Source organism: Streptomyces sp. NPDC052064 (assembly GCF_055585925.1).
Map to the genome: position 1 here is coordinate 169,707 of NZ_JBVJJE010000003.1, position 57,036 is coordinate 226,742.

The window sequence follows — 57,036 nt, forward strand, 5'->3', positions numbered from 1 at the left end:
CACCTTCGCAGGTGAGAGCTCCGCGCACGGCGACTTCTCCGGGCTCGACGACCTGTGGACCGAGCGGCCCGAGGTCGTACGGGGCATGGAGAGGATCTACCAGCGCTGGGTGCGGGACTTCGACGTCGACGGCTTCCGGATCGACACCGTGAAGCACGTGAACACGGAGTTCTGGACGCAGTGGGCCACCGCCCTCGACGCCTACGCGGCCAGGCAGGGCCGCGACGACTTCTTCATGTTCGGCGAGGTCTACTCGGCCGACACGGACGTCACCTCCCCGTACGTCACCCAGGGCCGCCTCGACGCCACGCTCGACTTCCCCTTCCAGGAGGCGGCCCGCCAGTACGTCTCCCAGGGCGGCAGCGCGCAGAAGCTCGCGAGCGTCTTCGGCGACGACTACAAGTACACGACCGACAAGGCGAACGCGTACGAGCAGGTCACCTTCCTCGGCAACCACGACATGGGCCGGATCGGGTACTTCCTGAAGCAGGACGACCCGAAGGCCACCGACGCCGAGCTGCTCAGGAAGGACAAGCTCGCCAACGAGCTGATGTTCCTCAGCCGCGGCAACCCCGTCGTCTACTACGGCGACGAGCAGGGCTTCACCGGCGCGGGCGGCGACAAGGACGCCCGGCAGAGCATGTTCGCCTCCCGCACCGCCGACTACCTCGACGACGACCGGATCGGCACCGACCGCACCCACGCCGAGGACGCCTACGACACGAGAGCACCGCTCTACCGCCAGATCAGTGCTCTCGCGGGGCTCCGCAAGGCCAACCCCGCCCTGGCCGACGGCGTCCAGCAGCAGCGGTACGCGGCCGACGGCCCGGGCGTGTACGCCTTCTCCCGCACCGACGCGAAGAGCGGCATCGAGTACGTCGTCGCCGTCAACAACGCGGACGAGGCGAGGACGGCGACCTTCGCGACCGGTTCGGCCGGCATGACCTTCGAGGGCATCCACGGCACCGACGACTCCCTGAAGAGCGACGGCGACAGGAAGCTCACCGTCACCGTCCCGCCCGGCTCGGTAATCGTGCTCAAGGCGGCCGGCAGGCTCGCCGCGCCCGCCACCGAGCCGACGGTCACCCTGAAGGCCCCGGCGGCCGGCGCCACCGGCAGGGTGGAGCTCTCCGCCGATGTCGACGGTGGCCGGCTCAACCGTGTCGTCTTCGCCGCCCAGGTCGGCAACGGCGCGTGGCAGACCCTCGGCTCCGCCGACCACGCCCCGTACAAGGTCACCCAGACCGTCGCCGAGGACGTACCGCCGGGCACGCCCCTGCGCTACAAGGCGGTCGTGGTCGACTCGGCCGGCCGCACCGCGAGCGCCCTGGCCGCCTCCACCACCGGCACCCCGCCCGCCCAGGAGCCGCCCAGCGCCTCCTCCCGCGACCACGCGATCGTCCACTACAAGCGCGCCGACGGGAACTACGACGACTGGGGCCTGTACGCCTGGGGCGACCTCGCCGACGGTGAGGCCACCCAGTGGCCCGACAGCCACCCCTTCACCGGCCGTGACGCCTACGGTGCATTCGCCTACGTCAAGCTCAAGCCCGGCGCCTCGAACGTCGGCTTCCTGGTCATCGACAAGGACGGCGGCAAGGACGTCGCCACCGACCGCACGATCGACGTCACCAAGACCGGCGAGGTCTGGATCGAACAGGGCAAGGAGACCGTCACCACCGAGCGCCCGGACCACCCGGCGCCGGACAAGACCAAGGCCGTCCTGCACTACCACCGCGCCGACGGGAACTACGACGGCTGGGGCCTGCACGTCTGGACGGGCGCCGCGCACCCCACCGAGTGGTCGAATCCCCTGAAGCCGGTCAAGACTGATACGTATGGTGCGGTCTACGAGGTACCGCTCAGCGACGGTGCCACCAGCCTCAGCTACATCATCCACAAGGGCGACGAGAAGGACCTGCCCGCCGACCAGTCGCTCGACCTCCGGGCCAACGGCCACGAGGTGTGGCTGTTGAGCGGCCAGGAGAGGTACTTGCTCCCGCAGCCCGCGGGCACCTCGGCCGCCCTCGACCTGACCACGTCCAAGGCGGTCTGGATCGACCGGAACACCCTCGCCTGGAACGGCTCCGAGGCCGCCGCCTCCACCCAGCTGCTCTACGCCCGCGACGGCTCCATCGCGGTGCGGGACGGTGCCCTGACCGGTGACGCCAAGTGGCTGCGGCTGTCGAGGAGCGAGCTCACCGACGCCCAGAAGGCCCGGTTCCCGCACCTGGAGGAGTACGACGCCTGGACCGTCGACCCACGCGACCGCGACCGGGTCCGCGAGGCCCTGCGCGGCCAGGTGGTCGCGACGCGGCACGCCGTGAACGGCGCCGTGCTCGCGGCGACCGGCGTCCAGGTCGCCGGTGTCCTCGACGACCTGTACGACGCGACGAAGGCCGACCTGGGGCCGACGTTCTCCCGGGGCCGCCCCACGCTGTCCGTCTGGGCACCGACCGCGCAGCACGTGGCACTGGAGATCGGCGACTCCACCGTGCCGATGAACCGCGACGGCAGCACCGGCGTCTGGTCCGTCACCGGCCCCAGGTCCTGGAAGGGCAAGCCCTACCGGTACGTGGTCAAGGTCTGGGCGCCCAGCGTCCGCAAGGTCGTCACCAACAAGGTCACCGACCCCTACGCGGTCGCCCTCACCGCGGACTCCGAGCGCAGCCTGGTCGTCGACCTCGGCGACAAGTCCCTGGCACCGAGCGGCTGGTCGACGTACACCAAGCCCAAGGCCGTACCGCTGCGGGACGCCCAGATCCAGGAGCTGCACATCCGCGACTTCTCCGTCGAGGACCGCACAGCGAAGCACCCGGGCACCTACCTGGCCTTCACCGACAAGGCGAGCGACGGCTCGAAGCACCTGCGCGAGCTGGCGAAGGCCGGCACCTCGTACGTCCACCTCCTGCCCGCCTTCGACATCGCCACGATCCCGGAGCGCGGGGCCGACCAGGCGAGCGTCGACTGTGACCTGGCCTCCTACCCGGCCGACTCCGACAAGCAGCAGGAGTGCGTCGGGAAGATCGCCGCGAAGGACGCCTACAACTGGGGCTACGACCCGTACCACTACACGGTCCCCGAGGGCTCCTACGCCAGCGACCCGGACGGCACGGCCCGTACGGTCGAGTTCCGCAGGATGGTCAAGGCGCTGAACGACGACGGCCTGCGGGTCGTGATGGACGTCGTCTACAACCACACCGCGGCCGCCGGCCAGGAGGGGACGAGCGTCCTCGACCGGATCGTGCCCGGCTACTACCAGCGGCTTCTCGCCGACGGCTCGGTGGCGAACAGCACCTGCTGTGCCAACACCGCCACCGAGAACGCCATGATGGGCAAGCTCGTCGTCGACTCGATCGTCACCTGGGCCAAGGCGTACAAGGTCGACGGCTTCCGCTTCGACCTCATGGGGCACCACCCCAAGGCCAACGTCCTCGCGGTCCGCAAGGCCCTCGACGCGCTCACCCCGCGGAAGGACGGCGTCGACGGCAAGGAGATCATCCTGTACGGGGAGGGCTGGAACTTCGGTGAGGTCGCCGACGACGCCCGGTTCGTCCAGGCCACCCAGAGGAACATGGCGGGCACCGGCATCGCCACCTTCTCCGACCGGGCCCGTGACGCCGTGCGCGGCGGCGGCCCCTTCGACGAGGACCCCGGCGTGCAGGGCTTCGCGTCCGGCCTCTACACCGAACCCAACTCCTCGGAGAACAACGGCACTCCGGCCGAGCAGAAGGCCCGCCTGCTGCACTACCAGGACCTGATCAAGGTCGGGCTCTCCGGCAACCTCGCCGGCTACCGGTTCACCGACACCGGCGGCAAGGAGGTCAAGGGTTCCGAGGTCGATTACAACGGCTCACCCGCCGGCTACGCGGACGCCCCCGGCGACGCCCTCGCCTACGCCGACGCGCACGACAACGAGTCCCTGTTCGACGCGCTCGCCTTCAAGCTGCCTGCCACGACGAGTGCGTCCGACCGGGCCCGGATGCAGGTCCTCGCCATGGCGACGGCCACCCTGTCCCAGGGCCCGGCCCTCTCCCAGGCGGGCACCGACCTGCTCCGCTCCAAGTCCCTGGACCGCAACTCCTACGACAGCGGCGACTGGTTCAACGCCGTCCACTGGAACTGCGCCGACGGCAACGGGTTCGGCCGCGGACTGCCCATGGCGGCCGACAACGCCGACAAGTGGCCCTACGCCAAGCCCCTGTTGAGCAAGGTCAGGGTGGGCTGCGAGCAGATCGAGGGCGCCTCGGCGGCGTACCGCGACCTGCTGCGGATCCGTACCACCGAGCGGGACTTCTCCCTCGGCACCGCCGAGCAGGTGCAGTCCCGGCTCTCCTTCCCGCTGTCCGGCAAGGACGAGACACCCGGTGTGATCACCATGCGGCTCGGTGACCTCGTCGTCGTCTTCAACGCCACGCCCGAGCGGCGGGAACAGCGCGTCCCCGCACTCGCCGGGACCGGATACCGGCTGCACCCGGTGCAGGCGGCGGGGGCGGACTCTACCGTCAAGTCGTCCTCCTACGCGGCGGAATCGGGCACGTTCGCCGTTCCGGGGCGTACGGTCGCCGTCTTCACCCGGGCCGCCGGATAGCCGCACTACGTTGGGTGGGGCAGGCCGCGACCGACGGCCTGCCCCACCCACATACGCCCCGAGGGGCTGTCGAGATGTACGGCAACAGCGCGCAGCAGACGCCAGGCACCACCGTGCTGGTCGTGGACGACGTCGCGGCCAGCCGGTACGCCATGGGCGCGGTGCTGAGCCGGGCCGGCCACCAGGTCGTGCCGGTCGCCAGCGGCGGCGAGGCGCTCGTCGAACTCGACGTCCGGCTGCGGGACGGAACTCTGCCCGACGTGGCCCTCGTCGACGTGGGCCTGCCGGACATGAGCGGCTTCGAACTGTGCCGCCGGGTCCGGGCGCAGCCGCCCATGGCCGCGCTGCCCGTCGTGCACTTCTCCGCCGCCGCGACCGCGCCCGGCGACCGGTGCCGGGGACTGGACGCGGGCGGCGACGCCTATCTGACCGTGCCCGCCGAGCCGCAGGAGATCCAGGCCGTCGTACGGGCCGCCGTGCGCGGGGCCCGCCGCAGCACGGGCGCCGAGACCGCCGTCCACCGTCTGACGCTGCTGTCCGAGGCCATCGTCAGCGTGCAGGCCGCCCGCTGCCCGCGGGAACTCGCCGCCGCGGCCGCCGACGGCGCCGCGCACCTCACCGCCTCGCCCGCCGTGGTGTTCGTGATCGGCCCGGACGGCGAGCCGTACCGGGGCACGGCCCGGTGCCGCCCCGCACCGGCGGACAGCGGCGCGCACCAGGCGGCGGCACGGCTGGTCACCCGGCTCGCGGAGGGCCGCACGGGCGTCACCAGCACCGTCGTCCCCGCGCCCCTGTGGCCGACCGGGATGTTCCGGCCGGGCGTCGAGGAGGACGCACGCCTGACCGTGGCGACCGCCCAGGACGGCCGGACGGCGGTCTGCCTCGCCACGCCCGTACGGCGCGCCGCGATCACCGACCCCGCGGCCGACGGGCTGCTCGCCCGCCTCGCCCAGGCCTGCGCGCTCGCCGCCGAGCCGCTGCTGCTGTACCGGGTGGAGCGGCATGTCGCCCTCACCCTCCAGCACAGTTTCCTGCCCCAGCCGCACAAGCTGCCGCATCTGCCCGGCGTCGACATCGTCGTCCGCTATGTGCCCGCCTCCCGGCAGACCGAGATCGGCGGCGACTTCTACGCCGCCCTGCGCACCGGCGACGGTGTGCTCACCGCCGTCGGGGACGTCGTCGGGCACTCGCTGGACGCGGCCACCGTCATGGTCGAGATCCGGCACGCGCTGCGCGCCTACTGCGTGACCGAGAGCGACCCGGTGGTCCTGGCCGAGGGGCTCGACCGGATGCTCCAGCAGTACCACCCCGACGTCACAGCCACCGTCTGCCTGGCCCTGATCGACCCCGGCAGCGGGCGGGTGCGGATCGCCAACGCCGGGCACATCCCGCCGCTGATCCTGCGCGACGGGGGTGGTGCCGACTACGTCGACGCGTGCGGTCCGCTGCTCGGGCTGGGTCTGGAACGGCCCGCGCCGACCGAGCGGCACCTGGCCCCCACCGACCGCCTCCTCATGGTCACCGACGGCCTCATCGAGACCCGCGGCACTCCCCTCGAGACCTCCCTGGAACAGCTCCGCACGGCCGCCGCCGACGCCCCGGCCGGCCTCGACACCCTCTGCGACGTGCTGCTGGGCTGTTTCGGCCGGGACCGGGAGGACGACATCGCGATGCTGGCCCTGCGGTTAGGGTGAGCCCGTTGGCCGCCCAGAACAGGAGTGCTCATGCCGCAGATCACCGTCGACTATTCCGCCGACCTCGCGGACGACTTCGACCGGCCCGGTTTCGCGAAGGCGCTGCACGAGGCAACCGTCGAGATCGCGGCCGCCAAGCCGCCGGCGTGCAAGACCCGGTTCCGCCGGACCGAGGACGTCGTGGTCGGTTCCGAGACCGAGGGGCACGCCCATGTGCACGTCCACATCGCGCTGCTCGCCGGCCGTACCGAGGAGACCAAGGCCCGGCTCGCCGAGGCCACCCTGGAGTTGGTGCGCACCTACGTGAAGTCCGCCGCGGGGCGCCCGCTGCACGCCTCCGCCGAGGTGCGCGAACTGGACGCGTCCTACCGGAAGTTCGTGAGCTGAGCGATCTCAGGTCGCCAGTGCCGGCAGGCGGCCTGCCAGTGTGGCGAACGGGCCGTCGGCCGGCTCGTCCTGGGCGATGCGGCGCATCAGGGCGGCCATCTCCGCGTCCTGGGCGGCGCTGACGGCGGTGAGCGCGGCGAAGTCGTGGACGAGCTGGACCTCCAGCTCGGCCCGCGGAATGCGCCGGCCGTCCAGCCAGATCAGCGCCGTCGACTCGGCGAGCGAGATCCAGGAACGCACGACCAGTTCCAGCCGCGCGGGCGGATCGGTCACGCTCAGGTGCGAAAGAATTTGGACATACGCGGCCTGCCGTACGGAGTCGATGAGCGCGTTGGTCGTCGAGGAGCCGACGGCCGGACCGCCGCGCATGAGGGCGGAGAAACCGGGGCCGTGCTCGTCCACGAAGTCGAAGAAGCGGCGCATCACACGCAGCAGCCGCGCCCCCAGCGGCCCCTCGTGCGGCTCCACGAAACGGGCCGCGAGATCGTCCGAGGCCCGCTTCAACGCGGCCTCGTACAGGCTGAGTTTGCCGGGAAAGTAGTGGTAGACCAACGGGCGTGAAATGCCCGCGGCCGACGCTATCTCGTCGATGGAGACCTCGTCGGGCGAGCGGCGGCTGAACAGTTCGAGGGCGACGCCGATCAACTGCTGCCGCCGCTCCTCGACTCCCAATCTGCGGCGAACCCCGGTAGTCATGCGAACACCTTACCGATCGATTCCGGCCTCGAACGGATCGGATCGATCGGGGATGGTCACCCGGGTGTGCCGGGCGGGCGCCTCAACCGCCGGTCAGCGCAGTCCGCCGATCGAACGCCCGTCCCGCAGCGTCCCCTTCAGCTCAGCCCGCGCACCCCGCTCGGCCGGCACGGTCAGCAAGCTGGTCTGCGACGACCCACCGACCCCGCCCGTCGCCCGGATCGACGCGGTCTCCCGGCTGCCGGCGGCCAGCAGATACCAGTCGCCCGCCTTTGATTTCCACAGCACTCCGGCCAGTACGTGCGGGTCGCGTGCCCCGCACGCCAGGACGTTCTCGGCCTTGGCCGCCACCGCCCCGTACGTCCCGCCCGGCGTGTGGAACTGGGCCAGCACCCGCGCCCCGCCGCCCCGCCAGGTCTCGGCCCGGGTGCACACCCAGGCGGCCGACCCGCTCGCGTCCGGCAGCGGCTGCTCGTTGAACGCCCAGGCGTTGACGCTCCGCACGCCCGCGGAGCGCACCGTGCCCAGTGAGCAGGCGAGCGGCTCCCACACGCGGAGCGCCTCGGCACCGGACGTCTCGCCCGGGGATCCGGGCCGTCCGGCGGTGAGCCGGGCCGGAACCAGTTCGCCGAGGTCGGTCAGCAGCCGCGTGCGCGTGCCGTCGGCCAGTTGCAGCACGTTCCACGACGCGCACGCGCCGGCCCGCAGGACCGGGCTGGCCAGCGGCGCGGTCACACCGCCGGTGAGGGCCAGGTCCATCGCGCCGGAGGCCGGCTTCATCAGGTCCCGCTCAGCCGCCTTCTTCACCCAAGGGGCGATCAGATAGCGGACATTGCCGTCGGCCCGGCCCAGGACCACCGCGCCCGCCTCGGCCCGGCCCGCGCCGTCGACCCGGGCGAAGTCCAGGGCGGCGCCCCGCGTGCCCTCCTTCGGCTCGGCGTACCGGGCGATGCGCAGACCGTCGTAGAGGATCACCACGCGTGCCGCGTCGACCGTCCCCGCGTACAGCAGCTGGGGTGGTCCGGCCGGGCCGCCGGACGGGGTGCCGCGTGTCGCGGACACCCGGACCGTCTCCCCGGGGCGGGCCCAGACGGCCAGGGCGCGGCGCAGCAGGGCCGAGTCGCCGGTGAGATCACCGCGGGCCGGCCACACCGAGAAGTCGGTGCGCGCCGAGCCGCGCCACGCGGTGGCGGAGACCCTGGTCAGCTTCGCCGGGTCCAGGGCGGCCTGGGCGGCCGGGTTCCGCGCGTACGGCGGCGCGGCGGCGCCGCCGGGGCCCCAGCCCTCGCCGGGCAGACCCAGCAGCGCCCCGCACACCAGCAGGGCCGCCCCGGTGGCCAGCGCGGCCTTCAGGTGCTGGCGGCGCCGCATCAGGTCGGTGGGGCGGGCCTGGAGCGAGCAGGGGTCGAACTCGGGGGAGTCGAGCAGCCCGTACTGCGCGGGGATCCCGTCGGCCTCCAGCAGCGCACCGTCCGCGTCGGCGACACCCGCCGCCGTGAGCACCTTGCGCACGCCGTCGTCCGTCAGCCGCTCCAGGCCGCGCAGCGCGTACACGGCCCGGGCCGGGCCGGACAGGGTGGACAGTCGCTGGTCCAGGGCGAGTTCGTCGGCGCCGCCGGACCGCGGGAACAGCTTCAGGCCCCACACCTGCGGCAGCACCGGCGGCAGCTGGGACCGCTTCGGCCACGCCTTGCGCTTCAGCGGCAGCCCCGCCTCCAGCGCCGTACGCAGCACCTGGAGACGGAGCAGGGCGTAGCCCGGATCGCCGTCATGGCCTGTCGACTGGGCCGGGATCACCGGAGCCGGTGTGCGGTTGCGGGGAAGTGCGCGCTGAGTGAGGGAGTGTGCGGTGAGGACGCGCCTGCTGCGGCCCAGGCCCGGCGGCAGCACCAGATAGGCGAGCCGCACGAGCCGCGGATAGTGCTCGACGAGCGCGGCCTCGGCCTGCTCGACGTCGACGACCGGGCCGGCGGGGGAGGGGGGCGCGGGGCGCTGGGCGACATCCTGTGACTGCACGTTCAGCAGAACGAGCGAATCGGAGGATGGTCACCTGACCGCGAGGCGTCACGCCCCCGGCTGCTCCCCGGGTTCCACGAGCGCCTGGGCGTAGTACGCCGCCGAGCGCTGGTAACGGGTCATATGAGGCGCCAGCGTGCCCAGGGCGAGGGACAGCGCCTCCCTGTCCCTGCCGAGGCTCGACAGGCACAGGGCGAGGAAGAACCGCACGGGATCGTCCAGCTCGTCGGACGGGGCGTCCAGTTCGGCTTCGAGCAGCTCGACGCCCTCCGCCGCCTGCCCGATGTTCCGCAGGGAACTGGCCAGCTGGATCTTCGTGCGGCGGGCCTTGTAGGGGCTGACGCCGGCGAGTCCGCGCGCCAGCGCCTCCCGGTACAGCGGGACCGCCTTGTCCGAGCGGCCCGTGGCGTCCCAGGCGCCGGCCTGCTCGAACGGCCCGAGCGGGCTGCCCTCCGGCAGTTCGGCGACGAGGGCGTCGACGTCGGCACGGAAACGGGCCTCGCCCTCCTCGGTTTCGGCGTAGTCGTCGAACCGGTCCCACAGGGCGGCCACGCGATCTTCCCAGTCCTGGTTCACCGGGACACACTCGCACGGGAGTGCCTCCGGAGACACCGGATTTGAGCACCACGGGCTCCGCAGCCGTATCGAAGGCGAGAGAGCCTCTGCCGGGGCTCCGTGCGGCATGCGTCCGGACCGTGCCGTGACAAGGACCGGAGGAACAGATGAGGGTGACCCGACCGATGCTCGCGCTGAGCGGGGCGGTGGCGATACTGGCGCTGACCGGCTGCGGATCCGGCGGCAAGGACGAGGCGGCCGTACCGGAGGCGGTGACCGGCAGCCTGGAGCACATCGCGGCAGAGGCCGAGTGCAAGCCGAACATGCAGACCGACGCCGACGAGATCCGCCAGGCCCTCTGCAAGAAGGGCAAGGAGAAGTACGTCCTCGCGACCTTCGCCACCGACCGCGGGCAGCGCGAGTGGCTGAACGAGGCGAAGGACTACGGCGGCTACTACCTGGTCGGACGCAAGTGGGTCGCCGTCGGGGAGGAGAAGACGGTCACGGAGCTCCGGGGCAGCCTCGGCGGAATCATGGAGGAAGGCTCCGAGCACATGAATCCCGGTGGTAGTCACAACAGCGGCGGTCACAAGAGCGGCAGCCACCACGGCTGACCGCGCGGCCCGGGCAAGCGAAAGCCGGCGGTGGGAAATCCCACCGCCGGCTTTCACTCACGTGCGGACTACTGGCAGTCCTCGCCGTTGTTGATGCACTGGACCATCTGGTTCATCACGTTCTCGTCGAAGAAGTTGATGAAGTCGTTGTGGTCGGTGATCGGCTTGTGCAGCTGCTCCGGGAAGCCGTCGAGCGCGTACGCGTTCTGCACCTGCCCGTTGTCGATCTGCGGGGCCGGGATGTCGTAGACCAGCTTGGCCTGCAGCTGGGGGATCGCCTGGAACCCCTGGGGGCAGCTGCCGTCCGCCTGGACGAAGGCCACGTGGTCGCGGTGGTTGGCACTGTCGATGTTCTGACCGTCCCAGCAGCTCTGGAAGTTGGACGTCCGCACCACGGAGCTGCCCTCGGGGCAGATCGGGTACTTGTCCGTCACCTGCCGGTCCTCGAAGCCGGTGCAGCTCCAGGAGGTGTTGGCGTTCTTGAGGCCGTTGGTGAAGGCCTTGGCGTCACCGGTGATGATGCGCAGGGCCGTCGGCATCGCGACAACGTCGCTCTTCTTGTTGCCGACGAACTTCAGCTCGGCCTGGGCGACCTGCTGGATCGTGCCGACGTTGCCGTCCTGACCGCCACCGGGGGCGTTCGCGTCGACTTCGTTCTGCCCGTCCTGGACACGGAGGACCGGCCAGTAGTACGTCGACTTGTCACCCTGGTTCTGGCAGCTGGTGTCGGCCTGGAGGAACTGCTCGTCGCTGGTGAACGCGTCGTTGTCCTGGTTGCCGACGTAGTCGTGCGCGTGCTGCGCACCGTTGCTGACACCGGGCGCCACGATCACGTTGTCCGAGTTGCGGTTCTCGTTCTCGTTGGTGCCGCAGTTCGTGGTGAAGCTGCCGGTGGAACCGCCGTCGCCGTTCGCGGCGAGACCGTTGGGCAGGTTGCGGGAGTTGGGCTGGACGTCCTCGATGTTGATGAAGTCGTCGGCCGCCGGGCCGTTGTCGGCCTGACCGCCGTTGCCGCCCTGACCCTGGTCCTGGCCGTTGTCACCGCCCTGGTCCTGACCGCCCTGGTCCTGGCCCTGGTCCTGACCGTCGTTGTTCTGGCCGTCGTTGTTCTGACCGCCCCCGGCGTTGCCGTCGTTGGTGTTCGCGTCGGCGGCCATGCCCTGGCACTCGGCCATCTGGGCGAGGTTGTCCGGGGCCTGGCCACCCACCCGCCGGATGTTGATGCCGATCCGGTCGATGGCGGCGGTCCGCTTCGACTTCAGCGGGCCGAGGATGGCGTTGTTGACGAAGCCCGCGTCACCGGCCTGGGCCTGACGCGTGGAGGCCAGCCGGGAGTAGGCCTCGCTGATCTGCTTGTCGAGGTTCGCCAGCTCCTTGTCCACCCCGGCGCGCGCGCCGTCCGGCACGTCGGTCAGCTGCTGTCCTACGTCCGGGCACTGGATCGTGGCGATCTGTGCTCCCGCGGCCTTCGTCTGGTTCGCCGAGTTCTCCTCATGCGCCGAGGCATAGAAGTTTGCCCAGATCAGCCCGCCCCCACCGAGCGCTAGGGCCGCCGATGCGGCTATGGCCTTGGTGGCCATCGGCGTCCGGCGTTTTCTTGTGTTGCGTCCCATGGAACTCCTCTGACTTCCTTTTTCGGGGGCATCGAGGCGCCCGACAGGAGTGAAGCGGCTCCCTTCCATACGGAGGCCGTCCCAGGGGTGTTCAGATGTCTCGGAAATTGATGCGAGATTCGTGAGGGAGCTGTGTTCTCAACAGCCCCTCCCGCACCGGGAGTTGTTGATCATCGACGGTGGGTGAATAAACAGGCCCGGTTTCACCGGCCGTGGTCGAGATACGCGAGAACCGCCAGCACGCGCCGGTTGTCGTCGTCCGAGACCTCGAGTCCCAGTTTGGCGAAGATGTTCGCGGTGTGCTTGGCGATGGCCCGTTCCGTCACGACCAGCCGCCCGGCGATCGCCGCGTTGGACCGGCCCTGCGCCATCAGCTCCAGCACCTCCCGCTCCCGGGGCGTCAGCCGCGCGAGCGGCCGGTCGTCGCCCGCCTGCCGCGCCAGCAGCTGCTGGATGACCTGCGGATCCATCGCCGTCCCACCGGCGGCGACCTGTCGCATGGCGTCCACGAACTGCTCGGCGTCGAACACCCGGTCCTTCAGCAGGTATCCGACCCCGCCGGTGCCGTCGGCGAGCAGCTCACGCGCGTACAGCTGCTCCACGTGCTGGGAGAGCACCAGCACCGGCAGTCCGGGCCGCTTCCTGCGGGCGTCGAGCGCGCACTGGAGCCCTTCGTCGGTGTGCGTGGGCGGCAGGCGTACGTCGACCACGGCGACGTCCGGTGCCAGCTCGTCCAGCGCGGCGGCCAGTTCGGGACCGGACTCGACGGCCGCCGCGATCTCGAAGTCGTGCGCCTGGAGCAGCCGGACGAGTCCGTCGCGCAGCAGGAAGAGGTCTTCGGCTAGGACAACGCGCAAGGGATCTCCATGGTGACCATGGTGGGACCGCCCGCGGGGCTGCCGACGGCCAGGACGCCGTCGAATGTACCCAGTCGCCGCTCGACCCCGGCCAGCCCAGAACCGGCCCCGATCACCGCACCTCCCTTGCCGTTGTCGGTGACGGTCGCCCGCAGATGGCCGTCCGTGTGGTGCAGGTCGACCCGGATCCGGTCGGCGCCGGAGTGCTTCACGGCGTTGGTGAGCACCTCGCTCACGGCGAAGTACGCGGCCGACTCCACGGGCGCCTCCGCCCGCCCGGGCAGGTCCACGTTCACCTCCGTGGCCACCGGCAGCCGCAGCGCCAGCGCCCGTACGGCGTCACCCAGTCCGCGCTCGGCCAGGACCGGCGGATGGATGCCGCGCACCAGCTCGCGCAGTTCGGACAGCGCCTCGACCGAGGACCTGCGGGCCTGCGCGATCAGCTCCTTGGCCTTGGCCGGGTCCTTGTCGAGGAGTGCCTCGATGGTGCCCAGGTCCATGCCGACCGCCACCAGCCGGGCCTGGGCCCCGTCGTGCAGGTCCCGTTCGATGCGCCGCAGTTCGGCGGCGGAGGTGTCGACGGCATCCCGCCGGGTCTCGGTCAGGACCCGTACCCGCTCGGCCAGTTCGCGCTGTCCGGAGCCCAGGACGGCCTGGGTGAGCCGGAAGTGGACGTCCAGCAGAAGCGGGGTGAGGAAGTGCGCGAAGAAGAGGATGACGAAACCCAGGGCGGCGGCACCGAGCGCGGACACCTGCCCGGTGACCTTGACGAACCCGTACCAGTACCCCTCGGGAAAGACCCGCCACAGCCCGGCCGCGAGCGCGAAGCCCTCCAGCGGGTACAGCCACAGCGCGGCGGGCAGCAGCACGGTGAGGAACCCCGCCGTCATGTCGACCGGCAGCCACATCAGGTCCCGCCAGGTCGCCGGGTCGCGCAGCATCCCGACGGTGCGCGTCCACGGGTTGGCGTCCCTCGGCAGCGGCCGGTACGCCGGAGGTATCCGCACCCCGCCCCACTCCGCCGCGAGCACCCGCCGCCAGTTCGCGAACGCCCGCACCCCCGTCAGCACGTACGGCGTCGTGACGAGCCCGATCCCGACCGGGATGAGCGCCATGGACACCAGGGACAGGGCGAGGCACAGCACCGCCCCCGGCAGGGAGACGAGGGCGATCCCCAGCCCCCGCATCGCGGCGAGCCCGATGCTCCGCCCCTTCGTACGCCCGGTGCCGCTCTTCGTGTCGATGGTCATGGCGTCAGTCTCGCCGAGCGGGGGTGCGGGGGCACTGGGCCGGAACCCCCGGTCGGGGGTGGTGCTACGTACACCTCGTACGTCTCCGCCTCTTACGTCTCAGCCCGTCCCGAGCACCTTCGCCTCCACCTCCGGGTCGAGGCCCGAGCGCGGCCGGTCCGGGCGCTGGGGTGCCACGCCGCCGACGTCCTCGAGCCACCGCCAGGTGTCGGCCACGGTCTCCTCGACGGACCGGCAGCTCAGCCCCGCCCCGAGCGCCCGGGTGACATCCGCGCCGTGCAGGGCGTCGTGCAGGTCGCTGCCCGGGGGCACCCACACCGGCAGCTCGGTCCACGGCGCGATGCCGGCCTCCAGGATCACCTCGGGCTCGGTCCACCGCAGTTCGGCGCCGCCGCCGGTGACCCGGACACACGCGTCCAGCAACTCGCCCATCGTGGTGTGCCCCCGCGGGCTCATCAGGTTGTACGGCCCGCTCAGCTCCCGCTCGGCCGCGAGCAGGATCCACTCGGCGAGGTCACGGATGTCCACGTACTGGAGGGGCAGGTCGCGCGGGCCCGGGGCCAGCACCGGGCCGCCGCGCGCCATCCGGCCCAGCCACCAGGGCAGCCGGCCGATGTTCTCGTACGGACCGAGGAGCAGCCCGGCCCGTACGAGCACCGACCGGTCCTCGCCGAAGGCCTCCAGGACGGCCAGTTCGCCGCCGCGCTTGTCCCGCGGGTAGTCGGTCTCGTCCGCGTCGGCCGACGCGCCCTCCACCAGGGGGGCGTCCTCGCCGTATCCGGCGGGCGGGGCCCACGCGTACACCGAGCAGCTCGACACGTACACGTACCGGCGGGCGCGGCCCCGCAGCAGCCGCGCCGCGTCCCGCACCGCGCGGGGCGCCGCCGACCAGGTGTCGACGACGACGTCCCACTCGCCCGGCTCCTCGGCGAGGGCGGCCAGACCGTCGGGCGTCGTGCGGTCGCCGAGCAGCGACCGCACGCCCGGCGGTGCCTCGTGCCGCCCCCGGTGGAAGACGGTCACCTCCCAGCCCCGCCCCAGGGCCGCCTCCACGACGGCCCGGCCCGCGAACTCCGTACCACCCAGCATCAGAAGTCTCATGCCGTTGACTCTGCCCGCCGGGGCGACGGGAGGGAACGGGGATCTGCCGTCAGCAGACGGGCGGGCGCCGACCGCTCAGCGAGCCACCGGAGGCACCGGGGGCACGTACTTGTAGCCGACCCGGCGCACCGTGCGGATCGTGTCGCGGTGCTCGGCACCCAGCTTGCGGCGCAGGCGGGCGATGTGGACGTCGACCGTACGGCCGTCGCCCACATGCCCGTAGCCCCACACCGTGCCGACCAGCTGGTCGCGGGTGTGCACCCGGCCCGGGTGCGCCACCAGGTGGGCCAGCAGCTCGAATTCCAGGTACGTGAGGTCGAGCGGCCGCCCGGCCACCTCGGCGGTGCGCTGCACGGTGTCGACGCGGATCAGCTGCTCGCCGCCCGGCCCGGGGCCTTCGGGGCCTTGGCGGCGGGGGGCCTCCGGCCGGCCCGGCACCGCCATCGGGAACGGCGGCTGCTGGTCGGCCGGAACGAGCACCAGATAGCCGATCATCGGCGGCTGCCCCGGCAGCGTGGGCAGGGTGTGCTGGGGTGCCGGGAGCCAGGTGGCACCCGGAGGCAGCAGATCCGCGACGGTCACCACCTCGTCCCGGTCGACGGCACGCAACCGGTGCCGCGAACCGTTCGTCGAAGGGGTGTTGAGCGCGGCGGTGGACAGAGAACGAGTGGTCGCAGAACGAGTGGTCGCCATGAGAGGTCAGCTCTTTCGCGCGAGAGGTTCGTCGGAGAAGTCGACGGCCGCGAACGGGTGGTCGGGCTCGCCGAGGGACGTACGCGGTTCGCGCTGGCCGAAGGCCGGGGGTGTACGGCTTTAGAGGGCCGGCGCGTTCGTCGCGCGGCAACACACCCGGTCGAAGTCGTGGTCCTGACGGGACGGCCAGAAGGGCTCGAGGTCATGGCGACCCGTCGCGGTGTGCTTCTGGTAGCTGGCCATGGGGCCATTGAAGCAGACCGGGGCCAGGTGCAGGGACCCTCCTCTCACAGCTTGGACATCCGCCGGGCGGGCGCAACGCGAGGGGGCGCCCACCGCGAACGGCGAGCGCCCCCTCGGAGCCTTGTGGCGTCGGTCAGACCTGGCCGGCCTTCTCCAGCGCCGAGCAGCAGGTGTCGACGAGCAGGCGGGTCACCACGTACGGGTCGACGTTGGCGTTCGGACGGCGGTCCTCGATGTAGCCCTTGCCGTCCTTCTCGACCTGCCACGGGATACGGACCGAGGCGCCGCGGTTGGAGACGCCGTAGGAGTACTCGTTCCACGGGGCGGTCTCGTGCAGACCGGTCAGGCGGTCGTCGATGCCGGCGCCGTAGTTCTTGACGTGGTCGAGCGGCTTGGAGCCCTCACCGAGCGACTCGGCCGCGGTGATGATCGCGTCGTAGGACTCGCGCATCGCCTTGGTGGAGAAGTTGGTGTGCGCACCGGCGCCGTTCCAGTCGCCCTTCACCGGCTTCGGGTCCAGCGTCGCGGCGACGTCGAAGTCCTCGGCGGTGCGGTAGAGCAGCCAGCGGGCCACCCACAGCTGGTCCGAGACCTCCAGGGGGGCGAGCGGGCCGACCTGGAACTCCCACTGGCCCGGCATGACCTCGGCGTTGATGCCGGAGATGCCCAGGCCCGCCTTCAGGCAGTTGTCCAGGTGGGCCTCGACGACGTCACGGCCGAAGATCTCGTCGGCGCCGACACCGCAGTAGTAGCCGCCCTGCGGGGCCGGGAAACCGCCCTTGGGGAAGCCGAGCGGGTAGCCGTCCTTGAAGAAGGTGTACTCCTGCTCGATGCCGAAGATCGGCTCCTGCGCCGCGAACTTCTCCTCGACCTCGGCCAGCGCGGCACGGGTGTTGCTGGCGTGCGGGGTGAGGTCGATGTTCAGGACCTCGCACAGCACCAGGATGTCGTCGCCGCCGCGGATCGGGTCCGGGCAGGTGAAGACCGGCTTGAGGACGCAGTCCGAGGCGTGGCCCTCGGCCTGGTTGGTGGAGGACCCGTCGAAGCCCCAGATCGGCAGCGCGTCGAGACCGGCGGGGGAGCCCGCGATGATCTTGGTCTTGGAACGCAGCTTGGCCGTCGGCTCGGTGCCGTCGATCCAGATGTACTCAGCCTTGAAGGTCACGGGCCACATCCTTCGGGGGTGTGTCTGGGCGCGTATCGCGGGTGCTTGCGGCGCTGCGGCACTGGGGCGCCGCTCAATGCCCGGCAGCCTGTCAACAGGCGATTTCCCGGCCATTGCTCGAATGTGAACCCCGTGTTACCTGGTGTCGCTGTGCCTTACCTCACGCTGTGAGGGCGTTTGGTCCCGGGGAGGGACTGGTCACCGGCTTCCCTCCGTCAAGCCGGTGACCAGCGCCGCGTGTCGCGCAGTGCGCCCGGTCCGGCTGCTCCTGGCCGGGAGCAGCCGGACCGTTGACACGTACGAGGAGGCGGCCGAGGGGTGGGCCGCCGCCTCAGTGACTCACTCGCCCTCGTCCGTCCGGCGTCACCCCACCTTCTCGATCACGGCCCGGCGGATCAGGAACTTGCCGGGCTCACGGACCTGTTCGAATGCCGCGTTGTTGAGCAGCACACAGCTGCCGGAGACCGAAGTGACCTCCACCGTCGTGGACTTGTCGTTGTCCAGGTTGGTGACCTTCAGCTTCGTGCCGGCCGGGAACTGGTTGCTGGACGCGGCGGGCGCACCGCCCTCGCCGGAGAGTGTGACGGTGGAGCCGCTGCACACCTGCTGCCCGGAGCCCGCGGCGCCACCGCCGGGGTTCTCCGCGGGGGCGGACTGCGCGGGCTGCGACGGCTGTGCGGGCTGGGAGTCCTGAGCCGACTCCCCCACCACGCACCCCGACGCCTCCTGCTTCCGCTGGATCTCCGCGACGACCGCCTCGCGGTTGGCGATCCGCGCCTCGGACCGCGCGTCCGGTTCGGCCCGCTGGTCCGCGATGAACTTCTGGTTGTTGCCGAGGGCGGTGGCGAGTCCCTGGCAGACCGTCGACTCCGTCGCCGACTTGGGGGTTTGCGCGGCGTTCGACGTACTCGCCATGACGAAGGCCCCGCCTCCCGCCACGGTCGCCGCGCTCACCAGCAACGCGATCTTCTTCTTCGTACCGAGAGTTCTCCTACGCGACATGCGCGCCTCCTGAAGAGGTAGGGGAGCGTACGCCGCTATGTACGAGATACCGAACAAGGTTACTCAGTGGTTACAGGAGTCACCGAAGTAACCTGCGTCACACAAAGGGGAGATGTCCAGGGGGATCTTCAACGGGAGAGGGCGTCCCGTACGTCCTCTTCGGTGCGCGCGACCACCGCCGTGCCGTCGTCCGCCGTGATGATCGGCCGCTGGATCAGCTTGGGGTGCTCGGCGAGGGCCCTGATCCACCGCTCCCGTGAACTCGCGTCCCTGGCCCACTCGTTGACGCCGAGGTCCTTGGCGGCGGCCTCCTGGGTGCGGGTGATGTCCCAGGGCTCCAGTCCGAGCCGGTCCAGCACGCCCCGGATCTCGTCCTCGCTCGGCACGTCCTCCAGGTAGCGGCGGACGGTGTAGTCGGCGCCCTCGGCGTCGAGCAGCTGCACGGCGCTGCGGCACTTCGAACAGGCCGGGTTGATCCAGATCTCCATGAGGCCACGGTACGCCCGTCGGAGCTGTTCGAATTTCGGCCGGCTCACGCGCCCCTCGCGGACCTGCCGTGACGCGATGCCAATTTCCGTGCTCACCTGGGCTTTTGGTGGACTCTGCGGACTGCCTGATGTCAGTGCCGGGCGGTAAACTGTAAGCAGTGTTCGAGGGTGGTGCCGGGGTCGCCGAGGACTCCGGTGAGCCGCCCTGACCGCGACAGGAGGATGCCTGTGCCCGCTGCCGCACTCAAGCCGAAGCCGCTGCCCACCCAGTCCACCGCGAAGCGCCCCGTCCTGCTCGACCTGCCGTACGTGCCCGTGGAGAAGCGGCCGCTGCCGCCGGGCCGGCCGCGCGAGTGGTACGTCACGCACAACCGGCGCCTCAAGGCGATGCGCCTCGCCATCGCCCTGCTCGACTCCGGCGTCTACATGCCGAACCAGGCCCGCAACGAGAGGATCCGCAGCACGGCGGAGCAGATCGGCGTCCACCCGCCGTCGGACACGACGTGCCACATGGTGAGGGCGCTCATGCGGTACGCGCGCTGATCCGACCCGACCCGACCCGATCCCGAGCGCCGGGTGCCCTGTTCCGCAGGGTGCCCGGTGCTTCGTCATGCCACCCGGCCCGGTGCCGCGAACACCGGCGGGTTCAGGCGGGCGAAGCCCTCCTGTCGCTCGTACGGGAAGTAAGGGTACGGCGCCGGGCGGTGGCTCGCCGCGTCGAGCTTCGCCACCTGCTCGGGGGAGAGGCTCCAGCCGACGGCGCCGAGGTTCTGGCGCAACTGCCGCTCGTCGCGGGCGCCGATGAGCACGGAGGACACCGTCGGCCGCCGCAGCAGCCAGTTGAGGGCGATCTGCGGCACCGCCTTGCCCGTCTCCTCCGCGATCTCGTCCAGCGCGTCGATCACGTCGTAGAGGTGCTCGTCGGCGACGGGCGGGCCGTAGTCGGCGGTGCGGTGCAGTCGGCTGCCGGGCGGGAGCGGTGTGCCGCGGCGGATCCTGCCGGTGAGGCGGCCCCAGCCGAGCGGGCTCCAGACGATGGCGCCGAGGCCCTGGTCGAGGGCGAGCGGCATCAGCTCCCATTCGTAGTCGCGGCCGATGAGGGAGTAGTACACCTGGTGGGCCACATAACGCGGGTGGCCGTGCCGTTCCGCTGCCGCGAGGGACTTCATCACCTGCCAGCCGGAGAAGTTGGAGACGCCGGTGTAGCGCACCTTGCCCGCCCGCACGAGCGAGCCGAGCGTCTCCAGCACCTCCTCGACCGGTGTCCCGGCGTCGAAGGCGTGGAGCTGGAACAGGTCGAGGTGGTCCGTGCCCAGCCTGCGCAGGGCGTCCTCGCAGGCGCGGATCAGCCGGGAGCGGGAGGAGCCCGCATCGCCCGGTCCGTCGCCCATCGGCAGGCTCGTCTTGGTGGAGACGATCACCTGGTCCCGGCGGCCCTTGATCGCCTCGCCGAGCACCTCCTCGGACGCGCCGGCGGAGTAGACGTCGGCGGTGTCGAACATCGTGAGCCCCGCGTCCAGGCAGATGTCCACCAGGCGGCGCGCCTCCCGCGCGTCGGTGGTGCCCCACGCGCCGAAGAGCGGGCCCCGGCCGCCGAAGGTGCCGGCTCCGAAGCTCAATGCCGGAACCATGAGTCCGGACGCGCCCAGTCGCCTGTATTCCATCCCGATCCCCTTCCGGGAGCGACCCAGTCGTTAATGGGTCTGCTGTTCCGTTAGTAGTGATTAAGGTAGCAACGTGAAGGGCTTAATGGAACAGGAGTGCCGTTATGGCTGATGGAGACGAGCCGGGGACCGTCCGGCCCGGGGGGCGCACGGCGCGGGTCCGGGAGGCGGTGCTGCGGGCTGCCGAGGACGCCCTGACCGAGCAGGGGTTCACCGGCCTGGACCTGGCAGACATCGCTCGCCGTGCCGGTGTGGGCAAGACGACCGTCTACCGCCGTTGGGGGACGGTGACCGGGCTGGTCGCGGACCTCCTGGCGGACATGGCCGAGCAGTCGGCGCCGCGCACCGAGACCGGTTCGCTGCTCGGCGACCTGACGGCGAATGCCAGGCTCGTGCAGCGGACTCTGACGGACCCTCGACAGGGGCCGCTGTTCAAGGCGCTGATCGCCGCCGCCACCGGCGACACGAAGACGGCCGCGGCGCTGCACCGCTTCTACGACATCCGCGTCCGGGAGTGGGCCCCCTGCGTCCGGCAGGCCGTCGACCGGGGCGAGGTACCCGAGGGCACCGACACACACGAGGTGGTCCGTGCCGTCTCCGCCCCGCTCTACTACCACCTGCTGATCAGCGGCGGCCGCCTCGACGAGTCGATGGCCGACCAGGCTGCCGAGGCGGCGGCGACTGCGGCGCGGGCGGGAGTCTACGTACGGCCCTGACGCCCCGCGGACCCGACGCCCCTCCTGGCTAAGCCGCCAACTCCTTCTCCATCGGCGTACGAAAACGCGGCGTGATCCTGGTCGTCCCCAGCCACCCGCTCAGCCGCTCCGCTTCCGTCTCGATCGCCGCGAGCGCCTCCCGGCCCACCCCCGCCTCGTCGAGGATCCGCCAGACGATCTCCCCGTCGGGCCGCTGGGCCCACCCTCCGACCACACGTCCGTTCCACCACACCGTCGGCCCGACGTTCCCGCTGCGGTCGAACAGCCGGGGCCGCAGCTCCGGCGCGAGATACCAGTCGCGCTGCTGCCATCCCATCGCCGTCGGGTCGAGGGCGGGCAGCAGCGCGGCCCAGGGCTCGACGGGCGCGGCCACCTCGTCGAGGTCGCCGTCGGTCACGTATCCCGTGCCCACGTCCAGCGACACCGACTCCGCTCCGATCGCGGACAGCGCCCGGCGGACCTCTGACACCCGCCACCCCGTCCACCACTTCAGATCGGCCTCGGTCGCCGGACCGCACGCGGCGAGCCACAGTCCCAGCAGCTCCGCCTGCGCCTGCGCCTGCGCCGGGTCCAGTTCGGGGTGCTCGGGCGCCACGGACCAGCGGAACTGGCTGGACGTCCAGGAACCGAGCGGCCGGCCGCGTACGACCTTCCCCTCGACGCCCAGCACCTTCAGCAGCCGGGTCGAGACCGTGTGCAGGCCCTCGTAGCTCTTGCCTGCCGCGTACACGAACTGCTCCCGCAGTCGCGGCTCGTCCTGGGCGAGTTCGGCGGCCGTGGCCTGCCCGCGCCGGGCCAGTGCCGCCAGCGCCGACTCCTCGACCTCCTTCAGCCAGGCCGCGTCCGGCGCCCCGGCCGCCGCCATGTCCTTGAGCAGCACGGCCCGCTCCTTTGCGGCGACCGCCAGGCCGGTCGAGGCGTGCACGACGGCGGTCAGGGCCGTGGGGAACACGAACACCGTGTGTCGCATGCCGTGCATCCGCACCAGGGAACGGTCGTCGTACAGCGCGCGCCCGGTCTCCGCCACCGTCTTCGCGGGGTCCGCCAGCCGCGCGCCCACGGCCAGGTACACCGTCGCCGGGTCCGTGCCGTGCAGGGCGACGAGCGAACCGGCGACCTCCTCGGGAGTCGACGCCCGCGCCTGCCCGGCCAGCCGCTGCCGAAGCCCGAGCCGGGCCCGCCGCTCCGCCACCCCGATGTACCGCTGTGCCCCTGCCATACCGGCCCCCGTTCGCCACGTCTCTCCGCCCCGACTCCATCATCGCGAACGCCAGTGACAATCGGCCGTCATCCCCTCGGCCGTCATCCCCACCGGCCACCGCCTCTCAGGCGTACCGCTCCAGCAGCCCCGCCACATACGCCTCCAGCCGCCCGCCCAGCACCTCCGGCGTCAGATCGGTCCGGCCCAGCTCCCGCCACGGGCCCGCCAGCTTCGCCGCGTCGGGGGCGTAGGCCAGGGCGTCGAGCAGCCGCCAGTACAGGTGGTCCGGGCCGTCGGCCAGGCACCGGCCACCGTGTGCCTCGTAGCGCTCCCGGAAACCGAGGCCGTACTCCGGGCCGTGCAGCAGCGCGAGGGCCGTCGAGCAGTGTGCGACGTCCAGGTCGGCGGGACCCCACGACGTCTCCACCCAGTCGACGACACCGCTGATCCGCAGGCCGGCCCCCGAGCCGGTGAACAGCACGTTCCCCGGGTGGAAGTCACGGTGCAGGAAGCAGCCCTCGTACGGCGGCGGGTCGCGGCGGATCACGTCCACTGCTCGTTCCCACATCTCATCCCCCTCGGGCGCGAGGACCCGCTCAGGTGACGTCCACGCCTGATACAGCCGCGGGCGCTCCTCGGGGACGATCCGGTGGATCCGGGCCAGCTGGGCCGCCAGCAGGTCCACCCGTAGGTCGAGGTCCTCCTCGTCCACCCGGACCCGGCCCGGCAGCACGGACATCAGCAGGGACGGGTGGTCGCAGTGCTCGGCGGTCGCGTCCACGCCGGTCAGCTCGGGGGCGGGCACGCCCTCCTGCCCGGCCAGCAGTGTGAGTACGTCCGCCTCACGGGCGAGCAGCCCGGGGGCGTGCCGCCGGAAGAAGGGCTTCACGAAGGTCCGCAGGGCGAGTGCGGTGCCGTCGTCGAGGGTGAGCTGCCGCATCTGGGCGCTCCAACCACCCGTGAGGAAAGTGGACTTGTCGACCGTGCGGCCCTTCGGGAGCTGCTTGGCCACCCACGCGCGGGTCGCCGTCCAGCCCTGCTCGCCGAGCCCGGTCAGGACAGCGGTGACGAACTCCCGCCGGTCACCCGGGTGGTCACGGAACCACCGGCCCAACCGGTGCTCCACCTCGGGAAGTTCCCAGTGGGTGAACTGGGCGCGGCGGGCCAGCGCCTCCGAGACGGCCTCCGTCACGGCGGGCGGGATGACCTCGTCCGTGCCCGGCGCCGCGAGCACCGCCCGCCCCTCGTACCCCCGCAGGGCGTCGAGCGCGGGCGACTCACGCCAGCTTCCGGGTCGCCGGATGATCTCGCTGAACCGCCCGTCACCCATGCCGAACGGCACGTCCCACGCCTGAGCCGCGTACACCGCCGGCGCGCACAGCCCCAGCGCCGCCACGCGGTCCCCGTAGTGCCGGGCGAGATCGGCCACCGTCTGGCCGCTCATGCTGAAGCCGATGAGGACCAGCGGCCGGTCCACGCCCACGCGGGCGTCGATGACGGACACGGCCTGCTCGAAGCGGCGGCGCAGGCTCAGTTCGCGCAGCAGGCCGGTGCTCTCCCCGTGCCCGGAGAAGTCGAAGGCGAGGGCGTGGCAGCCGTGGGCGACGAACTCCGACAGCAACGGCATCAGCCGCTCCTTGCTGCCGTTGCCCGCGCCGTGCAGCAGCACGACGTTCGCCCTGGCCGGCTCACCCGGGCCGGTGCCGCCGGACAGCCCGCCGAGTCGTTCACCGTCGACGGTATGCGTGAAGGGGATCAGCTCACTCATACCCGTCATTCACCCACGCGGCCGGGCCTCGTGAGGGGCGATCACGCACAGCGGGCGATCAGAGACCCGGCGCGCCCCACACGGGGAACCAGCGGCCCAGGTCCTGCTCGATCGGCAGGTCGTCGGCGAGCGCCGCCCGCACCTGGAGTTCCAGCGCGTTGTCACGCCGCTGAGGTTCTCCCGGCAGGGGCGCGAACGGGTAGAAGGTGCCGCGCTTGTAGAGGTAGACCAGCGCAAGCCGCCGGCCCGAACGGTCGCGGAACCCGGCCAGGGAGCACAGCAGTTGGGGGCCGAACCCGTTGACCTCCATCTGGCTGTTCACGGCGTGCAGGTCCGTCACGAGCGGTGCAAGCTGGTCGGTGCCGCGGTGCGAGACCAGCCAGGAGTAGCCGTAGTCGTCCCGCCGCAGTTCCACCGGCGGGCCGTCGCGGTCGCTGTCCGCGTCCAGCAGCGCCTGCACCTCGCGGTGGATCTGCTCGAAGGCCGCGCCCTCGACCGTGGCGAAGCACACCGCGCCCTGCCCGGTCGGGGTGAAACCCGCAGCGGCATCCAGCGTCACGGCTGCCGACGGCAGCGCGAAGAGCCGGTCGAGATCCGGCGCGACCGGCTTCGTCCGGCCGAGCAGTATGTCCAGCAGCCCCATGCCCCGCTCACACCCCTCCCGGTGCCGCCTCGCCCAGCTCGGCGGAGATCCGGCCCAGCTGGTCGAGCCGCTGCTCCAGGCTCGGGTGGGTCGAGAACAGCCGCGCGACACCGGGCTCGCGGCCCAGCGCGGGCGTGAAGTAGAAGGCGTTGAAGGCCTGGGCCGTGCGGAGGTCCTTCGTCGGGATGCGGGCGATGTCCCCCGACACCTTGGTGAGGGCGGAGGCCAGCGCCGAGGGCCGGCCGGTGAGCAGCGCGGCCGCGCGGTCCGCGGCCAGCTCCCGGTACCGGGACAGGGACTTGATCAGCAGGAAGCTCACCGCGTACACGGCCGCCGACACGCCCATCACCGCGGCGAAGACCACCGCCGTGTTCTGGTCCCTGCGGCCCCCGCCGAACAGCTGCGAGTAGAACGCGAACCGCACGATCAGCCCCGCGAGCACACCGAGGAACGAGGCGACCGTGATCACGGCGACGTCCTTGTGCGCCACATGCGACAGCTCGTGCGCGAGCACGCCCTCCAGTTCGGCCGGCTCCAGGCGCCTGAGCAGCCCGGTCGTCACACAGACCACGGCGTGGTCGGGATTCCGCCCCGTCGCGAACGCGTTGGGCATGTCCATATCGGACACGGCCACCACCGGCTTGGGCATGTCCGCGATGGCGCACAGCCGGTCCACGACCCCGTGCAGCTCGGGATACTCCTCCCGCTCCACGACCCGCCCACGCATAGCGAACAGCGCGACCCGGTCCGAGAACCAGTACTGCGCCCCCAGCACCGCCGCCGCGACCACCACGATCAGCACCCACGACTTCAGCAGCACGATCAACGCCGCGACGAACCCCACGTACACCAGCCCGAGCAGGAACAGCGTGATCCCCATACGGGTGGTCAACCGCCGGTCGCTCCGGAAACGGCTGTGCATCTGCATCACCCCGCAGTCAGGCACTCGCCCCGCTGCCAGTGTGCACCCGCCCCTGCCATGAACGGGTCGCGATCACCCCCAGGGCCGGCAAAGCTGTCAGCAGCCCCCGGCCACCGCGTACCCGGGCACGGACGGCCACCGAACCGTCAGCACCACCGACTCCTCCTCGGCGAACCAGGAGTGATCGACCCCGCGCCCCCACACGACGTAGTCCCCCTGCCGCTCCAGCAGGACGCTACGACCGGGGAGCTCCACGCGGAACCGCCCGCTGATGAGAACCAGCAGCGCGGTCCGCCCCTCACCCCGCACCCACCGCGACCGCTCGTCGCCGGCCGGGTGGACACCCCACTTGATCTCGACGGCCTCGCTGCGGCGCGGATCGCCGACGTCCTTGAAGTGCCCGAGGAGCCACCCCCGGTCCAGAGCCGCGTCCTTGCCCGCGTTGCCCACGTACACACCGTCATCCACGTGGCCGGACGCTAGCAGTGCCTTGATCGGCCCCGCGCACCCCCTAGTAGGGCGCCCGGAAGTTGATGTACCCGAGCAGCAGGATCACCGCGGCCACGGAGCCGAGCACCACGACCGTCGACACCCACGACGAGCGGGACCCACGACCCGACGACCTGTGGTCGGGCTCGGGCCGGAAGGGCACGGGCCCGGGCGGATTGTGCTTCCAGCGCGCGGCGAGCATACGGGCCCGCGCCGAGGGCTCCTTGTGCTCGGCGCTGTCCGCCCATCTGAGGTCGAACTCGCGCTCCTGGCCGTCCTGTTCGTGCTCAGGCATTCCCTCTCCACCCCCGTGTGGGTCCTGGCAGCAGAATAGAACATACGACCGCGCCCCGCCGTCCGTACGGACAGCGGGGCGCGGTCGTGGTGCCTCGATCAGGCGTCGATCACACGTCGAAGTAGAGCTCGAACTCGTGCGGGTGCGGACGCAGCTGCAGCGGCGCGATCTCGTTCGTGCGCTTGTAGTCGATCCACGTCTCGATCAGGTCCGGCGTGAACACGTCGCCCTGGAGGAGGAACTCGTGGTCGGCCTCGAGGGAGTCGAGGACGGCCGGGAGCGAGGTCGGGACCTGCGGGACACCCGCGTGCTCCTCGGGGGCGAGCTCGTACAGGTCCTTGTCGATCGGCTCGGCCGGCTCGATCTTGTTCTTGATGCCGTCCAGGCCCGCGAGCAGCAGCGCCGAGAACGCCAGGTACGGGTTGCCGGAGGAGTCGGGCGCGCGGAACTCGACGCGCTTGGCCTTCGGGTTCGAGCCCGTGATCGGGATACGCATGGCCGCGGAGCGGTTGCGCTGCGAGTAGACCAGGTTCACCGGGGCCTCGAAGCCGGGGACCAGGCGGTGGTACGAGTTCACCGTCGGGTTGGTGAAGGCCAGCAGCGACGGAGCGTGCTTGAGGATGCCGCCGATGTAGTAGCGGGCGGTGTCCGACAGGCCCGCGTAACCGGCCTCGTCGTAGAAGAGCGGCTGGCCGCCGGTCCACAGGGACTGGTGGACGTGCATGCCCGAGCCGTTGTCACCGAAGATCGGCTTCGGCATGAAGGTCGCGGTCTTGCCGTTCTGCCACGCCACGTTCTTCACGATGTACTTGAAGAGCTGGAGGTCGTCGGCGGCGGCGAGCAGCGTGTTGAACTTGTAGTTGATCTCGGCCTGGCCGGCGGTGCCCACCTCGTGGTGCTGGCGCTCGACCTTCAGGCCGGCGCGGTCCAGCTCCAGGGAGATCTGGGCACGCAGGTCGGCGAAGTGGTCGACCGGCGGGACCGGGAAGTAGCCGCCCTTGTAGCGGACCTTGTAACCACGGTTGTCCTCGAGGGCGCCGGTGTTCCAGGCGCCGGCCTCGGAGTCGACGTGGTAGAAGGACTCGTTCGCGCTGGTCGCGAAGCGGACGGAGTCGAAGACGTAGAACTCGGCCTCGGGACCGAAGTACGCCGTGTCGGCGATACCGGTGGAGGCGAGGTAGGCCTCGGCCTTCTTCGCCACGTTGCGCGGGTCACGGGAGTACTGCTCGCCCGTGATCGGGTCGTGGATGAAGAAGTTGATGTTCAGCGTCTTGTCACGGCGGAACGGGTCGACACGGGCGGTCGACAGGTCCGCGCGCAGCGCCATGTCGGACTCGTGAATGGCCTGGAAGCCGCGGATGGACGAGCCGTCGAAGGCCAGCTCCTCGTCCGCGTCGAACGCCTCAGCAGGCACCGTGAAGTGCTGCATCACGCCCGGGAGGTCGCAGAAGCGGACGTCGATGAACTTGACGTCCTCGTCCGCGATGAACTTCTTGGCCTCGTCGGCGTTCTGGAACATCCAGCTCCTCCTACTCCCGACCGTCCCGCCGGGGTGGTAGTTCGTTCGTGCGGCCAGTGCGGGTGGCACACGCTGACCTAGACCCTAGGGACGGGTGGTTTCTCTGGCGTGACTCATTTGTTTCGCACAAGTTAACCGGCTCACCTTCCACCGTAGCCCCGGCGCACCCCGCCGTGCCCTGGTCATTTACGGGCGCAGTACCGTGGACGGGTGGACAACAGGCAAGCACTCGGATCGTGGCTTTCCGGGCCCCGTGCGGCCGCCGAAGAGGCCGGTGTCGACTTCGGATACCGGGGCGAGCAGCTCGGTCTGCCCGAGGAGGGGCCCGGCTCGATCGCCCGCCCGGGGCGGCGGCTCGGCGCCCTCGCCGTGGACTGGGGCCTGAGCCTCCTGATCGCATACGGTCTCATCACCCAGAGCTACAACGAAGCGGCCCAGATCTGGGCGCCGCTCATCATGTTCGCCCTGATGGTGCTCACGGTCGGTACGGTCGGCTTCACGCCGGGCAAGCGGCTCCTCGGCCTGCGGGTGCTCGCCCTGGACACCGGCCGCGTCAGCCCGTTGCGCGCGGTGCTGCGCACGGTTCTGCTCTTCCTCGCGATCCCCGCCCTGATCTGGGACCGCGACGGCCGGGGCCTGCACGACCGGCTGGCGGGCACGGTCGAGGTCCGCATCTGACACGGCCGACGGCGAACGCAGCGCGGCCGAAGAGGAACGAAACACGGCCGACGGCGAACGACGCCCGATCGAAGACACACGAAGAAATCTGAGACGCACGAAGAAGGGGCGCCCGGAGTGGTCCGGGCGCCCCTTCGCGTGTCGTGTGCGGGCTGTCAGCGAGCCTTCGGCCCGCCGCCCCTCGGCATCCGCATGCCCTTCGGCATCGGCCCCTTCGGCAGCGGCATGTTGCTCATCAGGTCGCCCAGGGCACGCAGCCGGTCGTTGGTGGCGGTGACCTGCGGCCCGGTCAGCACGCGCGGCAGCTTCAGCATGGTCGTGCGCAGCTTCTTCAGCTCGACCTGGCCCTCGCCCGTGCCCACGACCAGGTCGTGCACCGGGACGTCCGCGACGATGCGGTTCATCTTCTTCTTCTCGGCGGAGAGCAGGGACTTCACCCGGTTCGGGTTGCCCTCGGCGACCAGCACGATGCCGGCCTTGCCGACCGCGCGGTGCACCACGTCCTGGTTGCGGTTCATCGCCACCGCGGGGGTCGTCGTCCACCCCCGGCCGATGTTGTCGAGCACCGCCGCCGCGGCACCGGGCTGGCCCTCCATCTGCCCGAAGGCGGCCCGCTCGGCCCGGCGCCCGAACACGATCGCCGACGCGAGGAAGGCGAGCAGGAGGCCCAGGATTCCGAGATAGATGGGGTGACCGATCAAGAAACCGATCGCGAGGAAGACACCGAAGGTGACGATTCCGACTGCCGCGAGTACAAGACCGATCTTCTTGTCGGCCTTGCGGGTCATCTTGTAGGTCAGGGCGATCTGCTTCAGTCGCCCGGGGTTCGCAGCGTCCGCTGCGGTTTCCTTCCTCGCCATGCCACGAAGTCTACGTGGCCCCACAACCGCCTACGACGGCAGTGTCCGCGGGGAGCCCGCGGGGGAGGGGAGCGGGCTCAGGGATGGACGGAGAGGGACTGGGAGACGGACTGCTCGAGGACGCGCTGCGCCTCGACCCGGTCCTTGGCGCGACGGCGGTCCTCCAGCACGGAGGTCCAGGCGTTGCGGCGGGCGGTGCGCTGACCGCTGCTCAGCAGCAGCGACTCGACGGCACGCAGGGCGGTGGTGAAGGACGGAATCGCGGTGGCGCGAACGGGCGCGGCCTGCATGGGTGAGGTCCCCCCTCGGGAGCGGGTGTACGTGCTGTGAGTTCAGCGTCACTGATTGGTGTTACCAGGGCGTGTCCGACCGGTCAAACACCCATGAAGGCCTGGCGGGGAGCGGAGAAACGCCGACGCGGTCCTGACATGTGCCCTCATCTGCGAGGACGGTCAGGACCGCGTCATATCGGTCGCTACCGACGGGTAGTGTCTTGTGCGCGAATTCACACGCTTGTCTCGCCCTTCGGCGGGAAGGGCGGTGACGGTTCGTCAGACCACTTGGGCCGCGATGCGCGCGTCCCGCTGCTCCATGGCCATCTGGTAGAGCCGCCCGGCACGGTACGAGGACCGCACCAGCGGGCCCGACATCACGCCGGAGAAGCCGATCTGCTCGGCCTCCTCCTTCAGCTCCACGAACTCCTGCGGCTTGACCCAGCGCTCCACCGGGTGGTGACGCACGGAGGGCCGCAGGTACTGCGTGATGGTGACCAGCTCGCAGCCCGCGTCGTGCAGCTGCCGCAGCGCGTCGCTGACCTCCTCGCGGGTCTCGCCCATGCCGAGGATGAGGTTCGACTTGGTGACGAGGCCGTAGTCGCGGGCCTCGGTGATGACTTTCAGGGAGCGCTCGTAACGGAAGCCCGGGCGGATCCGCTTGAAGATCCGCGGGACCGTCTCGACGTTGTGCGCGAAGACCTCGGGGCGGGAGGAGAAGACCTCCTCCAGCTGCTCCGGAACGGCGTTGAAGTCGGGGGCCAGCAGCTCGACCTTCGTGCGGCCCGTCTCGCGGTCGGCCGTCTGCTGGTGGATCTGGCGGACCGTCTCCGCGTACAGCCAGGCGCCGCCGTCCTCCAGGTCGTCGCGGGCGACGCCGGTGATCGTGGCGTAGTTCAGGTCCATGGTGACCACGGACTCACCCACGCGGCGCGGCTCGTCACGGTCGAGCGCCTCGGGCTTGCCGGTGTCGATCTGGCAGAAGTCACAGCGCCGGGTGCACTGGTCGCCGCCGATGAGGAAGGTCGCCTCGCGGTCCTCCCAGCACTCGTAGATGTTGGGGCAGCCGGCTTCCTGGCAGACCGTGTGCAGGCCCTCGCTCTTCACGAGGTTCTGCATCTTGGTGTACTCGGGGCCCATTTTCGCCCGGGTCTTGATCCACTCGGGCTTGCGCTCGATGGGGGTCTGGCTGTTGCGGACCTCCAGGCGCAGCATCTTGCGTCCGTCGGGTGCGACTGCGGACACGACCGGCTCCCTAGCGATTGATTCTTCGGCGTCCTCAAGGGTACGCCCGTTGATTTGAATGCCTGTGTGGTGGCCAGCCCCTCCACGCGCGGATCTATGCTGCAGGTGTTTTCTCGATCTCCCGCGGCTTCGGCTCGGCGTTCTCCAGGATCTCCCGCAGATGCCGCTCCGCCACCGGCAGGACCTCCTCGATCGTCACGTCGCGGCCGAGTTCGTTCGCCAGGGAGGCGACCCCCGCGTCACGGATGCCGCACGGGATGATCCGGTCGAACCACTTGTTGTCCGGGTTCACGTTGAGCGCGAAGCCGTGCATGGTGACGCCCTTGGCCACGCGGATGCCGATCGCGGCGACCTTGCGGTCCTCGCGGCGCTGGCCCGCGTTGGACGGCGCGTACTCCGGGCCGTTCATGCGCGGGTCGAACTCCTCGTCGTGCAGACGCGGGTCGAATTCCAGGGCCAGGCCGCCGAGCGCGGGGCGCTGCTCGACCGGGTCGCCCAGGACCCACACCCCGCTGCGGCCCTCGACCCGGGTGGTCTCCAGGCCGAACTCCGCGCACGTGCGGATCAGGGCCTCTTCGAGGCGGCGTACGTGCGCCACGACGTCCACCGGGCGCGGGAGCTTCTGGATCGGGTAGCCCACCAGCTGGCCGGGGCCGTGCCAGGTGATCTTGCCGCCGCGGTCCACGTCGATGACCGGCGTGCCGTCGAGGGGGCGCTCGTTTGCCGCCGTACGCCGTCCCGCCGTGTAGACAGGGGGATGCTCCAGGAGCAGCACGGTGTCGGGGACCTCGTCCGCGAAGCGCGCCGCGTGCACCCGGCGCTGTTCGTCCCACGCCTCCTGGTACTCGACGGCCTCGTCACCGAACCCCATGCGGACGAACCGCAACTCACTCACGGCAAGCGCCTCCCTCGGACGGGTGTGTCAGGCACGTAACGCGCCCAAGCCACTGTACGTCCGGCCCGGGCGCGTCAGTCCTGGGGTTAATCCTCACACGATCGGATGAATGTCCGGGGAAATATGTGATGGGGTGCTTACTCTCCGCTACATTCGCGCCGTTCAGCAAGCCAAAAGGCCTGCTCACAGGCAATCCGGCAGATCACCAGCACCGGAAGGCAGGAGACCGCACCGCACCATGACGGAACGACCCGCGCAGCGCACCCCCAACCGACAGCTCGCCGCGCTCATCGCAGAAGCGGGGTTCTCCAACGCGGGACTCGCCCGTCGCGTGGACCAGCTCGGTCTCGAACACGGGCTCGATCTGAGATACGACAAGACATCCGTCACCCGGTGGCTGCGCGGCCAGCAGCCCAGGGGTACCACGCCCGCGCTGATCGCCGAGGTCTTCACCCGGCGCCTGGGCCGCCGCCTCACCGCCCAGGACCTCGGCCTGGACGCCTGCGCGCCCGTCTACGCGGGGCTGGAGTTCGCCGCCACCCCCGAGGAGGCCGTCGACATCGTCAGCGGGCTGTGGCGCAAGGACTCCGGCAGCCACGCCGAGCTGCGCAAGATCGCCTTCACGCCGGCCGGGCTCGTCGTGCCGAGCCGGGACTGGCTGATCGGGCGGGCCGACGAGAAGGTGGCCCGCGGTGAGCCGGCCGCCGCCCGCATCCCGGTCCAGGGCCGCGTCGCCCTCAGGACCCCGGCCGAGCCGGGCGTACCGTCCCTGCCCCGTCAGCGCGGGCAGGCCGAACGCGGCCCCGGCCAGAAGGTGACCGCCGGCGACATCGCCGCCCTGCGTTCGGTCGGCGAGCTGTTCCGCACCCTCGACGACGCCTACGGCGGCGGTCACGCCCGCCAGGCCCTCGTGCGCTACCTGGAGCACGAGTGCGAGCCCATGCTGCGCGGCACCTACGGCGAGCAGACCGGCCGCCGGCTGTTCGCCGCCGCCGCCGACCTGACCCGGCTCGCGGGCTGGACGTCGTACGACATCGCCGCGCACGGACTCGCCCAGCGCTACTTCGTGCAGGCGCTCCGGCTCGCCCAGGCGGCCGGGGACCGGACGTACGGGGCGTACGTGCTGGTCACCATGAGCCGGCAGGCCGTCTACCTCGGGCACGGGCGGGAGGCGGTGCAGCTCGCGCGCGTGGCGCAGCAGGGCGTCGGCACCTCCGGCCCGCCTGTCGTCCAGGCACTGCTGCATGCCTCCGAGGCGCGCGGGCACGGCGTGCTCGGCGAGGTGCGGGCCTGCACGGCCGCGCTGGTCCGCGCCGAGCGCGCCCTGGAGACGGCCCGGCCCGGCGACGACGTCCCGCACTGGGCGAAGTTCTTCGACGAGGCGCAGCTCGCCGACGAGTTCGGGCACTGCCACCGGGACCTTCAGCAGTTCCGCGCCGCCGCCCAGCACGCGGAACGCTCACTCCAGCTCCGAGCCCCGTCCTACGCCCGCAGCCGCCTCTTCTGCCGCGTCGTCCTCGCCACCGCCCGTCTCGGCCTAGGCGAACTCGACCAGGCCTGCCAGCTGGCCGCGGAGGCGGCGGGCCAGGCAGCGGAGATGCGTTCGGTACGGGCGGTGGAGTATGTCAGGGACTTCGAGCGCAGGCTGGAGCCGTACAAGGACGCGGCGCCGGTTCGTACTTACCGCGACAAGGTAGCGGCCCTTCTTTAGGGGCGCGGGGCTGTGTCGATTTGCGGCTCCGCCGCGTGGGCGCGAACGGCCACAACGAACCCGCAGTCGACGAAGCACCTAAGCGGCCCGTGGCACCGTCGGCAGCGGGTCGGCAACATGCATCGACCGCCCCGCCCCCAAGTCCGCCAAAATCGCCGCCGACGCCCGATGCCCGGAGTGCAGAGCGCCCTGAACGGTACTGGTGTCCCGGTGATCTCCACACACATACAGCCCCGCAAGCAACCGCACCGGCCGCCGCAGATCATGCGGCGGCCGCATCTCCGGCACAGCCTCCGCCGTGTGGTGCACGGCCAACGTCTCCCACCGGGCCGTCGACACCCCGTACAGCCGCGCCAGATGCATCCGCACGGCCGTGTCGACATCCCCCGGCGGCCGCCCCAGCACCGTCGAGGACACCAGCGCCCGCCCCGCCGGAGCACGGGACGGATCGACCCGGCTGACCACGGCCGTGTGCGCGACCGGCCCGCCCAGGTCCGCGTCGAGCAGCAGCGAGGCCCCCGTCCCCGGCGGCTCGTCGGTCGTGTGGTGCACCACCGTCACCGGGTGGAAGTCCGGCACCCGCAGGCCGGGCAGCAGTTCCGCGGCGGCCCGGGCGCCGGTCGCCACCAGCACCGCCCGGCAGCGGATCTCGCCGTGCTCCGCGGTGGTCACCGAGGTCGTGGAGACGGAGGTGACCCGCACGCCGGTGTGCACGCTGCCCGGCGGCAACGTGCCCGCCAGCAGCTCCGGCAGGGCCTCGGCGCCGCCCTCCGGCACACACAGCCGGCCGCCCGCGAAGGCGCGCAGCGCGAGGTCCGCGCACCGGCTGGACGTCGTCAGGTCCGGGTCGCACAGCAGGGCGGCGAGCAGCGGACGCAGGAAGCCGTCGATCGTCCGGCCGGGCAGCCCGCGGGCCGCCAGGGCCTCACCGGCGGGCAGCTCCGGGCGGGCCAGCAGCCGTTCGGCCGGTGTGCCCGCCAGCCGGGTCAGGGCGGCACCCAGGCGGGCCTGGTCGACGGCCGTGCCCAGCGGAGCGCCGGACCGGCTCCGGGGCACGGAGACCTGCCGGCCGGGCACCGCCACCGGCCTCCTGGACGGCCTGGGTGCGGCCGGCGACCGGGGGGCGCTCGCCAGGGTGCGCACCGCGTGCAGTGCGCTCCGTGCGCCCCCTGCGCCCGCCTGGACGCCCGCGCGATGGTGCCGTCCGTCGCCGTGCAGCAGGACCCCCGGCGCGAAGGGGCGGAGCACGAGCCCGCCGAGGCCGGGTGTCAGCCGTAGTTCCGGGTACGCCGTGGACAGCAACTGGCCGATTCTGTCGAGCCGGAAGCCGTCGACCTTCTCCGTCGCCATGCGGCCGCCGACCCGGTGGGCGGCCTCCAGGACCATGGTCGTCACTCCTGCGCTGGTCAGCCGGTGCGCGGCCGAGAGTCCGGCGACCCCGGCCCCCACGACGACCACGTCCGCCTGGTAAGCGGGCTCAAGCACGTGCCCCTCCTCGAGGTTGCGCGGGCGCTGGAGACGTCATGCCCTCAACAGGCCCCAGGGATACGCGAGTTCTGGTCGAGGGTAGGGCCGGGATCGGTCAGGGGGAGTCGCGCATCGACAGGGCACGGTCGCACAGCGGTCGCATATCGAATCCTTGTGGGCATGAAGTGGTCGAAGGGGGCTGGGGTGTGGCGCGGAGGGCTGTCTCGGATCGGTCGGTCGGTCGGCGGTCTCCGGGATCCGTCACAACGCCGCCCGGATCGCCCCCTCGATCTCCGGGAAGGCGAACCGGAATCCCGACTCCAGCAGTCGCGTCGGCAGGATCCGGGCGCTGCCGAGCACATCACCCGCCATCTCGCCGAGCACGGTGCGCAGTACGGGCGCGGGCACGGCGAACAGCGTCGGACGGTGCAGCACGCGTCCCATCGCCGCCGTGATCTCACGGTTCGTCAGGGGGCTCGGAGCGGTGACGTTGAACGGCCCGGACAGGCCGTCGGTGTCGATGAGATGCCGGATCGCGGCGACCTCGTCGTGCAGCGCGACGAACGACCAGTACTGCCGCCCGTCACCCATCCGCCCGCCGAGCCCGGCCTGGAACAGCGGGAACAGCCGCTCCCACGCACCCCCCTCGCGGGACACGACCAGCCCGGTCCGGGTGAACACCGTGCGTACGCCCGCCTCCTGGGCGGGTGCGGTGGCGGCCTCCCACTCCACGCACAGCTCGGGCAGGAAGCCCTCGCCCGCCGGAGCGCTCTCGTCGACGGTCCGGCCCCCGGTCTCGCCGTAGTAGCCGATGGCGCTGCCGTTCACGAAGACCCGCGGCCGGTCCTTCTCGTCCAGCGAGGCGACGGCCCGGGCGAGCGCCGCCGTGCCGTTCACCCTGCTGTCGCGGATCCGCTGCTTGTAGGCGTCCGTCCAGCGGCGGTTGCCGACCCCCGCCCCGGCCACGTTCACCACTGCGTCGCACCCGGCGAGCCCGGCCGCGTCCACGCGCCCGCCCTCGGGGTCCCACCGGACCTCGTCCGCCGCCCGGGGCGTATGGCGCACAAGGCGTACCACCTCGTGCCCGTCCGCGGTCAGGGACCGCACCAGGGCGCCGCCGATGAGACCGGACGCACCGGCCACTGCGATACGTGAGCGTTCCATGGGCCCATCCTGCCTGCCGGCGACATAAATCCGGCGTACGACCCCAGGCCCTCACCGTAGGGTGACGCCATGTCCGAGCCCCGCCGACTCCGTATCCGAACCGCCGTGCCCGACGAGGGCGAAGAGCTGGCCCTGCTGGACCGCCTGGCGTGGTCGCACCTGCACGCGGTGACGCCTCGGCCGCAGCCGCCGTACCCGCCGTTCTTCAGTGAGCGGCACAACCCCGAGGACTGCCTGGTCGCCGAACTCGGTGACCGCTTGGCGGGCTACGTACATCTCGGCTTCCCCACGCCGGTCGACTCGAACCGGCACGTCCGCCAGATCCAGGGCCTCGCCGTCTCGGAGGAGGCGCGCGGCCGGGGTGTCGGGCGGGCGCTGGTGCGGGCCGCCGTCGACGAGGCCCGCCGGCGTGGTGCCCGCCGCCTCACCCTGCGCGTCCTCGCCCACAACACCCCGGCCCGCAAGCTCTACGAGGCCGAGGGATTCGTGGTGGAGGGGGTCCTGCCCGAGGAGTTCCTGCTCGACGGGACCTACGTCGACGATGTGCTGATGGGACGCTCCCTCTGAGCCGGAGCTACGACTCGGCCAGCTCGCCCGTGTCCACCGGTGCCGTCGCGTTCGCCGCGCGCTCGGCGTCGGAGGAGACCTCGGCCGCCGTCAGCACGTAGCCCGTCTCGGCGTCCGAGGTGGAGCGGGCGAAGACCACGCCGAAGACCCGGCCGCCCGTGGTGAGGAGGGGGCCGCCGGAGTTGCCGGGGCGGACCGTGGAGCGGATCGAGTAGATCTCGCGGGTGACGGTGTCGTCGTTGTAGATGTTCTGGCCCGTCGCCCGGACCCGGTTCGCGACCGTCGCCGCCTGGAGGTTCAGGTCGCCGTCCTGCGGATAGCCCGCGACGACCGCCGAGTCGCCGCGCTCGGCGTCGTCGTCGAACCGCAGCACCGGCGCCTTCAGACCCGGCACGTACAGCACGGCCACGTCCTTCTGCGGGTCGAAGAGCACCACCCGCGCCTCGTACGTCCGCCCGACCCCGCCGATCTGCACCGTCGGCTCGTCGATGCCCGCCACGACATGGGCGTTGGTCATCACGTGCTCCCGCGCGTACACGAACCCGCTGCCCTCGCGGCCCTGGGTGCCCGCGACGCCCTCGACCTTGACCGTGCTCAGCTTGGCGGCGTTGGTGGCGGCCGCCGTGACACTGTCGCCGGAGGGCTCGGCGACCTCGGCGGTCGACTCGTTCTCGAACGGGTTGAAGACCTGCGGGAAACCCGCCTCGGTCAGCGCGGACGTGGCCCGCGAGAACCAGGCCGGTGTGGTGTCCGGCATCGTCCGCTGCACCGCGCCGAGCAGCCGCGAGTCCCGGATCGCCGAGGTGACCAGCGGCGACGAGGACGCGCCCAGGACGCTCGCGGCCACCCACGCCACGATCAGGACCGCGACCGAGTTGGCCACGGCCCCGCCGATCCCGTCCGCCACGCGCAGCGGCCCCCGGTCCAGCTCCCGCCGCAGCCTGAGCGCGAGGCGCCCCGCCAGCTCGTGTCCCACCACCGCCGGGAGCAGCACCGTGAACACCGCCGTCACCGTCGCGCTCGTCGTACCCGGCGGCACCAGGCCCATCACCCACGGCAGGATCCACACGCCGACGACCGCACCGCCCACGAAGCCCGCCAGCGACACACAGCCGGCCACCAGCCCGCGCCGGTAGCCGGATGCCGCGTAGGCCAGGACGACCAGCAACAGCAGGATGTCGAGCAGGTCCACGCACGCCTTCTTTCTCTCGGAACCCCTTAGTACGTGGGGGGAGGGCCCGGTGATCAGTCACACACGCGTGGATGATCAGAACCGGCCACGCACGCGTGCACTCGGAAAAACGTCGCGGACCGTGACGATGGTTCCACCGGGTGGCACATCACACATCGCGGACGCACCGGAGCAGGCCGACAGTGGGATCATGCGTGTCTTCCGAAGACGGCGGGGTGCGCGCAGGCACCGCGCCGCCGGGACACCCGGCATAGCCGGACTGCCGCGCGCGGCCCGGGTGCCGCTCGGCTGCCTGCCGGGCGTCGCCGCCGTCGCGGCGCTGGTGCTGTGCGCCTACGGCGTCGAGCACACGGCCGACACCAGCACCAGCACGGCCACGCACCGCCCCGCCGCCACGCCCTACGCGGCCCCGCGCCCGCACATCGTGCCGAGATCGCGGTGGCTGGGCGACGCCGCCCGCAAGCAGCCGCGCCCGCGCTACGACGACCGGGTCGTCGCCGTCTTCGTCCACCACACCGACTCGCCCAACGGCTACGACTGCGCCGACGCGCCCCGCATCCTCCGGGACCTGTACACCGGCCAGACCGGCACCCGCGACTGGGACGACATCGGCTACAACTTCGTCGTCGACCGCTGCGGCACCGTCTACGAGGGCCGCGCCGGCGGCGTCGAGCGGGCCGTCACCGGCGCCCACACCCAGGGCTTCAACCACGGCACCACCGGCATCGCCGCCCTCGGCACGTTCACCGCGGGCATGCCCGTACCCCGGGCGATGATCCACGCCATCGCCGCGCTGTCAGCCTGGAAGCTGGGCCTGACCGGCACCGACCCGCGGGCGAGCGTCCGCCTGGTCTCCAGCAACGGCCTGAGCCGGTACGCGGCCGGCACCACCGCGAAGCTGCCCGCCCTCGCCGGCCACAACGACGGCTACCGGACCAGCTGCCCGGGCGCCGCCCTGCACGCCCGGCTGCCGGAGATCAGGCAGTTGGCCGCCCGGTTGCAGGGCCGGCCGACGAGTCCACAGGAAGGCCACAGCCGGCGCGCAGGGTCCTCAGATCACGGCGCCCTACGGTCGATCCCACAGCCAGCCGACCGGAGGTGGGGATCATGAACAGCAGCCGTACGAAGGACCCGGGGGCGTGGAGGCGGCCCGCGGCGCGCGGCCCCTGGGCGGTGCTCTGCGCGGTCGCGACCGTCGTCCTGGGCCCGGCCGCGGCCACCGCGTCCGCCCTCGACCAGGCCAACGCCGCCCCGCTGTACCACGCCGTCATGGCCGACCGGACGCACGCGTACCTCCCGTCCGACGCGAGCCGCCGCCGAGTCGCCTGATCAGCCCCTGAAGCGCTCCCACAGCCGGGGATAGCGCTCGGCGAGCAGTTCCTCGTTCTCGAAGTCGAGCGGGGTGCCCTCCGGTTCCGGGGGCGCGGGCGGGATCTCCAGGTCGGGGGCGACCGCGCCGGTGAGCTGCTCGTAGGCCTCGTCCGCCGCGTAGCCGAGCTCCTCGCCGTCGCCGTCGATCTCCTCGTCGAAGTCGTCCAGCAGATCGGCGAGCGAGTCCGGGTCGTGCACGGCGCCCTCGAAGACATGGCGGCCCTGGCCGATCAGCCAGCACCGGAAGAAGTCGAAGGCGTCGTCGCTCGCCCCGTCGAGCAGCACCCAGGCGGCGCCCCACACGTCCCAGCGGTAGGCGCGGTTGTAGCGGGACTCGAAGTGCCGGGCGAAGTCCAGGACCGAGTCCGGGTCCAGCCGCGCGAGCCGCTCCACGAGCAGGTCGGCCTGCTCCTCCGGGTCGCCCTCGGCGGCCTCCCGGGCGTCGTCCACCAGCTCCCAGAACTCCGTCTCGTCCATCACGGGTCCAGCATCGGGCCTGGGGCACGGGGGCGCACCCGGAGTGCGCGGGATCGTTATACGCCGTCCTGGCGGTGGTACAACCCGGCCAGCCGCAGGGCGTCCCCGGCGAACCGCTCGCGCAGGCTCTCGGGCGCCAGTACCTCCACCTCCGGGCCCAGCGCCGTCAGCTGGGTGTGGGCGACCTCCTCGGACTCCACCGGAAGGACCACCGTCACCCAGCCGTCGTCGCCCGGGGCGTCCGCGTCCGCCAGGGCCTCGCGAGCGGACAGCGAGTCGAGGGCGTACGGCAGTCGGCGCACACCGTCGGGGGACAGCCGCACCTCGACCCGTGCCCGCAGGATGGACCGCGCGAACTGCTCCGCCCGCTCCTGCCAGAAGGCCGGCAGGTCGAACTCCGGCTCCCGCTCGAAGCGCTCCTCGCCCGTGTCCACCGCCGTGAACCGGTCGATCCGGTACACCCGGAATGACCCGCCCCCGGCGACCCGCGCGCACAGGTACCAGACGCCCGCCTTCAGCACGAGCCCGTACGGCTCCAGCTCCCGGCCGACCTCGCCCTCCCCGCGCCGGTACCGCGCGGTGACCCGCCGGTCGTCCCACACCGCGTCGGCGACGGCCGGCAGCAGCGCGGGCGTCTCCGGCTCCTTGAACCAGTTCGGCGCGTCCAGGTGGAACCGCTGCGCCGCCGTCCTCGACGCGTCCCGCAGGGAGGGCAGCAGGGCAGCGGACACCTTCAGCTGTGCCGCCGAGGCCGCGTCCTCCAACCCCATCTCGCGCAGCGCACCCGGCACCCCGGACAGGAACAGTGCCTCGGCCTCACTGCGGTGCAGGCCCGTCAGCCGCGTCCGGTACCCGCCGACCAGCCGGTAGCCGCCTGCCCGGCCCCGGTCCGCGTACACCGGCACACCCGCCTCCGACAGCGCCTGGGCGTCCCGCGTCACCGTCCGCTCCGACACCTCCAGCTCACGGGCGAGCTCGGCGGCCGTCATGGAGGGCCGGGACTGGAGCAGCAGCACCATCTTGATGAGCCGGGCAGCGCGCATGCAGCACATCATGCAGCAGGCCCCCGCCGCAGCGGGGGCCTGCCGATCACCGGTCCTTGCTCACAGGCCGTACTTCGCGCGCGCTTCCTTCACGGCCGTCGCCTTGACCTCGCCGCGCTTGGCGAGCTGGGCCAGAGCCGCGACGACGATCGACTCGGCGTCCACGCCGAAGTGGCGGCGGGCCGCCTCACGGGTGTCCGAGAGGCCGAAGCCGTCGGCGCCCAGCGAGGACCAGTCCTGCTCGACCCACTGCGCGATCTGGTCCGGGACCTGGCGCATGTAGTCGGAGACCGCCAGCAGTGGGCCCTCGGCGCCCTGGAGCGCCCGCCGCACGAACGGCACCCGCTCCTCGCCGCGCAGCAGCGCCTCGTCCGCCTCCAGCGCGTCCCGGCGCAGCTCGCTCCACGAGGTCGCCGACCACACGTCGGCCGCCACGCCCCACTCCTCGGCGAGCAACTGCTGCGCCTTGAGCGCCCAGTGGATCGCCGTACCGGAGCCGATCAGCTGGATCCGCGGGGCGTCGGCCGGAGGCGTGATGCCCGCCGACTCCGCCGTGTTGAAGCGGTACAGGCCCTTGACGATGCCCTCGTCGATGCCGTCGACGGACGGCTTCGCGGGCTGCGGCAGCGGCTCGTTGTAGACGGTCAGGTAGTAGAAGACGTTCTGGTCCTCACCCGGGGCCGCCTCGCCGTACATGCGGCGCAGACCGTCCTTGACGATGGTCGCGACCTCGTACGCGAACGCCGGGTCGTACGTCAGCGCCGCCGGGTTCGTCGCGGCGATGACGGGGGAGTGGCCGTCGGCGTGCTGGAGGCCCTCACCGGTCAGCGTCGTACGGCCCGCCGTCGCGCCGACGAGGAAGCCGCGGCCGAGCTGGTCGCCGAGCTGCCACATCTGGTCGGCCGTGCGCTGCCAGCCGAACATCGAGTAGAAGATGTAGAACGGGATCATCGTCTCGCCGTGCGTCGCGTACGACGTCGAAGCGGCGATGAAGTCGGCCATCGAACCGGCCTCGGTGATCCCCTCGTTGAGGATCTGGCCGTTCTGGGCTTCCTTGTAGTACATCAGCTGGTCACGGTCGACCGGCTCGTACGTCTGGCCCTTGGGCGAGTAGATGCCCAGGGACGGGAAGAGGCTCTCCATACCGAAGGTGCGCGCCTCGTCCGGAACGATCGGCACCCAGCGCTTGCCGGTCTCCTTGTCGCGGACCAGGTCCTTCACCAGGCGGACGAACGCCATGGTGGTGGCCACGTTCTGCGAGCCGGAGCCCTTGTCGAAGGAGGCGAACGCCTTCTCCGCCGGGGCGGGCAGCGGTGCGACCGGGTGGACGCGGCGGGCCGGGGCCGGACCGCCGAGGGCGGCACGGCGCTCCTGGAGGTAGCGGACCTCGGGGGAGTCGGCGCCCGGGTGGCCGTAGGGCACCACGCCGTCGACGAAGGCGCTGTCCTTGATCGGCAGCTCGAGCAGGTCGCGCATGTTCTTGAACTCGTCCACCGTCAGCTTCTTCATCTGGTGGTTGGCGTTCTTCGACGCGAAGCCCTCACCGAGGGTGTGGCCCTTGACCGTCTGGGCGAGGATCACGGTCGGTGCGCCCTTGTGCTCGACGGCCGCCTTGTACGCGGCGTACACCTTGCGCGCCTCGTGCCCACCGCGCGACAGGTGGAAGCACTCGAGGATCTTGTCGTCGCTCAGCAGCTTCGCCATCTCCGCCAGCGCCGGGTCGGCGCCGAAGAAGTCCTGGCGGATGTAGGCGGCGTCGCGGGTCTGGTACGTCTGGATCTGCGCGTCCGGTACCTGGCGCAGCCGGCGTACCAGCGCGCCCGTGGTGTCGAGCTGGAACAGCTCGTCCCAGGCCGTGCCCCACAGCGTCTTGATGACGTTCCAGCCGGCGCCGCGGAATTGGGCCTCCAGCTCCTGCACGATCTTGAAGTTGGCGCGGACCGGGCCGTCGAGGCGCTGCAGGTTGCAGTTGATGACGAACGTGAGGTTGTCCAGCTCCTCACGAGCCGCCAGCGCGAGAGCCGCCGTCGACTCGGGCTCGTCCATCTCGCCGTCGCCGAGGAACGCCCACACGTGCGAGGCGGAGGTGTCCTTGATGCCGCGGTTGGTGAGGTAGCGGTTGAAGCGCGCCTGGTAGATGGCCGAGAGCGGACCCAGACCCATGGAGACGGTCGGGAACTCCCACAGCCAGGGCAGGCGGCGCGGGTGCGGATAGGACGGCAGGCCGTTGCCGCCCGACTCGCGGCGGAAGTTGTCGAGCTGCTCCTCGTTCAGACGGCCGTCGAGGAACGCGCGGGCGTAGATGCCGGGGGAGGCGTGGCCCTGGATGTAGAGCTGGTCGCCGGAGCCGTCGGCCTCTTTGCCTTTGAAGAAGTGGTTGAAGCCGGTCTCGTACAGCCAGGCGGCCGAGGCGAAGGTGGCGATGTGGCCGCCGACGCCGTACTTGCTGCCACGGGTGACCATCGCGGCCGCGTTCCAGCGGTTCCACGCGGTGATCCGCTGCTCCATCGCCTCGTCACCGGGCACGGCCGGCTCGGCGGCGGTGGGGATGGAGTTGACGTAGTCGGTCTCGAGGAGCTTCGGCAGCGCGATGCCGGCGCCCTCGGCGCGCTCCAGCGTGCGGCGCATCAGGTACGCGGCACGGTGCGGCCCGGCCGCCTCGGTGACCGCGTCCAGGGAGGCCTGCCATTCGGCGGTCTCCTCCGGATCCCGGTCCGGGAGCTGGTCGAGCTCGCTCGGCTGGATGGCGTTGGGGTCGGTCATGTCGCCGCCTTCCTCAGTCGAAGGGGGTTCCCTCACGTAAGGGGATCGGGGGTGCCCTTGGTCTTTGGCAGGACAGGGCTGGAGCTTGGGTGGCAAGCCCGTCGGCGACTGTAACTCGCTGATCGATGATCGATCAAAGGGTTGAGAGGCAAAACCTCTTGATCACGAGAAAATAGGCACGGGGTGCCTCCGACGGTGGCACGCGGTGACGGCTTTTGGGCAGGTTTTCGCAGGTCGGAGGCGTTTGAGCGAGGGTGCGCTCGGGTGTCACGCCCGGGGCGCGCAGCCCAGGACGTGCGCCTTCACGAGTTCGGCGATCCGGGGGTCGCGGCGCTTGAAGGCGGCGACCAGCTCCTCGTGCTCCTCGGCGTACGACTGCTGCTGGGTGCCCAGCCAGCGGATCGAGAGGGCCGTGAACACCTCGATGCCGAGGCCTTCCCAGGTGTGCAGCAGGACCGAGTTGCCGGCGGCGCGGACCAGTTCGCGGTGGAAGGCGACGGTGTGGCGGACCTGGGCGGTGCCGTCGGACACGCGGTCGGCCTCGTAGAGGGCGGTGACGTGCGGCTCCAGCGCCGAGCAGTCCTGAGCCAGTCCCTGTGCCGCCAGCTCGGCCGCGATGGCCTCCAGGCCGGCCCGGACCGGGTAGCTCTCCTCCAGGTCGGCGGCCGTCAGGTTCCTTACGCGGACGCCCTTGTTCGGAGCGGACTCGATCAGGCGCAGGGACTCCAGTTCGCGCAGGGCCTCGCGGACCGGGGTCTGGCTGACCTCCAGTTCGGTGGCGATCCGCCGCTCGACGATCCGCTCGCCCGGCTGCCAGCGTCCGCTGATGATCCCCTCCAGGATGTGCTCGCGGATCTGCTCGCGCAGCGAGTGGATGACGGGCGCGGTCATGTGGGCTCCTTAGGCGGGATTGACGTTTAGACAATACGGCCGGTTCGCTCCGCGGGTGGGGTGGGTGACGGCGCTTTGGTGCAGGTGAGACGAGACTTACACGGGAGGTGTGGGCTTGTCGGTCGGCTGACGGTTGTCGGGTACGACGGTGCCCCGCCCGGAAAATCCGAACGGGGCACCGCACTGCTGCTACCGGGGACTACAGCCCGAGCTCGACCTCGAACTCGCCTGCCTCCAGGATGGCCTTGACCGCCGTCAGGTAGCGGGCGGCGTCGGCGCCGTCCACCAGACGGTGGTCGTAGGACAGGGTCAGGTACGTCATGTCGCGGACGCCGATGACCGTGCCCTCCTCCGTCTCGATGACGGCGGGGCGCTTGACCGTGGCGCCGATGCCGAGGATGGCGACCTGGCCCGGCGGCACGATGATCGTGTCGAAGAGCGCGCCGCGCGACCCGGTGTTGCTGATGGTGAAGGTCGCGCCGGACAGCTCGTCCGGGGTGATCTTGTTGGCGCGGACCTTGCCCGCCAGCTCGGCCGTGGCCTTGGCGATACCGGCGAGGTTGAGGTCGCCGGCGTTCTTGATGACCGGGGTCATCAGGCCCTTCTCGGAGTCCACCGCGATACCGACGTTCTCGGTGTCGAAGTAGGTGATGGTCCCCTCGGCCTCGTTGATCTTGGCGTTGATGGCCGGGTGGGCCTTCAGCGCCTGGGCCGCGGCCTTGACGAAGAACGGCATCGGGGAGAGCTTGACGCCCTCGCGGGCAGCGAAGGAGTCCTTCGCCCGGCCGCGCAGCTTCATCAGGCGGGTGACGTCGACCTCGACGACCGAGGACAGCTGGGCCTGCTCGTGCAGGGCCTTGACCATGTTGTCGCCGATGACCTTGCGGATCCGCGGCATCTTGATGGTCTGGCCGCGCAGCGGGGACGCCTCCAGCACCGGGGCCTTCTTGGCGGCCGACGGAGCGGCGGCGGCAGGGGCCGGAGCAGCGGCGGCCGCCTTGGCGGCCTCGGCGGCGGCCATGACGTCCTGCTTGCGGATGCGGCCGCCGACGCCGGTGCCCTTGACGGTGGACAGGTCGACGCCGTTCTCGGCGGCGAGCTTGCGCACCAGCGGGGTGACGTAGGCGCCGTCGTCGGCCGGCTGGGCGGCGGCCGGAGCGGCCGGTGCCTGGGCCGGAGCCGGGGCGGGAGCAGGAGCGGCCGGGGCCGGCTCGGGAGCCGGGGTGACCTGCTGCTGCGGAGCCGGGGCCGACGGAGCCTGCGGAGCCGGGGCGGGCTGCGCCGGAGCCGGAGCCGGAGTGGGTTCGGGCTGGGCCGGGGCGGCCGGGGCCTCCTGCGCCGGGGCGGCGGCCGGAGCGGCACCCGCCTCGCCGATGACGGCGAGCTTGGCGCCGACCTCGGCGGTCTCGTCCTCGCCGACCACGATCTCCAGCAGCGTGCCCGAGGCGGGCGCCGGGATCTCGGTGTCGACCTTGTCGGTGGAGACCTCGAGCAGCGGCTCGTCGGCCTCGACGCTGTCACCGACCTGCTTCAGCCAGCGGGTGACGGTGCCCTCGGTGACGGACTCGCCGAGCGCGGGCAGGACCACGTCCGTGCCCTCGGCGGAGCCGCCACCGGCGGCGGCGTCGGCGGTGGGAGCGGGCGCCGGAGCGGCCTGCTCGGTGGACGGGGCGGCCGGGGCCGGCTCGGGAGCGGGCTCGGCGACCTGCTCGGCCTCCGGGGCCGGGGCGGCGGCGGGCGCGCCGCTGCCGTCGTCGATCAGGGCCAGCTCGGCGCCGACCTCGACCGTCTCGTCCTCGGCGACCTTGATGGAGGCCAGGACACCGGCGGCGGGCGAGGGGATCTCGGTGTCGACCTTGTCGGTCGACACCTCGAGCAGCGGCTCGTCGGCCTCGACGCGCTCACCCTCGGCCTTCAGCCAGCGGGTGACAGTGCCCTCGGTGACGCTCTCGCCGAGCGCCGGAAGGGTTACGGAAACCGCCATGGTTTCGGTTGCTCCTTACGGAAAGTGCGGAAGTCTGTGTCGTCGCTTCGTCGACCGAGGGATCAGTCGTGCGAGTGGAGCGGCTTGCCGGCCAGGGCCAGGTGGGCCTCGCCGAGCGCCTCGCTCTGCGTCGGGTGGGCGTGGATGAGCTGCGCGACCTCGGCCGGCAGCGCCTCCCAGTTGTAGATCAGCTGGGCTTCGCCGACCTGCTCGCCCATGCGGTCGCCGACCATGTGCACGCCGACCACGGCACCGTCCTTGACCTGGACGAGCTTGATCTCGCCGGCGGTGTTCAGGATCTTGCTCCTGCCGTTGCCCGCGAGGTTGTACTTCAGAGCGACGACCTTGTCCGCGCCGTAGATCTCCTTGGCCTTGGCCTCGGTGATACCGACGGAGGCGACCTCCGGGTGGCAGTACGTCACCCGCGGGACACCGTCGTAGTCGATCGGAACGGTCTTCAGACCGGCCAGACGCTCCGCCACCAGGATGCCCTCGGCGAAGCCGACGTGCGCGAGCTGGAGGGTCGGGACGAGGTCACCGACGGCGGAGACGGTCGGCACGTTCGTGCGCATGTACTCGTCGACCAGGACGTAGCCGCGGTCCATGGCGACGCCCTGCTCCTCGTAGCCCAGGCCCTGGGAGACCGGGCCGCGGCCGATGGCCACCAGCAGGACCTCGGCCTCGAACTCCTTGCCGTCGGCGAGGGTGACCTTGACGCCGTCCTGGGTGTACTCGGCCTTCTCGAAGAAGGTGCCCAGGTTGAACTTGATCCCGCGCTTGCGGAACGCGCGCTCCAGGAGCTTGGAGGAGTTCTCGTCCTCGACCGGGACGAGGTGCTTCAGGCCCTCGACGATCGTGACGTCGGTACCGAAGGACTTCCACGCGGAGGCGAACTCGACGCCGATGACACCGCCGCCGAGGATGATCGCGGACTTCGGCACGCGGTCCAGGACGAGGGCGTGGTCCGAGGAGATGATCCGGTCGCCGTCGATCTCCAGGCCGGGCAGCGACTTCGGCACGGAGCCGGTCGCGAGGAGCACGTGGCGGCCCTGGACGCGCCGGCCGTTCACGTCGACGGAGGTCGGGGAGGACAGCCGCCCCTCGCCCTCGATGTAGGTCACCTTGCGGGAGGCGACGAGCCCCTGGAGCCCCTTGTACAGGCCGGCGATCACGCCGTCCTTGTACTTGTGGACACCGGCGATGTCGATGCCCTCGAGGGTGGCCTTCACACCGAACTGCTCGCTCTCGCGGGCCTGGTCGGCGATCTCGCCCGCGTGCAGCAGGGCCTTGGTGGGGATGCATCCTCGGTGCAGGCAGGTGCCGCCGACCTTGTCCTTCTCGATCAGGGCGACGTCCAGGCCCAGCTGCGCCCCGCGCAGGGCCGCGGCGTAACCACCGCTGCCACCGCCGAGGATCACTAGGTCGAAAACGGTGCTGGCGTCGTTCGCCACGTCACGTCCTCCATGCATGTGCGCCGTACGCCGGTCTTCACTGACCGGCAGGCGGCTGGTGTCCGGCCGCTCGTTCTTCGGCCCTTCGGTGGGGCCCTGTCCTGCCGAGCCCCATCTTCGCACTTGTCAGCACAGAAGGAGACGCCGGGCTGCTGTGTGAGACGCCCCACGTTCAGATGAGACGTCATCGGGGGCACCGCCTTGCGGGGCGCGGGGCTGTGTTTGATCTGCGGCTCCGCCGCGCGGGCGCGAGGGCAGCAGATCAGGGGCGCGGGGAACTGCGCGAACAACCCCCACGCCCCGCACTCGCCGCACAACCGGCGAGACCGGGCTACTGGGCGATCATCAGCCCAGGTCGCCCGAAGCCGTCAGCTCGGCGAGCCGAACCAGCGTCCGCACTCCACTGCCCGTGCCGCCCTTCGGCGTGTACCCGAACGGCCCGCCCTCATTGAAGGCCGGCCCCGCGATGTCGAGGTGCGCCCAGGTGATCCCCTCGCCCACGAACTCGCGCAGGAACAGCCCGGCGACCAGCCCGCCGCCCATCCGCTCACCCATGTTCGCGATGTCGGCCGTGGGCGAGTCCATCCCCTTGCGCAGGTGCTCCGGCATCGGCATCGGCCACGCCGGCTCCCCGACCTCCTCCGCCGCCTCGTGCAGCGCCGTACGGAAGGCGTCGTCATTGCCCATGATCCCGAACGTCCGGTTCCCCAGCGCCAGCACCATCGCCCCGGTCAGCGTGGCCACGTCCACGATCGCGTCCGGCTTCTCCTGGGACGCCGCCCACAGCGCGTCGGCCAGCACCAGCCGGCCCTCCGCGTCCGTGTTGAGCACCTCCACGGTCTTGCCGCTGTACATCCGCAGCACGTCGCCCGGACGGGTCGCCGAGCCGGAGGGCATGTTCTCGGCCAGCGCCAGCCAGCCGGTGACGTTGACCTCCAGGCCGAGGCGCGCGGCGGCGACGACCGCGGCGAACACCGCGGCCGCGCCGCTCATGTCGCACTTCATCGTCTCGTTGTGACCGGCCGGCTTCAGCGAGATGCCGCCCGAGTCGTACGTGATGCCCTTGCCGACGAAGGCGAGGTGCTTCTTCGCCTTCGAGGAGGTGTACGACAGCTTCACCAGGCGCGGTCCCGCCGCCGAGCCGGCCCCGACGCCGAGGATGCCGCCGTAGCCGCCCTTCTCCAGGGCCTTCACGTCGAGCACCTGCACCTTGATGCCGTGCTCCTTGGCCGCGGCCTGGGCGATCGCGGCGAACGACTCGGGGTTCAGGTCGTTCGGTGGGGTGTTGACCAGGTCGCGGGCGCGGTTGAGCTCCTCGGCCACGGCGACGGCGCGCTCGACGGCCGCCTTGTACGCCTTGTCGCGGGGCTTGCCGCCGAGCAGGGCGACCTCGGCGAGGGGGGCCTTGCCGTTCTTCGCCTTGGGGTCCTTGCCGTTGTCCTTGTAGGCGTCGAAGGAGTAGGCGCCGAGCAGCGCGCCCTCTCCGATCGCGCCGGCGTCGGCGGCGTCGGTCAGGGGGAGGGCGAAGGCGGCCTTCTTGGACCCGGTCAGGGCGCGGGCGGCGATGCCGGCGGCCTTGCGCAGGGCCTCGGAGTCGTAGGCGGTGTCCTTCTCGGGCACCGGGCCGAGGCCCACCGCCAGCACGAGCGGTGCCTTGAAGCCGGACGGCGCCGGCAGCTTCGTCACCTCGCCCTCGGCACCGGAGGCGCCGAGGGTCTCCAGAACGCCGGCGAGCCTGCCGTCGTACGCCTTGTCCACGGCCTCGGCGCCCGGTGCGACGACCGGCCCCTTGGCACCCTTGGCGACACCGATCACGATGGCGTCGGCCCGCAGACCGGACGCCGCGGCGGTGCTGAGAGTGAGAGCAGTCACGGTGGTGAAATCTCGCTTCCGATGTGAAGTTGCTGTGGTCGAACGGTGTGGGTCGACCGGGCCCGACAGCCGACCCTATTCCGACCTCAGGGTCTGGTATCCACGGGGCCTTCCCCGGTGCGGCGAACACTCGACGTCGAGACTACGCGCGTGGTCGTGTTCGCTCATTCCTGCGGGCGTTCACCTGACGGTGGCGTAGTGGCCATTTCTTGATCCGCTATGTCGGTGAACTGAGTCACACTCGTCGAGATCCGGTGAGCACCCTGCTCGCCGCTTGCATGATTTTCCACGGATCCTCCTCTGTTCGACCGCAAGGGGATCTCTGGGATCTTCTGGGGGAGGAACCATGGCGCAGCGTGCGCGCAGATGGAGGACCACGGCCGCCGCGGTCACGGCGGCGGGCATGATCACGGCCGGGGCGGTGGCGCCCGGGGCGGCGGCCGCGGAGGAACCACGCATCGATCTGAAGGTGCTGGTGGTGGACAACGGCGACAGCCCCGTCCGGGCCGTCACCGCCCAGCTGAGGAGCACGGGCGTCCCGTACACGACCGTCGACCTGAACGACGCCGGCCGCCCGAAGATCACCGAGTCGTTCCTGAGCGACACGGTGAACGGCAGCCCCCGCGCCAAGTACCAGGGCGTCGTCCTGCCGAACGAGTCACCGTTCGGCGCGGGCTCCGCCGAGCAGACCGCCCTGGAGGCCTACGAGCGGACGTACGGCATCCCGCAGGTCGACGCCTACACCTGGGCGCACCCGGAGGTCGGTCTCGACTACACCAGCGAGGGTGGCTGGGCGGGCACTCTCGACGGGCGCGAGGCATCCGTCACGGCGGCCGGGAAGGCGGGCTGGTTCGGCTACCTCGACGGCGCGTTCCGGTTCGAGGACAACGCGGCGTCCCTCCAGGAGAGTTACGGCTATGTCGCCCGGCCCCGCGCCGGCTTCACCAGCTACGTCGACATCCCCGTGCCCGGCGGCACCGGCCGCGGCAGTCTCGTCGGCGAGTACGCCCACGACGGCCGTCGCGAACTCGTGGTGACCTTCGCCTACAACAGCGACCAGCAGCAGTTCCGGCTGCTGGCCCGGGGCATCGTCGAGTGGCTCACCCAGGGCGTGCACCTGGGCCGGACCCGTAACTCCTTCGCCGTGCACGTCGACGACGTGTTCGCCCCGGACAGCCGCTGGGACACGGAACGCAACTGCACCCCGGGCGACTTCGACTGCGCGGGCGGCGACGGCGAGGGCACCACGCCGATCCGCATGACCGCGGACGACGCCGCCTACGCCGCCCAGTGGCAGCGCGAACACGGCTTCACCATGGACATGGTCTACAACGCGGGCTCGGGCGAGGAGTGGAAGACCGAGCACGGCGGCACCGACGCGCTCACCGACCGGCTGCTCGCCGACAAGGCGGAGTACCGCTGGGTCAACCACACCTACACGCACCCCTTCCTGGGCTGCGTCCAGGACACCTCCAGCGTGCCGTGGAGCTGCGCGAAGAACCCCGACGGCTCGACGAAGTACATGAGCCGCGCCGAGATCGCCGCGCAGATCCGCGACAACCACAACTGGGCCGTGAACAAGGGCCTCCCCGTCGACCGCGCCGAGCTGGTCACCGGCGAGCACTCGGGCCTGAGGACGCTGCCCCAGCAGCCCGCCGACAACCCCAACCTGGCCGGGGCCCTCGCCGACACCGGCGTCAAGTGGGTCGCCTCGGACAACTCCCGCGAGCCCGAGCAGCGGGCGGTCGGCAAGGCCCTGACCGTCCCGCGCCACCCCATGAACGTGTACTACAACGTGGGCACGGCGGCCGAGATGGCCGACGAGTACAACTGGGTCTACACCTCGCGGGGCGACGGCGGCAGCGGCGTCTGCGAGGGCAACCCCAGCTCGACCTGCCTCGACGAGCCGCTCGACCCCACCACCGGCTACGCCGAGCACATCGTCCCGCAGGAGGCGCGCACCGCCCTCGGACACGTCCTCGCCGGCGACCCCCGGCCGCACTACGCGCACCAGTCCAACCTGGCCGAGGACCGGCTGCTCTACCCGGTCATGGAGAAGGTGCTGGACGACTACCGGGCCCTGTTCGCCGACAACACCCCGCTGGAGAACCCCCGGCACAGCGCCGTCGGCACCGAGGCGCAGCGCCGCGCCGCCTGGCAGACCGCCCTGGCGAACGGCCGCGTGACGGCGTACCGGATCGGCACCACCGTCACCGTCACCGCCCCGTCCGGCACACAGATCCCGGTGACCGCGCCGAACGGCACGCAGAAGCAACTCCTGCTGGGCACGGCCGCCTTCGGCACCCCGTACGCGGGAGCCCGCTCGGCCTGGACGACCCCGGCGGCAGGCCAGTCAGCTCTGACGCTGAAGCTCCCGTAGAGGGAGCGCCCCACAGGGGCGCGGGGCCGTATGTGACGTGCGGCTCCGCCGCGGGGGCGCGACCAGCCGCACGGAGCCCGCACTCGGGATCCAGGCAGCGGTTCCCCGCACATCATCCGCATCACAGGGGGGAAACACGCATGAGGCGAACAGGCCGTCATGTCTCGATGCTCACGGAAGGCACCTACCCGCACGTCCACGGCGGCGTCAGCACCTGGTGCGACCAGCTCGTCAAGGGCATGCCCGAGGTCGACTTCCACATCGTCTCGCTCACCGGCAGCGGCTGCGAACCCGTCACCTGGGACCTGCCGCCCAACGTCTGCAGGCACACCTCCGTGCCGACCTGGGGCCCGCGCCCCGGCCGCACACGGCCCCCGTACGGCAGAGCCCGCCGCCGCTTCACCGAGACCTACGAGCGTTTCCTGCTCTCCTTCCTCGACCCGGGCTCGCACGCCGACTTCGGCGAGTCCCTGAACGAGCTGGCCGAACTCGCCCGGGAGGGGCGCCTGTCGGCGGCCCTGCGCACCGAGTCGGCGCTGCGGTCGCTGATGTGGATATGGACGATGCCGCATCTGCCGACGGCCGCCGCCCGCCCCACCGTGCACGACGCGCTGACCGCGACCGACCTGCTGGAACACGCCCTGCGTCCGCTCGGTGTCCGCATCCCCGATGACTCCGTCGCGCACGCCGTCAGCAGTGGCCTGGCCACCCTGCCCGCGCTCGCCGCCCGCCACCTGGACGGCGTGCCGTTCCTGCTCACCGAGCACGGCATCTACCTGCGCGAGCGCTACCTCGGCTACCGCCGTGACGCCCAGCGCTGGCCCGTGAAGGCGTTCATGCTCGGCTTCTACCGCGAGCTGAACTCCTACGGCTACCGCGCCGCCGACCTGATCACCCCGTGCAACCAGTACAACCGCCGGTGGGAAGAGCGCGGCGGCGCCGACGCCGGCAAGATCCGCACGGTCTACAACGGCGTCGACCCGGCCGCCTTCCCGCACGCCGGCCCCGAGCCCGACGTCCCGACCCTGTCCTGGTGCGGCCGTATCGACCCCATCAAGGACCTGGAGACCCTGATCCGCGCCTACGCCATGGTGCGCGCCGAGATCCCGGCGACCCGGCTGAGGCTCTTCGGCCCGGTCCCGCCCGGCGGCGAGGCCTACAGCACCCGGCTGGAGAAGCTCGCCGCCGAACTGGGCGTCACCGACGGCCTGACCTTCGAGGGCCGCATCAGCGAGGTCTGGCGGGCCTACGCGGCCGGGCACCTCGTCATGCTGTCGTCGATCTCCGAGGGCTTCCCGTTCTCCATCATCGAGGCCATGTCGTGCGGCCGTACGACGGTGTCGACGGACGTCGGGGGAGTGCGCGAGGCCGTCGGCGACACGGGTCTGGTCGTGCCCCCGCGCGAGCCGGAGAAGATGGCCGCCGCCGCGCTGACCCTGCTCAAGGACGACCAACGGCGCCTCGAACTGGGGCAGTTGTCGCGGCAGCGCGTCATCGACCGGTTCACGCTGCGCCGCTCGGTGGACGCCTTCCGCACGATCTACAAGGAACTCGCGGGAGAGGACGAGGTGTACGAGCCGACACTGGAGACCGTCGCCGACTGGACCCTGGAACTGCGCGACCCCTGGTACGCGGCCGTCGCGACGGACAGGGCCGGCTGGTGAGCGGAAGCGTCTGGCTGCCCCCGGGCTCCCGCCCGGACACCCTCCCCGGCATCCCCCGGCAGCGCACCCCCAGCTGGGCCCAGCCCGACCCGGTCGACGAACTCGCCGGCAGACTGGAGGACTTCATAGCCGCGGCCGTCCACCCGGACGAGATAGCCGCGCTGCTGGAGTCCGACGGCCTCTCCGACGAGCAGATCCGCGAGCGGTACGGCGTGAAGAGCTCCTTCGCGCTCGCCGAGACCCTCTACGAACGGGTCGAGCGCCGCTACCCGGAGCCCGACGGCCCGGTCCACGACCCCTGGCGGATCGGCCTGCTGGGCTGCCTGCTGCGCGGCGTCGTCTTCGCCCTGCCCGGCCTCGCCTACGTCCTCGGCGCGCCCCTGTTCACGGGGCCCGACGACTTCGGCCTCCCCGCGGGCACGGTCCCGCTCCTGGCCGGGGCCCTGTGCGGCTGGACGTGGAACCAGGGTCTTGCCCACCGGGCGTACGCCTGGCTGGGGCTGGGCGACCGGATGGCCGCCCGGCGAGCCCTGCTGCTCGGCGCCCCGGCCGGCGCGTTGCTCGGCTCGCTGGTCGCCGTGGCGTTCGCGGGCGGCGCCGTCCCGGCCGTGGTGGCGTTCGCCGCCGGGCAGTCCTGCTACCTGGCGGCGGCGACCGTCCTGCTGGTGATGGGCCGCGAACGCTTCCTGCTGGCCGCGCTCGCGCCGATGGCGATGGGCGCGGTCCTGTCCCTGGTCGACCCGCTGCCCGAGGCCGCGAGCCTGGCCCTGCTGGTGGGTTCCCTGGCGGCGGTGGCGGTGCTCGGGCTGCGCGAAGTGGCGCCCGCGCTGAAGGACGGGGCCGGCTGGACCGCGGGACTCGTCGCCCTGCTCCCGTTCGGCGCGTTCGGCACCCGCCCCGCGCATCCTCGCCCGGCCGGACCCCGGCTCACGGGCTCCCTGCCGTACGCCCTGTTCGGGCTCGGCACCGGCGTCCTCGTGCTGTACGCGGCGCTCGGCGACGTCCTCGCCGGCGAGGACCACGGCGCGGTCGCCGCGCCCGCCGCCGTGGCGCTCACCCTCAGCATGGGCCCCGCCGAGTGGCTGCTGTACCGCTTCCGCAGCGACAGCCTCGCCGGACTGCGCTCCAGCAGCACCGCCCGGGACTTCTGGCGGAACACGGTCCTGACGGTCGTCCAGTGCCTGGCCGCCTATCTCGCCGCGCTGCTCGCGCTGAGCCTCGCCGCCTCCCTCCTGTGGCCGCGCTCCCCGGTCCCGGGCGGCGTCCGGCTGGCCGGGCTGCTCCTGCTGGGCGTGGTCCTGTGGACGGGCCTGCTGCTCCAGTCGTTCGGCGCGGTGTCCGGCGCGACGGCGGTGTGCTGCGCCGCGGCCCTCGTCCAGACGCTGCTCCTCGCCACCCGCACCGGTGACCCGTACACGGCGGGCCTGGCCGTGTACGGCGCGGCGGCCGTCGTCCAGGCCGTCCTGGTGTGCGCGCTGCTGGGGAGGGCAACCGCCCACCGATGAGCACTCTCCTGGTCCCGTACTACGAGCACCCGTCCGTCCGCCCCGCCGAGTGGGAGGCGATCGTGGCGGCCGCGCCCCGCCTCTACGGGGTCGTCCTCAACCCGGCCAGCGGCCCCGGCGACCGCCCCGACGCGGCCTTCGCCGAGGTCGCCGGCCGGTTGCGGGCCGCGGGCGCCCGGGTCCTCGGGTACGCCGACACCGACTACGGCCGCCGCGCCGCCACCGACGTCGTCCGTGACCTCACCCGGCACCGCGACTGGTACGGCACCGATGGCGCCTTCCTCGACCAGGTCCCCTCCGGACCCGAACAGTTCGAGCACTACCAGCGGCTGGCGGTGGCCGCCTGGGGCGTCGGCTGCGGCACCCTCGTCCTCAACCACGGCACGGCACCGCACCCCTGCTACGCCCGCATCGCCGACGTCCTCGTCACCTTCGAGGGCACCTGGGAGTCCTACCGCGCCCTGCCTCCCCGGCAGTGGCCCGGCGACAGCGGGGTACGGCTGTGCCACCTGGTGTACGGCGTGCCGCCCGGCGCCGACCCCGAGGGCCTGGCGCGGGAGCGGGGCGCGGCGGTGCACTGCGCGGTGCCCGGCACCGGAGATCATCCTTGGGGCACCCTGCCGTACCCCCTGCACCACCCGGAGAACGCCCCGTGAGACGCCCCCTGCTCGCCGCCCTGCTCGTCCTGCTGCTCGCGGGCTGTACCCAGAGCCCCGACGACACGCCCGGCTCCCGTTGGCAGCCGCGCCCCGGCACGGCCTGGCAGTGGCAGCTCAGCGGGCGTCTCGACACCTCCGTCGACGTGCCGGTCTACGACATCGACGGCTTCGACCACTCCGAGGCCACCGTCGCCCGGCTGCACCGCGAGGACCGCAAGGTCATCTGCTATCTGTCCACCGGCGCCTGGGAGGAGTTCCGCCCGGACGCGAAGAGGTTCCCGAAGCCGGTCCTCGGCCGGGGCAACGGCTGGGAGGGCGAACGCTGGCTGGACATCCGCCGCACCGACGTCCTGGAGCCGATCATGGCGGCCCGCATGGACATGTGCCGCGACAAGGGCTTCGACGCGGTGGAGCCCGACAACATGGACGGCTACCGCAACGACACGGGCTTCCCGCTGACCGCCGCCGACCAGCTCCGCTACAACCGCCTCATCGCCCGCCTGGCCCACGACCGGGGCCTGGCCGTCGGTCTGAAGAACGACCTGGACCAGATCCCGGAGCTGGTCGGGGACTTCGACTTCGCGGTCAACGAACAGTGCGCCCAGTACGGCGAGTGCGGGGCCTTGAAGCCGTTCGTCGAGGCGGGCAAGGCCGTCTTCCACGTCGAGTACGAGGTGCCCACCGGCCGCTTCTGCGCCGAGTCCCGCCGCCTACGCTTGAGTTCATTGCTCAAGAAGTACGAA

The 57,036-nt window shown here is 71.6% G+C and carries 50 protein-coding genes (2 of these 50 running past the window's edge); 16 read left to right on the plus strand and 34 right to left on the minus strand.

The window, feature by feature from the left end; all coding sequences use genetic code 11:
• The 3 genes from pulA to ACZ6TU_RS08660 all read left to right on the plus strand — a co-directional run.
• On the plus strand, positions 1–4,591 hold the 3' portion of the coding sequence (gene pulA, locus ACZ6TU_RS08650; protein ID WP_469547512.1) for a pullulanase-type alpha-1,6-glucosidase. Its footprint begins 803 nt before the window's first position; 4,591 of the gene's 5,394 nt are visible here — the last part of the coding sequence; the start codon falls outside the window, past its left edge; the stop codon is at positions 4,589–4,591.
• Between the two features lie 74 nt (positions 4,592–4,665).
• A complete protein-coding gene (locus tag ACZ6TU_RS08655) occupies positions 4,666–6,285 on the plus strand; it encodes a SpoIIE family protein phosphatase (RefSeq protein WP_469547514.1) in 1,620 nt (539 codons plus the stop codon).
• 30 nt (positions 6,286–6,315) lie between these two features.
• Positions 6,316–6,672, plus strand: a complete 357-nt coding sequence (locus ACZ6TU_RS08660; RefSeq protein WP_467680845.1) for a 5-carboxymethyl-2-hydroxymuconate Delta-isomerase — start codon at positions 6,316–6,318, stop codon at positions 6,670–6,672.
• A 6-nt stretch (positions 6,673–6,678) separates the two neighbouring features.
• On the opposite strand, the gene ACZ6TU_RS08665 is transcribed toward ACZ6TU_RS08660, so the two are convergent.
• The 3 genes from ACZ6TU_RS08665 to ACZ6TU_RS08675 all read right to left on the minus strand — a co-directional run bounded on the left by ACZ6TU_RS08665 (position 6,679) and on the right by ACZ6TU_RS08675 (position 9,960).
• The gene (locus ACZ6TU_RS08665) at positions 6,679–7,368 is read right to left on the minus strand and encodes a TetR/AcrR family transcriptional regulator (protein ID WP_467680847.1); all 690 of its coding nucleotides are present in this window, start codon (positions 7,366–7,368) and stop codon (positions 6,679–6,681) included.
• Positions 7,369–7,461: 93 nt separating this feature from the next.
• Complete coding sequence (locus ACZ6TU_RS08670; RefSeq protein ID WP_467680849.1) at positions 7,462–9,384, minus strand: hypothetical protein; 1,923 nt, start codon at positions 9,382–9,384, stop codon at positions 7,462–7,464.
• Positions 9,385–9,432: 48 nt separating this feature from the next.
• Positions 9,433–9,960, minus strand: coding sequence for a tetratricopeptide repeat protein (locus tag ACZ6TU_RS08675; protein ID WP_469547517.1), 528 nt, complete (start codon positions 9,958–9,960; stop codon positions 9,433–9,435).
• 146 nt (positions 9,961–10,106) lie between these two features.
• Here ACZ6TU_RS08675 and ACZ6TU_RS08680 point away from each other — a divergent pair, with 146 nt between their 5' ends.
• A complete protein-coding gene (locus ACZ6TU_RS08680; protein WP_467680853.1) occupies positions 10,107–10,553 on the plus strand; it encodes a hypothetical protein in 447 nt (148 codons plus the stop codon).
• Positions 10,554–10,621: 68 nt separating this feature from the next.
• Here the strand turns inward: ACZ6TU_RS08680 and ACZ6TU_RS08685 are convergent, their stop codons facing one another.
• The 9 genes from ACZ6TU_RS08685 to ACZ6TU_RS08725 form a co-directional block, all read right to left on the minus strand.
• Positions 10,622–12,166 (minus strand): DUF1996 domain-containing protein, encoded by a 1,545-nt coding sequence (locus tag ACZ6TU_RS08685; protein WP_467680855.1) that lies wholly within the window; start codon positions 12,164–12,166, stop codon positions 10,622–10,624.
• A gap of 203 nt (positions 12,167–12,369) precedes the next feature.
• A complete protein-coding gene (locus ACZ6TU_RS08690) occupies positions 12,370–13,023 on the minus strand; it encodes a LuxR C-terminal-related transcriptional regulator (RefSeq protein ID WP_467680857.1) in 654 nt (217 codons plus the stop codon).
• A complete protein-coding gene (locus tag ACZ6TU_RS08695) occupies positions 13,008–14,273 on the minus strand; it encodes a sensor histidine kinase (protein WP_469547520.1) in 1,266 nt (421 codons plus the stop codon). Before ACZ6TU_RS08695 ends, ACZ6TU_RS08690 begins: the two co-directional genes overlap by 16 nt.
• Before the next feature lie 99 nt (positions 14,274–14,372).
• Positions 14,373–15,374, minus strand: a complete 1,002-nt coding sequence (locus ACZ6TU_RS08700; protein ID WP_467680861.1) for an NAD-dependent epimerase/dehydratase family protein — start codon at positions 15,372–15,374, stop codon at positions 14,373–14,375.
• A 75-nt stretch (positions 15,375–15,449) separates the two neighbouring features.
• Positions 15,450–16,067 carry a winged helix-turn-helix domain-containing protein gene (locus tag ACZ6TU_RS08705; RefSeq protein ID WP_467680863.1) on the minus strand — a complete coding sequence of 206 codons (618 nt, stop codon included), beginning with the start codon at positions 16,065–16,067 and terminating at the stop codon, positions 15,450–15,452.
• Between the two features lie 120 nt (positions 16,068–16,187).
• On the minus strand, positions 16,188–16,310 hold the full coding sequence (locus ACZ6TU_RS08710) for a hypothetical protein (protein ID WP_010037077.1): 123 nt from the start codon (positions 16,308–16,310) through the stop codon (positions 16,188–16,190).
• 133 nt (positions 16,311–16,443) lie between these two features.
• Positions 16,444–17,475 carry a glutamine synthetase gene (gene glnII / locus ACZ6TU_RS08715; RefSeq protein ID WP_020274437.1) on the minus strand — a complete coding sequence of 344 codons (1,032 nt, stop codon included), beginning with the start codon at positions 17,473–17,475 and terminating at the stop codon, positions 16,444–16,446.
• A 363-nt stretch (positions 17,476–17,838) separates the two neighbouring features.
• Positions 17,839–18,477: an RlpA-like double-psi beta-barrel domain-containing protein gene (locus ACZ6TU_RS08720; protein ID WP_469547523.1), complete on the minus strand. Its 639-nt coding sequence runs from the start codon at positions 18,475–18,477 to the stop codon at positions 17,839–17,841.
• A gap of 128 nt (positions 18,478–18,605) precedes the next feature.
• Positions 18,606–18,965, minus strand: a complete 360-nt coding sequence (locus ACZ6TU_RS08725) for an arsenate reductase family protein (protein WP_467680867.1) — start codon at positions 18,963–18,965, stop codon at positions 18,606–18,608.
• Positions 18,966–19,193: 228 nt separating this feature from the next.
• Here ACZ6TU_RS08725 and ACZ6TU_RS08730 point away from each other — a divergent pair, with 228 nt between their 5' ends.
• A complete protein-coding gene (locus tag ACZ6TU_RS08730) occupies positions 19,194–19,508 on the plus strand; it encodes a hypothetical protein (protein WP_467680869.1) in 315 nt (104 codons plus the stop codon).
• A gap of 65 nt (positions 19,509–19,573) precedes the next feature.
• Here ACZ6TU_RS08730 and ACZ6TU_RS08735 read toward each other — a convergent pair whose 3' ends face one another.
• Positions 19,574–20,629: an aldo/keto reductase gene (locus ACZ6TU_RS08735; RefSeq protein WP_469547526.1), complete on the minus strand. Its 1,056-nt coding sequence runs from the start codon at positions 20,627–20,629 to the stop codon at positions 19,574–19,576.
• A gap of 104 nt (positions 20,630–20,733) precedes the next feature.
• On the opposite strand from ACZ6TU_RS08735, the gene ACZ6TU_RS08740 reads away from it, so the two are divergent.
• Positions 20,734–21,345 (plus strand): TetR/AcrR family transcriptional regulator, encoded by a 612-nt coding sequence (locus ACZ6TU_RS08740; RefSeq protein ID WP_467680873.1) that lies wholly within the window; start codon positions 20,734–20,736, stop codon positions 21,343–21,345.
• A gap of 28 nt (positions 21,346–21,373) precedes the next feature.
• Here the strand turns inward: ACZ6TU_RS08740 and ACZ6TU_RS08745 are convergent, their stop codons facing one another.
• From ACZ6TU_RS08745 to glnA, 7 genes are all read right to left on the minus strand, one after another.
• On the minus strand, positions 21,374–22,564 hold the full coding sequence (locus tag ACZ6TU_RS08745) for a winged helix DNA-binding domain-containing protein (protein ID WP_469547528.1): 1,191 nt from the start codon (positions 22,562–22,564) through the stop codon (positions 21,374–21,376).
• 106 nt (positions 22,565–22,670) lie between these two features.
• Positions 22,671–24,314 (minus strand): alpha/beta fold hydrolase, encoded by a 1,644-nt coding sequence (locus ACZ6TU_RS08750; protein WP_469547530.1) that lies wholly within the window; start codon positions 24,312–24,314, stop codon positions 22,671–22,673.
• Between the two features lie 58 nt (positions 24,315–24,372).
• Positions 24,373–24,957, minus strand: coding sequence for a PspA-associated protein PspAB (gene pspAB / locus ACZ6TU_RS08755; RefSeq protein ID WP_467680879.1), 585 nt, complete (start codon positions 24,955–24,957; stop codon positions 24,373–24,375).
• A gap of 7 nt (positions 24,958–24,964) precedes the next feature.
• On the minus strand, positions 24,965–25,879 hold the full coding sequence (htpX, locus tag ACZ6TU_RS08760; protein WP_467680881.1) for a zinc metalloprotease HtpX: 915 nt from the start codon (positions 25,877–25,879) through the stop codon (positions 24,965–24,967).
• A gap of 96 nt (positions 25,880–25,975) precedes the next feature.
• Positions 25,976–26,347, minus strand: coding sequence for a cupin domain-containing protein (locus ACZ6TU_RS08765; protein ID WP_469547532.1), 372 nt, complete (start codon positions 26,345–26,347; stop codon positions 25,976–25,978).
• Positions 26,348–26,390: 43 nt separating this feature from the next.
• Positions 26,391–26,663 carry an SCO2583/SCO2584 N-terminal domain-containing protein gene (locus ACZ6TU_RS08770; protein WP_467680885.1) on the minus strand — a complete coding sequence of 91 codons (273 nt, stop codon included), beginning with the start codon at positions 26,661–26,663 and terminating at the stop codon, positions 26,391–26,393.
• Positions 26,664–26,772: 109 nt separating this feature from the next.
• Positions 26,773–28,182, minus strand: a complete 1,410-nt coding sequence (gene glnA, locus ACZ6TU_RS08775; protein ID WP_467680887.1) for a type I glutamate--ammonia ligase — start codon at positions 28,180–28,182, stop codon at positions 26,773–26,775.
• 210 nt (positions 28,183–28,392) lie between these two features.
• Here glnA and ACZ6TU_RS08780 point away from each other — a divergent pair, with 210 nt between their 5' ends.
• The gene (locus tag ACZ6TU_RS08780) at positions 28,393–28,860 is read left to right on the plus strand and encodes an RDD family protein (protein WP_469547534.1); all 468 of its coding nucleotides are present in this window, start codon (positions 28,393–28,395) and stop codon (positions 28,858–28,860) included.
• Positions 28,861–29,015: 155 nt separating this feature from the next.
• On the opposite strand, the gene ACZ6TU_RS08785 is transcribed toward ACZ6TU_RS08780, so the two are convergent.
• The 4 genes from ACZ6TU_RS08785 to lipB form a co-directional block, all read right to left on the minus strand.
• Positions 29,016–29,720 carry a DUF4191 domain-containing protein gene (locus tag ACZ6TU_RS08785; RefSeq protein WP_467680889.1) on the minus strand — a complete coding sequence of 235 codons (705 nt, stop codon included), beginning with the start codon at positions 29,718–29,720 and terminating at the stop codon, positions 29,016–29,018.
• Positions 29,721–29,797: 77 nt separating this feature from the next.
• Positions 29,798–30,010, minus strand: coding sequence for an SCO2195 family GlnR-regulated protein (locus ACZ6TU_RS08790; protein ID WP_467680891.1), 213 nt, complete (start codon positions 30,008–30,010; stop codon positions 29,798–29,800).
• A gap of 261 nt (positions 30,011–30,271) precedes the next feature.
• Positions 30,272–31,237 (minus strand): lipoyl synthase, encoded by a 966-nt coding sequence (lipA, locus tag ACZ6TU_RS08795; RefSeq protein ID WP_467680893.1) that lies wholly within the window; start codon positions 31,235–31,237, stop codon positions 30,272–30,274.
• A 94-nt stretch (positions 31,238–31,331) separates the two neighbouring features.
• Complete coding sequence (gene lipB, locus ACZ6TU_RS08800) at positions 31,332–32,132, minus strand: lipoyl(octanoyl) transferase LipB (protein ID WP_469547537.1); 801 nt, start codon at positions 32,130–32,132, stop codon at positions 31,332–31,334.
• Between the two features lie 238 nt (positions 32,133–32,370).
• Between lipB and ACZ6TU_RS08805 the strand changes: the two genes are divergently transcribed.
• Entirely contained in the window at positions 32,371–33,843 is a 1,473-nt protein-coding gene (locus ACZ6TU_RS08805) for a regulator (RefSeq protein WP_469547539.1), read from the plus strand.
• 78 nt (positions 33,844–33,921) lie between these two features.
• On the opposite strand, the gene ACZ6TU_RS08810 is transcribed toward ACZ6TU_RS08805, so the two are convergent.
• Both ACZ6TU_RS08810 and ACZ6TU_RS08815 read right to left on the minus strand, forming a co-directional pair.
• Positions 33,922–35,328: an NAD(P)/FAD-dependent oxidoreductase gene (locus tag ACZ6TU_RS08810; RefSeq protein WP_467674404.1), complete on the minus strand. Its 1,407-nt coding sequence runs from the start codon at positions 35,326–35,328 to the stop codon at positions 33,922–33,924.
• Positions 35,329–35,571: 243 nt separating this feature from the next.
• Complete coding sequence (locus tag ACZ6TU_RS08815; RefSeq protein ID WP_469547542.1) at positions 35,572–36,474, minus strand: TIGR01777 family oxidoreductase; 903 nt, start codon at positions 36,472–36,474, stop codon at positions 35,572–35,574.
• A 69-nt stretch (positions 36,475–36,543) separates the two neighbouring features.
• Here ACZ6TU_RS08815 and ACZ6TU_RS08820 point away from each other — a divergent pair, with 69 nt between their 5' ends.
• A complete protein-coding gene (locus ACZ6TU_RS08820) occupies positions 36,544–37,041 on the plus strand; it encodes a GNAT family N-acetyltransferase (RefSeq protein WP_467674400.1) in 498 nt (165 codons plus the stop codon).
• 7 nt (positions 37,042–37,048) lie between these two features.
• Here ACZ6TU_RS08820 and ACZ6TU_RS08825 read toward each other — a convergent pair whose 3' ends face one another.
• The gene (locus ACZ6TU_RS08825; protein ID WP_467674398.1) at positions 37,049–38,233 is read right to left on the minus strand and encodes a MarP family serine protease; all 1,185 of its coding nucleotides are present in this window, start codon (positions 38,231–38,233) and stop codon (positions 37,049–37,051) included.
• 277 nt (positions 38,234–38,510) lie between these two features.
• Here ACZ6TU_RS08825 and ACZ6TU_RS08830 point away from each other — a divergent pair, with 277 nt between their 5' ends.
• Both ACZ6TU_RS08830 and ACZ6TU_RS08835 read left to right on the plus strand, forming a co-directional pair.
• On the plus strand, positions 38,511–39,344 hold the full coding sequence (locus ACZ6TU_RS08830) for a peptidoglycan recognition protein family protein (protein ID WP_467674436.1): 834 nt from the start codon (positions 38,511–38,513) through the stop codon (positions 39,342–39,344).
• A complete protein-coding gene (locus tag ACZ6TU_RS08835; RefSeq protein ID WP_469547545.1) occupies positions 39,341–39,562 on the plus strand; it encodes a hypothetical protein in 222 nt (73 codons plus the stop codon). Before ACZ6TU_RS08830 ends, ACZ6TU_RS08835 begins: the two co-directional genes overlap by 4 nt.
• Here ACZ6TU_RS08835 and ACZ6TU_RS08840 read toward each other — a convergent pair whose 3' ends face one another.
• From ACZ6TU_RS08840 to ACZ6TU_RS08870, 7 genes are all read right to left on the minus strand, one after another.
• Positions 39,563–40,081, minus strand: a complete 519-nt coding sequence (locus tag ACZ6TU_RS08840) for a DUF4240 domain-containing protein (protein WP_467674434.1) — start codon at positions 40,079–40,081, stop codon at positions 39,563–39,565.
• 56 nt (positions 40,082–40,137) lie between these two features.
• Positions 40,138–41,124: a helix-turn-helix transcriptional regulator gene (locus ACZ6TU_RS08845; protein WP_467674394.1), complete on the minus strand. Its 987-nt coding sequence runs from the start codon at positions 41,122–41,124 to the stop codon at positions 40,138–40,140.
• A gap of 60 nt (positions 41,125–41,184) precedes the next feature.
• Positions 41,185–43,887: a pyruvate dehydrogenase (acetyl-transferring), homodimeric type gene (gene aceE, locus ACZ6TU_RS08850; protein WP_469547548.1), complete on the minus strand. Its 2,703-nt coding sequence runs from the start codon at positions 43,885–43,887 to the stop codon at positions 41,185–41,187.
• Between the two features lie 267 nt (positions 43,888–44,154).
• The gene (locus ACZ6TU_RS08855) at positions 44,155–44,778 is read right to left on the minus strand and encodes a GntR family transcriptional regulator (RefSeq protein ID WP_467674390.1); all 624 of its coding nucleotides are present in this window, start codon (positions 44,776–44,778) and stop codon (positions 44,155–44,157) included.
• A gap of 199 nt (positions 44,779–44,977) precedes the next feature.
• The gene (sucB, locus tag ACZ6TU_RS08860; RefSeq protein WP_469547550.1) at positions 44,978–46,762 is read right to left on the minus strand and encodes a 2-oxoglutarate dehydrogenase, E2 component, dihydrolipoamide succinyltransferase; all 1,785 of its coding nucleotides are present in this window, start codon (positions 46,760–46,762) and stop codon (positions 44,978–44,980) included.
• Between the two features lie 62 nt (positions 46,763–46,824).
• On the minus strand, positions 46,825–48,213 hold the full coding sequence (gene lpdA / locus ACZ6TU_RS08865) for a dihydrolipoyl dehydrogenase (RefSeq protein WP_467674386.1): 1,389 nt from the start codon (positions 48,211–48,213) through the stop codon (positions 46,825–46,827).
• Between the two features lie 345 nt (positions 48,214–48,558).
• Positions 48,559–50,085: a leucyl aminopeptidase gene (locus ACZ6TU_RS08870; RefSeq protein WP_467674384.1), complete on the minus strand. Its 1,527-nt coding sequence runs from the start codon at positions 50,083–50,085 to the stop codon at positions 48,559–48,561.
• A 346-nt stretch (positions 50,086–50,431) separates the two neighbouring features.
• Between ACZ6TU_RS08870 and ACZ6TU_RS08875 the strand changes: the two genes are divergently transcribed.
• The 5 genes from ACZ6TU_RS08875 to ACZ6TU_RS08895 all read left to right on the plus strand — a co-directional run.
• Complete coding sequence (locus tag ACZ6TU_RS08875; protein WP_469547553.1) at positions 50,432–52,465, plus strand: hypothetical protein; 2,034 nt, start codon at positions 50,432–50,434, stop codon at positions 52,463–52,465.
• A gap of 140 nt (positions 52,466–52,605) precedes the next feature.
• Entirely contained in the window at positions 52,606–54,129 is a 1,524-nt protein-coding gene (gene pelF / locus ACZ6TU_RS08880) for a GT4 family glycosyltransferase PelF (protein ID WP_469547555.1), read from the plus strand.
• Entirely contained in the window at positions 54,126–55,634 is a 1,509-nt protein-coding gene (locus ACZ6TU_RS08885) for a hypothetical protein (protein WP_469547557.1), read from the plus strand. Before pelF ends, ACZ6TU_RS08885 begins: the two co-directional genes overlap by 4 nt.
• A complete protein-coding gene (locus ACZ6TU_RS08890; RefSeq protein WP_467674376.1) occupies positions 55,631–56,290 on the plus strand; it encodes a spherulation-specific family 4 protein in 660 nt (219 codons plus the stop codon). Before ACZ6TU_RS08885 ends, ACZ6TU_RS08890 begins: the two co-directional genes overlap by 4 nt.
• Positions 56,287–57,036: the 5' portion of an endo alpha-1,4 polygalactosaminidase gene (locus tag ACZ6TU_RS08895; RefSeq protein ID WP_469547559.1), read on the plus strand. It continues 27 nt past the right edge of the window; 750 of the gene's 777 nt are visible here — the first part of the coding sequence; its start codon is at positions 56,287–56,289; its stop codon lies off the right edge, out of view. The genes ACZ6TU_RS08890 and ACZ6TU_RS08895 overlap by 4 nt, the downstream gene beginning before the upstream one ends.

Excerpts from the sequence above, each read along its gene's own strand:
- ACZ6TU_RS08655 (WP_469547514.1), top strand. The coding sequence starts at position 4,666 with ATGTACGGCAACAGCGCGCAGCAGACGCCAGGCACCACCGTGCTGGTC.
- ACZ6TU_RS08660 (WP_467680845.1), top strand. The coding sequence starts at position 6,316 with ATGCCGCAGATCACCGTCGACTATTCCGCCGACCTCGCGGACGACTTC.
- ACZ6TU_RS08665 (WP_467680847.1), bottom strand. The coding sequence starts at position 7,368 with ATGACTACCGGGGTTCGCCGCAGATTGGGAGTCGAGGAGCGGCGGCAG.
- ACZ6TU_RS08680 (WP_467680853.1), top strand. The coding sequence starts at position 10,107 with ATGAGGGTGACCCGACCGATGCTCGCGCTGAGCGGGGCGGTGGCGATA.
- ACZ6TU_RS08685 (WP_467680855.1), bottom strand. The coding sequence starts at position 12,166 with ATGGGACGCAACACAAGAAAACGCCGGACGCCGATGGCCACCAAGGCC.
- ACZ6TU_RS08695 (WP_469547520.1), bottom strand. The coding sequence starts at position 14,273 with ATGACCATCGACACGAAGAGCGGCACCGGGCGTACGAAGGGGCGGAGC.
- ACZ6TU_RS08700 (WP_467680861.1), bottom strand. The coding sequence starts at position 15,374 with ATGAGACTTCTGATGCTGGGTGGTACGGAGTTCGCGGGCCGGGCCGTC.
- ACZ6TU_RS08705 (WP_467680863.1), bottom strand. The coding sequence starts at position 16,067 with ATGGCGACCACTCGTTCTGCGACCACTCGTTCTCTGTCCACCGCCGCG.
- ACZ6TU_RS08710 (WP_010037077.1), bottom strand. The coding sequence starts at position 16,310 with ATGGCCAGCTACCAGAAGCACACCGCGACGGGTCGCCATGACCTCGAG.
- ACZ6TU_RS08720 (WP_469547523.1), bottom strand. The coding sequence starts at position 18,477 with ATGTCGCGTAGGAGAACTCTCGGTACGAAGAAGAAGATCGCGTTGCTG.
- ACZ6TU_RS08725 (WP_467680867.1), bottom strand. The coding sequence starts at position 18,965 with ATGGAGATCTGGATCAACCCGGCCTGTTCGAAGTGCCGCAGCGCCGTG.
- ACZ6TU_RS08735 (WP_469547526.1), bottom strand. The coding sequence starts at position 20,629 with ATGGAATACAGGCGACTGGGCGCGTCCGGACTCATGGTTCCGGCATTG.
- ACZ6TU_RS08740 (WP_467680873.1), top strand. The coding sequence starts at position 20,734 with ATGGCTGATGGAGACGAGCCGGGGACCGTCCGGCCCGGGGGGCGCACG.
- ACZ6TU_RS08745 (WP_469547528.1), bottom strand. The coding sequence starts at position 22,564 with ATGGCAGGGGCACAGCGGTACATCGGGGTGGCGGAGCGGCGGGCCCGG.
- ACZ6TU_RS08750 (WP_469547530.1), bottom strand. The coding sequence starts at position 24,314 with ATGAGTGAGCTGATCCCCTTCACGCATACCGTCGACGGTGAACGACTC.
- pspAB (WP_467680879.1), bottom strand. The coding sequence starts at position 24,957 with ATGGGGCTGCTGGACATACTGCTCGGCCGGACGAAGCCGGTCGCGCCG.
- htpX (WP_467680881.1), bottom strand. The coding sequence starts at position 25,879 with ATGCACAGCCGTTTCCGGAGCGACCGGCGGTTGACCACCCGTATGGGG.
- ACZ6TU_RS08770 (WP_467680885.1), bottom strand. The coding sequence starts at position 26,663 with ATGCCTGAGCACGAACAGGACGGCCAGGAGCGCGAGTTCGACCTCAGA.
- glnA (WP_467680887.1), bottom strand. The coding sequence starts at position 28,182 with ATGTTCCAGAACGCCGACGAGGCCAAGAAGTTCATCGCGGACGAGGAC.
- ACZ6TU_RS08785 (WP_467680889.1), bottom strand. The coding sequence starts at position 29,720 with ATGGCGAGGAAGGAAACCGCAGCGGACGCTGCGAACCCCGGGCGACTG.
- ACZ6TU_RS08790 (WP_467680891.1), bottom strand. The coding sequence starts at position 30,010 with ATGCAGGCCGCGCCCGTTCGCGCCACCGCGATTCCGTCCTTCACCACC.
- ACZ6TU_RS08805 (WP_469547539.1), top strand. The coding sequence starts at position 32,371 with ATGACGGAACGACCCGCGCAGCGCACCCCCAACCGACAGCTCGCCGCG.
- ACZ6TU_RS08815 (WP_469547542.1), bottom strand. The coding sequence starts at position 36,474 with ATGGAACGCTCACGTATCGCAGTGGCCGGTGCGTCCGGTCTCATCGGC.
- ACZ6TU_RS08820 (WP_467674400.1), top strand. The coding sequence starts at position 36,544 with ATGTCCGAGCCCCGCCGACTCCGTATCCGAACCGCCGTGCCCGACGAG.
- ACZ6TU_RS08835 (WP_469547545.1), top strand. The coding sequence starts at position 39,341 with ATGAACAGCAGCCGTACGAAGGACCCGGGGGCGTGGAGGCGGCCCGCG.
- ACZ6TU_RS08840 (WP_467674434.1), bottom strand. The coding sequence starts at position 40,081 with ATGGACGAGACGGAGTTCTGGGAGCTGGTGGACGACGCCCGGGAGGCC.
- ACZ6TU_RS08845 (WP_467674394.1), bottom strand. The coding sequence starts at position 41,124 with ATGCGCGCTGCCCGGCTCATCAAGATGGTGCTGCTGCTCCAGTCCCGG.
- aceE (WP_469547548.1), bottom strand. The coding sequence starts at position 43,887 with ATGACCGACCCCAACGCCATCCAGCCGAGCGAGCTCGACCAGCTCCCG.
- ACZ6TU_RS08855 (WP_467674390.1), bottom strand. The coding sequence starts at position 44,778 with ATGACCGCGCCCGTCATCCACTCGCTGCGCGAGCAGATCCGCGAGCAC.
- sucB (WP_469547550.1), bottom strand. The coding sequence starts at position 46,762 with ATGGCGGTTTCCGTAACCCTTCCGGCGCTCGGCGAGAGCGTCACCGAG.
- ACZ6TU_RS08875 (WP_469547553.1), top strand. The coding sequence starts at position 50,432 with ATGGCGCAGCGTGCGCGCAGATGGAGGACCACGGCCGCCGCGGTCACG.
- pelF (WP_469547555.1), top strand. The coding sequence starts at position 52,606 with ATGAGGCGAACAGGCCGTCATGTCTCGATGCTCACGGAAGGCACCTAC.
- ACZ6TU_RS08890 (WP_467674376.1), top strand. The coding sequence starts at position 55,631 with ATGAGCACTCTCCTGGTCCCGTACTACGAGCACCCGTCCGTCCGCCCC.